Raw genomic sequence first — 56,877 nt, forward strand, 5'->3', positions numbered from 1 at the left:
TCTTCCGCAAATACTTAAAGCATCCGGCGGCTTGCCGGAAGGTGCGGTTTTTGAAATACCGACCCCAACACCGGAACAAATTTTAATGGCGGTCCTTCAACAATTTCAAACCATTGGTATGGCTGTGCTAATTCTTGCGTATATGGCAACCATAGCTGGGGAACGGAAAAGTGGAACTGCAACTCTATTGTATGTGCGCCCACTCTCTTTTTCCGCTTATTTCTTAAGTAAGTGGGTGGTGGCGGCTGCCATTTCCTTGGCCAGCGTTTGGCTCGGTTTCTTTTCGGGCTATTACTATACACTGTTATTTTTCGGAGAGGTGGAAATCATCAAGCTTCTTCAAATGATCGGCTTCTATAGCTTCTGGGTATTGCTCATCCTCACCATTGTTTTAGCTGCAAGTGCCGCTTTGCCTAACGGTGGACTTGCCGCTGCTGCCGCATTTGCTCTATATGTGCTTCTTCAATTAGCCGATGGTCTTTTCGGAGCGAATTGGTCTGTCTCACCTGTCAAAATCCCTCAGTATGCAGCAACTTGGCTGACAGGGAACCCGGATATCTCCAGCCTCTGGGGAGCCGTCGGAATTGCTGTTGTTATCATCTTGGTTTTATTCGGTTTCGGCAGCTGGACAGCTCAGAAAAACAAAGCTAAAACCAAAGTTTAATAGGGAAATGAATCGGATAAAAAGCCGCAAGGGCTTCACTGGAATATGTGCTTTTCTTGGAGACAATTGGTAACGAGACGGAAAGGAGCTGGAGCAATTGCTGCATCATGTAGAACTTAATGTTTCAAGTTTACCGGAAGCTAAATCGTTTTACAGCGAGTTGTTGCCGCCGCTCGGGTATGCCCTGTTTCAGGAATGGGAAAAAGGCTTCAGCTACAAGTCAGGTCCTACATATATCGTGTTTGTACAAACGGAGGAACAATTCATCCAGATTCCATATCACCGGAAACAAACGGGGTTGAACCATTTAGCCTTTCAGGCGGCTTCACGCGTGCAAGTGGACGTGATGACTCAAAAAATGAGACAATGGAGAGCGCAAGTCCTGTATGAAGATCTTCACCCTTATGCAGGTGGTCCAAATTATTATGCGGTTTTCCTTGAAGGTCCTGATCGCTTGAAAATTGAAATCACAGCACCAGGTGAAGTGAACGTCCATGCATAAGGAAAGCCTGGAGCGTTTTTGGCTGCGCCGCCAAAAGAAAAGATGGGGTATGATAACCCCATGGACTGAATCAGAATCGAATAGAGGTTAATTTTTATGAAGAAACTTGCAGTATTCTTACTGCTCGCGCTAGTGGTGTTGGGTGGAATCTGGAGCAGCAATAAGTGGGTGCAAACCACTGAATATACAATAGCATCGGATGAGATGCCGGAAGCTTTCGATGGAGCAAGAATTGTTCAGGTATCCGATTTACATAACGCGACTTTTGGAAGAAATCAATCGTCGCTGATTGAAAAGGTTGAAGCAGCTGAACCTGATGCCATTTTTTTGACAGGAGATCTTGTGGACAGCAACCGCTATGATCTGGATGCCAGCTTGGTTTTGGTGGATGCCCTTGTAGAAATGAGTGAAGTCTATTATGTGACTGGCAATCATGAAGTGGCTTCCAATAAAGTAGATGAAATTATGGAAGCATTGCAGGACCGAGGTGTCACGGTCCTGGCGGATGATTCTGTCGAATGGAGAAAAGAGGAGGAGTCAATCCAGATTGCAGGAATCGATGATCCGCTCATGGAACCTGATTTCCATGAAGAAGAAGTCACTCGGCATAGCCTCGATCAGGCACAGCTGACGGACGATTTTACATTGTTGCTGGCACATCGGCCGGAATATTTTCCTATCTATGCGGAAAGAGGCGTAGATGTCGTCTTCTCTGGCCATGCTCATGGGGGACAAATCCGTATTCCTGGAATCGGTGGGTTGATTGCTCCGGGGCAAGGGTGGTTTCCTAAAGTGACGGAAGGAATCTTCGAAAAAAGCCAATCGAAAATGGTTGTCAGCCGCGGACTTGGCAACAGTACTTTTCCTGTCCGTATTTTCAATTTGCCGGAAATCGTTGTTGTAACACTGGAAAAAGGATAAGCGCAAGATGGATTGTGGATTATATGCTGACTGATGTCTGCCCAATCAACGGCAGCTGACCAGGCTTGCCGGTTTCAAGCCGATCGATGATTAGTGAACGCAAACAGGGAGGCTGCTAAGTGTGATCAAGAAAAAAGAAGTTTCATTGCACCGTTATTCCTCAAAAGTGTCAATCGACTATGATCTGCCATCAGATCAGCTGGAGTTTACACGGTTGCCGAAAGAAATTGTGGAAAAAGATGCCAAAGATCCATTAAAGCATTTCATCATCATCAAAGCACGTGGAGAAGATGCCGGATTTTTTGAATTGGATGAATCGGAAGACCGCAAGAAATACTCAGACAACCCGAAAGCATTGTTGTTGAGGGGGTTTTCTGTGAATCCGAAATTTCAGGGCAGAGGCATCGCGACCGGTTCAATCTATGCATTGCCTGAATTCATGGAATCGGAATTCCCTGATTTTGATGAAGTGGTGCTGGGGGTCAATGCCCGCAATATACCAGCTCAGCGCCTATATCAAAAGGCAGGGTTTAAAGACACAGGCAGACGGATTATGCGCTCTAAAGGCGAGCAATATGTTATGTCCCTGTATACAAAAAAAGCCAAGTGACAGCAGAAATGCTGCCGCTTGGCTTTTTGCGTTTATTCGAAATAAAGGTGCCTATGCAGACTGCAGCCTGGATTGAACGGTGAAGAACAGCTTGGACAAATAGATGTGCAAGCTAGATATTCATCAACAGACAGTTCGTATCCGCAGGTTCCGCATAAAACCGCCTTTTCATGGAAACGGTCCCTTGGCCAAACCTGATGCTTTCCGCAGCCGGCAGCCTCATGGCATTCGAAGCATGGAAAATAGTCCTGGCAGCAAAAGAACTTGATGGCGATGCGGTCTATGGGGGAATGGTAATGGGCACAACGTGTTTCGGCATCTACTTGAATGCCTCTCACTCTTTGATGATGAGCCATATCAAATCTTCCTTTCTGAAAAGGGCATAGAACGTATAAGCTGAATCCTGAAAATCTTCACTGGTTGTTTCGGGTGCTGGTTTGCAGCGCTAATTGAAAATAATCACTTCGATTTATAGGGTTCAGTATCTTTCTATGCTACTATGAAAGGGACGAAACTACGAATCTAATTCTTCGGGGCAAGGTGAAATTCCTTACCGGCGGTGAGCAGGAAACTGCAAGTCCGTGACCCGATTGAGCGAATGCGGACATAGGCCACTATGTTTTGAGCGCTCAAGCGGTGGAGCTGGTGAAATTCCAGCACCGACAGTTACAGTCTGGATGGGAGAAGAATTCAGAGATCGGCTTCGTTATGTGCCTCTTCTTTTCAATTAGTTGAAATTGAAAGGAGGAATTTGTATGACCAAAAATTCTTTTCAGGGACCAGTCCCTGAAATCACGATGCGATCATTTTTAATCCCGCTCCTTTCCTTCAAGGAAAATGGGCTTCTTCAAGGTAAGAAAAACTGCCGGAAAACCGGCAATCCTGAAAAAGAAGCAGGGCACATGTACATTTATTTATGGATACAAAACCTTCTGAGCAACCCTTTCCTCACCACCCATACGCCCCATGGTGGAAAGCACCCAAAAACTTGTACGGCCCCAATTGAATACAGTCTGGCAAACAGAACGGAGGAGTGTGCCTAAATGTTTACAGGTATTGTCGAAGAAGTCGGCCATGTCGCTTCAGTCCGCACTAAACCCCAGGCTATGGAATTAACGATTTCCTGTGCGCTGATCTTAGAAGACATTAAACGCGGAGACAGCATCTCCATTAATGGAGTTTGTTTGACTGTCTCTACATTCAGTTCCAGCACATTCACAGTCGATGTCATCCCGGAAACGGTCAAGTCTTCGACGATGATCGGATTGAAAGCAGGCGGACGTGTGAACTTAGAACGTGCTATGCCAGCTAACGGGCGTTTCGGCGGCCATTTTGTCAGTGGACATATTGATGGCGTCGGTACGATCCGTTCAGTGAAAAAAGAAGCGAATGCTGTGACGAAGACAATTGAGCTCAATCCCCAGCTGATGAAGTACATGATGCTGAAAGGTTCCATTGCAGTCGATGGAACTTCATTGACGATTTTTGCGCTTGGCCATAATACGGTGACCATTTCTTTGATTCCCACAACACAGGAAGATTCGCTGTTAGGCGAAAAAGGCATCGGCGACAAGGTCAACATCGAATGTGATCTGTTGGCGAAATACACCGAACGTGTCCAGACAGCAGAACCGAAAATCAGCAGAAGCTGGCTGGCGGAAAATGGATTTTAAAAGGAGGCGTTGAAGAGATGTTCTACACCGTAGAAGAAGCCGTCGAAGATTTGAAGAATGGCAAAGCCATCATTGTCATCGATGATGAAGATAGGGAAAATGAAGGTGATTTTATCGCATTGGCAGAGTTTGCTTCACCTGAGATCGTCAACTTGATGGCGACTGAAGGAAGAGGGCTGATCTGTGTGCCAATTGCCCAATCCATCGCCCAAAGTTTGCAGATCGGCCTAATGACCGACCATAACACAGATGAATTCGGCACTGCTTTCACCATCAGTATCGACCACAAAGATACAACGACGGGAATCAGTGCTTTTGAACGCTCCCACACGATCACCAGTTTAGTGAAAGCGGATGCGAAAGCAACAGACTTTAAACGTCCTGGGCATATTTTTCCATTGATTGCGAAAGATGGCGGGGTGCTTGACCGCACTGGACACACCGAAGCTGCTGTCGATTTGGCGAAGCTTGCGGGATCACCTCCTGCAGGCGTCATATGCGAAATCATGAATCCGGACGGCACAATGGCGCGTGTGGACGATTTGCTGAAAGTGGCGGAACGGCTCGGCCTTGGCATTCTCACGATTAAAGATCTGGTATCCTACCAGCAAAAAAAACAAAACACGACAGCCTACTAATCTACTAGAGGAGATGGAACTGAATGACTGTACATTTTGAAGGATATTTAAACGGTGAAGGACTGCGGATCGGCATAGTTGTCGGACGTTTTAATGAATTTATCACGAGTAAATTGCTGGGCGGCGCGGAAGATGCTTTGAAGCGCCATGGTGTTGGAGAAGATGATGTCTCTATTGCCTGGGTGCCAGGAGCTTTTGAAATTCCGCTTGTAGCAAAAAAAATGGCGATGAGTGGAAACTATGACGCAGTCATCACTTTAGGGACAGTCATCAGAGGCGCAACTCCTCATTTTGATTTCGTCTGCAGTGAAGTCGCGAAGGGAGTATCAAGAGCCAGTGACCAAGCCAATATCCCGGTCATCTTTGGAGTCTTGACGACGGACTCCATTGAACAGGCAATTGAGCGTGCAGGAACAAAAGCCGGCAACAAAGGCTGGGAATCAGCAGCGGGTGCCATTGAAATGGCAAATCTGATGAAAAAATTATAATACAGCACTCCTGAGCTTTCGCTCAGGAGTTTTTTTGAGGTTAAAAGGCTGAATTTGGGGAATGGAAAGTATAACAGCAGTAGGACTGATGAATCAGAATGAAGCTGACTACAGAGAAAATAGTGAAGTGACTGAAGGATACTTCTGAAGAGTATCTGAATGGGGAAAATTGAATTAGGGGGAGAGTTATGGACAAGACCATCTATTTAATCAGGCATTGCCAGGCGACCGGACAATCTCCGGATGCAGAATTGACTGAAGCGGGAAGAAAACAAGCGCAGGATTTGGCGGAGTTTTTGAGGGGACGGCAGGTGGTCCATTTTATTTCCAGTCCGTTTACACGTGCCATCCAATCCATCGAACCGGCAGCAGACCAGCAGGATTTGCCGATTGAAATCGATGACCGCTTGGCAGAACGCGTGTTAAGCACTGAAGATTTGCCTGACTGGATGGAAAAGTTGGAAGAGTCTTTTGGGGATGCAGATTTGAAATTTGCAGGAGGCGAATCGGGAAAAGAAGCAACGGCCCGAGCCATGGAAGTCTTGAGTGAAATGAAAGATAGAACCGCAGCGGTGACCCACGGGAACCTGCTTGGGTTGCTGCTGAAGCAGATCGACGAAAGCTATGGGTTTTCGGAGTGGAGAAAACTAACCAATCCGGATGTCTATGAAGTGACTATAAAACAAGGGATACCTTCCGTGACACGTATTTGGAGTTGATTCCATAAAGTGGAATGCAGATCTTCCATATCTGAAAGTTGGAGCTTGACCGCCTTTAAAGCAAGGCAAAAGAGCCGGCAGCGTTTAACTTGCTGCCGGCCTGAAACGCGTCCGCTTTTGCTTTACCCTGTTATTAAACAGGCTGATTATTCAAGCGTGTTTCCTTCATTTGGAATGGGATTGTTTTTCAGCATGCCAGCTAAATGATAGGTATTATAGGCGAGGCGCTGGATGGCTGATTTTGTGAACTCGTTGTCCCGGCCAGCATCCATATAGGAATCGCCGGGACCGGCTTCACCTACCCAGTATGCATCCACGTTCGGCGGGATGACGAAGCCGATATGAGAAAGTCCATAGAGAATGGAAGCCGCTGAATGTTTGGCTCCATCTTCATTTCCCGTTACAACGGTACCGCCGACTTTGTTATAGAAAATAGCTTGTCCTTTGTCATTGGTAACGCTGCTGCTGCCGTAAAGGCGCTCAATTGCCTGCGTGGCCAACGAGCTTTTTTCTCCGAGCCATATGGGGGTACCGATGATGACAATGTCAGCAGCTAATACTTTTTCCAGGATCTGCGGCCATTCATCTCCCTCGCCCATGTCTTCCTGGACGCCATAGGCTATGGAATAATCAGCCAAACGAACAATTTCAGATTCTACCCCCAACTGATTATAATGGAATTGAACATCATTGATGAATCCTTCTGTATGAGAAGGTTCCTTTGAACTTTTTAACGAAGTATTAAGAAAAAGCGCTTTTAATGTTTGCATGGTATCGCTCCTTTTAGGTAATCAGTCTCTATAAATTCAACCGAATCCGCTGCTGATCAGCGAAATAGCAGTTCAACTTATACAGTCCTCTATTCCCGTTAGAAAATAATATATGCAACATCCAATTCGAGTATTCGTCTGTAGAAAAGAGGTGTTCCAAATGAAAAAAACCGATTTGCTGCCATATGGCCTCATTTTTCTTTTGTTATTGATTAAAGTGAGCGTTTTTCGTGTGCTTATTTTTGATTCAAAATCGATTTTGCATATCATACTGATTGAATTCCCGATGTGGGCTTTTCTGCTGTCAATTATTTTAATACTCGCTAAAAATCAATTGTGGCGGGCGGTGTGGCTTTTCAACCTGTTGGTTTCCGTCATCTTTTTTACAGTTACACTTTATATCCGCTATTATTCCACGATTCCTTCTTATTACGATCTGCAGCAATTGACGCAGACCGGCTCTGTCAGCAATACCATTACGATGCTGTCGACTCCATGGGATCTCCTCTTTTTCCTGGACGCTGTCCTATTAGTATTCATAGCGCGGCGTTGGAAAAATCCTGTGAAGTTTACAGGATTGAACTACATGGCTGTCAGTACGGCGGTGATTTGTACGGTGACCATTGTTTATGCACTTCAACAACCAATCATCGACGTTTCCTATTTTGCAAAAGAAAATGGTTTCCTGCAGTCTCAGATAGCCCAGTTGTATAACCGCTCCAATGAAACTGCACACGCTTCCTCAACCAAACTGTCAGCAAAAGAGCTGGAAGAGCTTAAAGGCAATAAATATGTGGAGATCAGTGAGCAGGAAAGCTTTGGAGTTGCCGAAGGCCGCCATTTATTTGTCATTCAAGTGGAATCCCTGCAGAATTTTGTCATCGGGCGGAGCTTGAATGGCCAAGAGATTACACCGCATCTAAATGAGCTATTGAGTGAAAGTGCTTATTTTTCAAATGTCTTTCAGCAGGTGGGGGCCGGTACAACCTCTGATGCCGAATGGATGGTCAATACAGGCTTGTATCCGGAGGGGATGATTCCCACGGCCAATAGCCTGACAGGTAAAGAAGCACCGTCATTGGCACGGACCTTGAAGGAAAAAGGCTATGGCTCTGCCACTTATCATGCTGACGATGTGGCGTTTTGGAACCGGGACGTCCTTTATCCAGTTCTTGGCTACGAGGAGATTTTTTCGATCGAGGAGATTCCGGATATCAAACAGGTCGGTTTCGGCCCAGCCGATGAAGTGCTGTTCGATTTTGCAGCGAATGAGCTGCCTCGGCAGCTTGAGGCTTATGAACGCATCTATGCCAATATCGTAACCGTCACCAGCCATACACCATTCGAAATGCCGGATGATATGCAGTATCTGAATTTGCCAGCTGGGTATGAAGAAATGTACATTGGGAATTATCTGCAATCGATCCGCTACGCAGACGAACAAATTGGTGCATTTATTCAGGCACTGAAAGACCAGGGCATTTATGATGAGTCCCTGATCGCTATTTTTGGAGACCATTCAGGTATGCATGGTACGCTGGTTACTGATGAAGACCAACGCTTGTTAAGCGGCTTTTTAGGACATGATTACTCACTGAAAGACCAATTCACCATTCCACTGATTTTTACAGGAGGGAACTTGTTTGAAGAAACTGAAATGACCCGCCTCGGCGGCCAGGTGGATATCATGCCGACGCTTTTGGCCTTGCTCGGCGTTGAACATGGCGAGCCGATGATGGGGCATAACCTGTTCCAATATAAAAAGAATCTATTGGGCATGCGCTATTATTTGCCGGGAGGGTCTTACATCCAGTCGGAACAAGTGTATAAAGCGCCGGGAGCGAAACTGCCGGAAGTTTTGTATGACCTGAAAACCATGAGTGAACGCGCAAAAAACAGCGAAGCGAAAAAACATATCGATGATACGGAAACGCTGATGAATTACGCGGATACCTTATTGAAAGGGTATATCGAGGAATGAATTCCTCAGTAGAGCGTAAGCCGTTATAATAGAATGTAAGTAAGAGATGAGGGGGAACCGGTCTATGGTAAAAGAATTTGAAAAAGAGGTCATTCAGGCGATGGACAAAATGTTTGAAAACGAAATGAAAAAAGTCAATGACGCGCTCGAACAGGAGCTGTTGATTTCGTTGATCGGTGAAGTGAATGCCGGTAAGTCATCCACCGTCAATAAAATCATTGGAGAGGATATCGCCAGCACCAATCCGATGCCGGGAGAAACGGTCAGTGTAGATCCTTACAATATCCGTGGACTGGAAAACATCAAATTCATGGACACACCGGGATTGAATGATCCAAATGACGAAAACCCTAAAAAAACGTTGGAGTTTGTCCAGAAATCCGATGTTGTGCTGTTTTTCCTGAATGCAGCAGGCACAGTGTTTTCTGAAAGTGAAAAAGAGAAATTCCTTGAAATCGAAAAACACAATAAAGATATTTTAATTGTCTTAAATAAAATCGATGCGGCTGAAAATATTCCGTCCATCGTCCAGTTTGTCAAAGAGCATACCGCCCATAAATATAAAGTCATTCCGATTTCTTCGAAGACAGAAGAAAATTTGGAAACCTTAAAGAAGGAAATCCTTTTTTTGCTCGAAAAGAAGGGTAAGGACCTGCTCTTCGCCAAAAGCATGAAAGAAAAATCCTCTGCTGCTACACGTTGGATCATAGGCGCCGGCGTTTCGGCAGGTGTCATCGGTGCATCGCCGATTCCGGGTTCTGATGTACTGCCGCTGACCACATTGCAGGCAGGGTTGATCATCAAATTATCAAATCTATACGACAAGCCGCTGACTAAAAAAGCGGCAAAAGACATGATTGTCGTCACAGCTACGCAGACCATCGGGCACACCATTTATCGCCAGGCGCTGAAATTCATTCCCGGAGCAGGATCCATCATCGGTGGAACTGTGGCTTCATCCATGACATTGGCGCTCGGTTATGGGGTGAAATACGCCTATGAGAATAATATTGCCATTGATTATGATATGATCGGCGATTTGTTTGAAAAGCTGAAAAATCGAGAGAAAAAAGCCTAAGAGTCGCTGAACCGCCCTTCGAACCTTGAAGGGCGGTTTTCAAGTTGCTTGCGTCTTTCGGATTTGTCATTTAACTTTAGGAGAAAGATAGTCGGAGGTGCAGGATGAAGATATTGGTAGTGGAAGATAATCCGAGCGTCAGCTCCATGCTTGAGCTGTTCTTCTCAAAAGAAGGCATCCAAGGTGATTTTGCGGCTGATGGGCTGGAAGGTTACCGAAAATACAAAGATGGCAACTATGATTTGCTGATACTGGACTGGATGCTCCCAGGAATGGACGGCATAGCGTTATGCCGCAAAATCCGCGAAGAAGGAAACGCCGTTCCCATCATTATGTTGACAGCTAAGGACAGTGAATCCGACCAGGTCATCGGCTTTGAAATGGGGGCGGATGATTACGTGACCAAACCGTTCAGTCCGCTGACCTTAATGGCGCGCATCAAAGCGGTCACGCGGCGTACCCAGAAAACGGAACCTGTATCGGATCTGATTCAAACCGTCCATTTCATTGTCAATAAGGAAACACGGGATATTATCAAAGACGGACAGGAAGTCGACAGCCTGACTCCAAAAGAATTTGATCTGCTGATTTTCTTCCTGCAGCATCCGAAACAGGTGTTCAGCCGCGAACAGTTGTTGGAACAGGTATGGGGCTACCAGTTTTATGGCGATGAGCGGACGGTGGACGTCCACATTAAACGCCTGCGCAAAAAAATCAACGGCGGGGACAAGCTGTTCCATACGGTATGGGGAGTTGGCTATAAATTTGAAGAACACACGAATTAAGTATTTCTATCAGCTGATCGCCAGCCATATGAGCATTTTGCTGATTGCTTTTTTGATTTTAAGTATTTTATTCGTGCGATATGTGGATGATTTTGCCTATGGCGAGAAAGCCGAAGAACTTGAAAGTTATGGGGAGCGGATTATTGCCGAGCTGGAACGGGCGCGTCCTGGCACCAATCTGCAGGCCTATGTCTCGATTCTTGAGGCACAGAATATCAGCTTCATCGTTTTTGACCAGCAAAGCCGGATTTTGTATCCGGTGTCCGGTTCCTTCCCTCCAGTGGAACTGACGCAGGAAGAGTGGAATGTCATTGAACAGGGAGATACGCTTGTCGTCAATCGTGACGTGGACCGATTCGATTTTACAGTGACATTTGTGGCCATGCCTTATTTCGAAAATAACCAGTTAGCAGGAGGAGTCCTGCTCGCCTCGCCCGTCAGCGGCGTCAGTGAAATGATCGCTGAGTTGAATAAAACCTTGATCACGACGGTCCTGGTGGCTTTGGCGATCGCTTTGCTGCTCAGCCTATGGTTATCGAAATTGCATGTCAGCCGGATTCAGCGGATGCGAAAAGCAACCTCAATGATCAGCGAAGGCCATTATGATGTTAATCTGCCCGAGTCGAATTTTGATGAGTTTGGAGATTTGGCACATGACTTCAACAAGATGGCCGCCAAACTCCAGCAATCAAACGAGGAAATCGACCGGCTTGAAAATCGCCGTCGCCAATTCATGGCGGACGTCTCGCATGAAATGCGGACTCCTTTAACGACGATTGCTGGAATTATCGAAGGTTTGCGGAACAATATGATTGAAGAAGGCCAAAGGGAAAAAGGCATCCGCCTGGCAAGTGATGAGACGAAACGTCTGATGCGCCTGGTCAATGAAAATCTGGATTATGAAAAAATAAGATCCAATCAAGTGGTACTGACGAAAGAGGAAATCGAAGCAGATGAGCTTTTGGAAATTATTCAGGAACAGCTTTATCTGCAGGCGAAAGAAAAAGGCGATTCAATCGTCATCAACACCAATCCTTGTGACATCATATACGGGGATATGGACCGGCTGATTCAAATTCTGATGAATATTGTCAAGAACGCGATTCAGTTTACAGATAATGGAATTATTTCACTGACGAGCTATGCGGAAGCCGACCACATGGTGATCACAGTGGAAGATGATGGAGCGGGCATTGATGTCGAAGAAATCGACATGATCTGGCGCCGATTCTATAAAGCGGATTTATCGCGGGGCAGCGGCCAATTCGGACTGGGTTTATCGATCGTCAAACAATTGGTGACGTTGCATGACGGAGAAATTCAGGTGGAAAGCGAAAAAGGACAGGGGACGAGATTCATCATCCGTCTGCCGCATAAAGAATGACCTGGAAGAACCAATTCCAGGTCATATTTTTATTTGCTGAACTTTTTAATTTTGTTAAAACTCTGGTCATAGTTTATTCATAACTGCTTGATATGCTTTGTCTATCGACTTAGGAAAAGAGGGAATATACGTGAAAAAACTTTTATATATCGGAATCGGCGTACTGGCGGCAACAGCCATTTTTATGATGGTGGCATTTTCAGGAGATGAGACAGTTGCTGAAGTAGGAGATACAGAAATAACCAAAGAAGCATTGTACGACAAAATGGTGGCTTCCGCTGGAGCGGCCACACTTGATGCGATGATTTCCAACGAAGTGGTCAACCAGGAAGCGGATAAGGCTGACGTCAAGGTGACGCAGGAAGAACTTGATGCGGAAATGGCCGTCTATGAAGAAAGCTATGGCGGAGCAGAGGCGCTTGAACAGGCTCTTGCATCAAGCGGAATGTCGATAGATGATCTCAAAGAGGAAATGGAAATATACTTGAAGGTTGAAAAAATCGTAGGACCGGATATTGAGATAACGGATGAGCAGATCAGCACCTATTTCGAAGAAAACAAAGAAGCATTCAATCAGCCTTCGCAAGTAGAGGCGAGCCATATCTTGGTTGCTACCCAAGAAGAAGCGGCTGAAGTTAAGGCTAAGTTGGGTGACGGCGGTGACTTTGCCGAGCTGGCAGCAGAATATTCTACAGATACAGCCAATGCTGATAGTGGCGGCGCTCTCGGAGCGTTTGGTGCAGGTGAAATGGCGCCGGAATTTGAACAAGCTGCATTCAGTATGGAAGTTGATGAAATCAGTGATCCAGTAGAAACGGATTATGGATTCCATATCATACAGGTAACCGGAAAAACGGACGCAGTGGAAGCAACACTGGAAAACAGCAAGGAACAGATTGAAGAAACCTTATTCGACGAAGCATTAAATACAAAATACGCTGAATGGCTGGCAGAGAAAACGGAGTCATACGATATCGTCAATAAATTGGCAGAATAGAGGAGGAAATGAGCATGGGTTATTATAATTCATCCGAACCGAAAAGAAATAAGAAAGGGTATTTCGCTTCCAGCTTTACGGGATTGATTGCCGGAGCATTACTGGTGGGGGTGATTTTACCTGGAGTGACTGATGCAGAGCCCGGAAGTGCTGAACCGGCATCAACAGCTGAAGGGGTCAGCGGTTTGCAGACAAACTCCACAGTTGTCACATCAGATGTGACGAAAATCGTTGAAGAAACCAGTGACGCAGTAGTAGGCGTTTCGAATTTGCAGGCCGCGCAGCAAAATCCATTTGCTTCACAGACAAGTGAAGATGCGGAATCACAGGAAGCGGGTGTAGGATCGGGCGTCATCTATAAAAAAGATGGGAACATGGCTTACATTGTCACTAATAACCATGTGGTAGAAGGGGCAGAAGAAGTAATGGTCACCTTGTCGGATGGGACAGAACTCGACGCGAAAGTGCTCGGTACGGATATTTGGACCGACCTCGCTGTGTTGGAAGTTCCAGGAGACAGCATTTCAACGGTGGCTGAGTTCGGAGATTCGTCTGTATTGCAGGCGGGCGAACCGGTTATTGCCATCGGGAATCCATTGGGACTTCAGTTTTCTGGATCGGTGACCACGGGTGTCATTTCAGGGACGGAGCGCTTAGTACCGATTGACGTAAACCAGGATGGCACTGAAGACTGGCAGTCAGAAGTTCTTCAAACCGATGCCGCTATCAGCCCAGGGAACAGCGGAGGGGCATTGATCAATGCGGAGGGCCAATTGATCGGCATCAATTCCATGAAAATTGCCCAGGATGCTGTGGAAGGAATCGGACTGGCGATACCCGTCAACACCGCCATACCGATTATTTCTGACCTGGAAACAGAAGGAGCTGTAGATCGTCCTTCAATGGGCGTCGCGATTTTGGATCTGGCTGAAGTGCCAGCCCAATACCGCAGTTCTCAATTGAACTTGCCGGCAGAAGTGAAAGGCGGCATCGTCGTCGAATCAGTGGTTGAAGATTCAGGAGCGGCAGCAGCAGGAATGGAAGACTTTGACGTGATTGTGGAAATGGACGGGGAACCAGTGAATTCCGTATTGGAGCTTCGCCAATACCTTTACAACGAAACTGAAGTAGGCGATACACTGAAAGTCAAAGCCTACCGAAATGGAGAACTCAAGAGCTTCGAGTTGAAACTGACGGAGAGCATGTGATGAAGAAAAGCGGAAGTGCCCGTGTAGGTTCGACGGGCATAAGACGCGCTGGCGAAGCGGCATGTTTTCAGCCGCACAGCCAGAGTGGCTTATGACCCAAGAATCTGGGCACTGGAGTCTGGACACCGAAGAAAAGCGGAAGCAGCCGCTTAGCCGCGACAAGCGCTGGAAACCTTACCGGTAATGGCGTTCGTTGCCATTGCGGGTAAGGGTGAAGCGACTCGAGGGGCTGGCTGCTGGAGTCTGGACAAAAAGAAAAGCGGAAGTGCCCAACAGCAGAAGCTAACCTAAGTGCGCGACATCGTGTCGCAACGGTTAGCTGACCCGCATCCTGCGGGCCTCCGACAAGCGCTGGAAACCTTACCGGTAATGGCGTTCTTTTAAGACGCTAAAATAAAACCGCTGAAGAAAAATCATTGATTTTTCTTCAGCGGTTTTGCGTTGTATACGGTTTTTCCTGGATAACAGTGATTTTCAGGAGATTGTGACAAGTTTTTTGGATTTTTTTTGAAATGAAGAATGGTTTTATTCCATTAATAGAGCTTACTGCCCAAACGAATAAAATACTGTCCGCAACCTAAAATGCTGTCGGAGTGAGGACTGGCACTTATGGGCTATTGCATCGGCTGCTTCATCCGATATTGCCACATGATGTGGAAACACAATCGAACCGCATAAGAAAAAGCTTCCCAATAAATGGGAGGCTTTTTTTGGAACTTCTTAAGTTACACAAGTGCGTAAAGTGTTAATCAAAAATGCCGAACCAATCTGTTCCGATTCCGAAGCCGACAATGATGAGAACCAGGACGACAAAGATGATGATGCCCAGCTGCAAAGGTTTGTAGCCTGTAGTCCTTGGCTCTTGCAGTCCTTCTTTCTCTTCAGGTGGATGGCGCTTAGCTTCTTCTTTAGTCTCTTTCATGTAATCGTCTTTATCGCTATTACTCATTTGAATGCCTCCTTGAACTTACTGTTAGTCATCTTTACCCGCTAAAGCAAAGGTTCAATCCATAAACTTTTCTTCTGCCTGCAGTTCACGCTGAGTCAACTTCTGCGCCAACTCCCGGCCAAAAAGCTCTGAAGATTGCGGATCACGGCCTGTAAGTACCTGTTTGCTGCCCCAGACAACATAAGCATCCTGGTCTTTCTCTTCATGGTAATCCGCGATTTTCTTCAATTCATCTTCGAGGCTGAACGGCAACAGATCCACCACTTCTTCCGGTTCCATATCGTTCGGATACCCGGTAACTTTCAGACCTTCAAGAATTCCACGGCCTTCTTTAGTTTTTGTGAAAATCAGCGGAGCCGGTCCGTGGCAGACAGCTGAGACAATACCGCCCAGTTCATAGACAATGTTGATCACTGCATGCAAATCTTCGTTTTTCGCCAAATCAAACATGGCTCCGTGTCCGCCGACAATCATGATGGCATCATATTCACTGGCCTTAACATCGACGATCGGAGTTGTTTTATCTGCCATGCCCGATTCGTATTGTTTTTTATAAATTCCATTCGGGTCATAGTCTTTGCTGAGGCTCAGTGGATCGACCACTGGCTTGCCCCCGTCAATAGAAGCCAGCCCCACAATATGTCCAGCTTTTTCGAGCTCTAATGCAGGTGCGAACAATTCTTCCGCCCACCAGCCGGTCACATAATTATTTTCTTCGTCCGTGTAGCCATTGGATAAAACCGCTAATACTTTTGCCATCATATCTTCCTCCTACTTTTAGAAAGTCCTTGTTTCTTCATTTACCCTATAGGGAAATCCTGAAACGTGGCAACGGGGGAGTTCATGGATTCAGTTGCAGAGATATGCTACGATTATTCCATGATACGAAAGATGAGGTGGACCGCTTGAAAGAGTTAACTCAGGAAACCCAAGTGACCTTACTTGAAGCTATGCTTGATGGCAGTAAAGTGGGTACTATTGTGACCGATCCGTCACAGCACGACAATCCGATTATTTATACCAATAAAACCTTTATCGAAATGACAGGATATACACAAGAAGAAGTGATTGGGCGCAATTGCCGATTCTTGCAGGGACCAGGGACCGCAAAAGAAGATATTCAAAAAATGAAAGAAGCCATTGCGGACGAAAAGCAGGTCATCTTGACGTTGCAGAATTACCGCAAAGACGGTTCTCCATTTTGGAATCGCCTTGCCATCGAACCTGTCCGTATAGAGGACAAGCTGTATTTCATCGGGACTCAAACAGACATCACACTTGAACGTTCTCAGCAACAGGCAATCATGGCCAACGAAGACGAAATTGAAAAGTTGATGCTGCCGATTTTATCTGTACAGGAAAATGTGGCGACCGTAGCACTTGTAGGGACGATGAATCTGCAACGCTTTGAAACCTTGAAAGTGAAGATTTGTGAGTATGTGCAGGAGCATCGCATTGAACATGCCATCATCGATATCACTGGCTTGTCATGGAATGAAAAATCGCCTCTTTATTGGTTCACACAGATTTACGAAGCGTTGCGGATTATGGGAAGTAATCTTTATGTAACAGGTATTTCCCCGGCAGCTGCCCAGCAATTTGCAAATGATTTGGATCGGGACAGCCGCTTGATCACTTTTTCTACCATTGAGAGAGCCTTAAATTTCATTACACAAAAAACCACAAGTGAAAACCATATCAGTTGACTCTGTATTGGAATTAGAGGTAAGTTTTAACTGTTCTCAAATACTAATCAGGAAAGAGGTTGGAAAAATGTCAGCATTATTCACAACATCTGTCACAGCCACTGGTGGCCGTGAAGGAAGAGTCGTTTCCGAAGACAATGTATTGGATCTTCAATTGGTCTCTCCGAAAGAATTGGGCGGTCCCGGAGGAGAAGGCACGAATCCTGAACAATTATTTGCAGCAGGCTACTCAGCTTGTTTTGACGGAGCCTTGAACCTAATGATCAAAAGAGAAAAAGCGAATGTTTCAAGCACTTCCATCAAAGCCGATGTGCATTTCCTAAAAGATGAAGGCAACGATGGTTTTAAAATCGGGGTCACACTGAATGCCCATTTGGAAGGTGTCGATGAAGCGACAGCGAAAGACCTTGTAGAAAAAGCACATGCGTTCTGTCCTTACTCTAAAGCAACAAGAGGCAATGTGGACGTAGAATTTAAAATAGTATAAGAATTCCAAAAAAAGCCGGAAAGCTAATTTTTCCGGTTTTTTTTATTTTAATTAAGTAGTAACAGCAGTTTGCAATAACGTTGAAAAAATACAGAATATGGTTTTAAAAAATCGGAGCGGGGTAGAAATATAATGCAGAGTCATACTGAAATTAAAGGAGGATGGAGGGAATGGACAAAGAGCAGAAGAACCAACGGACTTCAAAAAATACAGAATCTACAGGTCAGAATTCAGTTGAAGAAAATAAAAATTTCAATGCTGGAGGAAATGACTCTGATTATGACGGCGGACATCCGGAAGATGCTTTGAGTAAAGAGCAAAAAGAAAAGCAGCAGAAACAACAAACCGGCGATTCTTATAATGCTGGAGGAAATGACTCTGATTACGATGGTGGACATCCTGAAGATGCTAAGCCTGATAGTGAAGGACGCATAGGCTCCGAAGACAAAAACTAAAATCAAACAGGAGGTTTTATTTATGTTTTTTCATACAGGAGAACTTCAATACCACGCTAAACCGGACGCTCCAGATCCGGTGTTCGCTAAACAAGTACAGGAATTGATCGGCGGGCAATTCGGCGAAATGTCAGTTGCCATGCAATACTTATTCCAAGGGTGGAGCACAAGGGGAAACGAAAAATACAGAGATTTGCTGATGGATACAGGAACGCAGGAGTTGGGGCATATTGAAATGCTGGCAACTATGGTGGCAAGGCTCCTTGAAGGGGCACCTGTTTACGAACAGGAAAAAGCTGCCAGCGATCCGATTGTAGGAGCAATCATGGGCGGCATGAATCCGCAGCATGCCATCGTCCATGGATTAGGTGCTTCCCCGAAAGACAGCAATGGGGTTCCTTGGAACGCGGGATATATCGTAGCGAGCGGTAATTTATTGGCGGATTTCCGTGCTAATGTCAATGCAGAATCACAAGGCCGCCTTCAGGTAGCCCGTCTCTACAGCATGACAGACGACAAAGGTGTGAAAGACCTGTTTTCTTTCCTCTTGGCACGTGACACGATGCACCAAAACCAATGGCTTGCTGCCATAAAAGAATTGGAAGCGAAAGAAGGTCCGATTGTGCCTGGAACACTTCCGCCAGAATGGGAAGCAACTGAATACTCCCATACTCTGTACACGAACTCTGAAAGCAGCAAAGAGCTCAAGTGGATGCATGAGCCTGCACCAGATGGCCACGAATTTAAATTCGGCAAACCAGAGCCTTTCAGCACTAAACCTGAACTGAAGCCAGCTCCACCGGAAGCCCATAATTCATTGCCGGAAGATAAACTGAAATAACCCTTTTGAGGTTGCCCCTAAAGTCATATGCAATGGCTTTAAGGGGCAGCCTCTTTTGTTCTGCCGGATAATTTCTATAAAGGAAAGGAGGAGGAAAGGTGTCACAAAGAGCCTGGGTTATGAAGCAGGAATGGAAAGATGTTGTTTTTTTGCACTGGCCAGTGGAGTCTAGTTGGCTGAGTCGTTTTGTGCCGGAAGAATTGGAAATCGATTTATACGATAATCGGCCTTGGATTGGAGTCGTGCTGTTCCGCGCAAAAGCTACACGCCTTCGATTGCTTCCGCCAGTTCCAAGTACACGTTCCTACTTGGAGCTGAACGTCAGGACGTATGTGAAATACAAAAATAAGCAAGGTGTGTATTTCTTCAGCTTGGATGCAGACAGCCGTCTTGCCGTACTAGCTGCTTCTCTCGGTAGCTTTCTGCCATATCAGCATGCTGATATGAGCCTGTCAAAGAAAGCGGGACACCGGACATTCAGCAGCCGGAGAATCGAAAAAGATCAATTTCCGGAATCTTTTAGAATGACTTTTAAAGAGGATTCAAAGCCCATTGCACCAAGCTCCATAGAGCAATGGCTGACGGAACGGTATTGTTTGTGGACAAAACCGAAGGAGCAGCTGTATCGAGTGGATATTACACATCCAGCTTGGACGCTCCATTACTTAAAAGGCCAGATCCATCAAAACACAATGGCTTCGTATCTTCCTGTTTCTCTTCATCATCATCTTCCGATGGCCCATTATTCAAAAGGGCAAAAAGTGAAGTTTTATACACCAGTGAGGGAGAGGTGAAAGTAGATGGTCTGCATCATACAGGCGGCTTGTGAGAAGTTTCCTTCTTTTCCCCGTCGCGTTTCGTCGAGTAAAAAAGGATTTAAAAACTGACCCGGCATTTGCCGGGTCAGTGATATTCAGGAGCTGATATAATCTCCGCCATTTACATGAATGGCCTGGCCAGTCACATAGGTGGAATCTTTGGAAGCCAGATAGACATAGGCAGGCGCCAGTTCTGATGGCTGTCCACGTCGTTCCAGCGGTGTGTCTCCGCCTTGTTCTCCAACTTTTTCTGCATCGAAAGTCGCTGGAATGAGTGGTGTCCAAATCGGGCCCGGCGCCACTGAATTCACCCGGATACCTTGCTCCGCGATATTGGCGGACAAGGAGCGGGTGAAGCTCGTGATTGCTCCTTTGGTTGATGAATAATCAATCAGTTCTGGAGAGCCGCGATAAGCTGTGACGGATGATGTATTGATGATGCTGTCGCCTTTTTGAAGATGCGGCAAAGCAGCTTGTGTCAAATAGAACATACTGAAAATGTTGGTTGAAAAAGTCTCCATTAACTGGTCTGGACTAATGGCAAGGAAATCATCCTGTGGAAACTGTTTTCCGGCGTTATTGACCAAAATATTCAACTGGCCGAATTCGGAAATGACATCCACTACAAGCTGATTGCAGTTTTCCACATCACTGACATCTGCAGCGAATTTAGCGCCTTTAGCCCCGTAAGCTTCAATCGCCTTGATCGTTTCATCAGCGTCTTCATGCTCATCGAGATAGGCGATGGCTACGCTGGCGCCTTCTTTAGCATATGCGACAGCGACAGCGCGGCCGATTCCGCTGTCTCCTCCTGTAACGAGGGCGACTTTGCCTTCCAGTTTCCCGGAGCCTTTATAGTCTTTATCATCGTAAATCGGTTCCGGATCCATTTGTTTTTCTATACCTGGTTGCTTCGATTGTTCCTGTGGATCCACCTGTTCATCAATTTTTTCGAATTTGTCTTTAGCCATAACGAATCCTCCTTAAAATTAACTAGCGTCATGTTCCTTATTCCCGCTGTTGTTTCACTTAAACACAAAAGTAATTATCTGGAAGACTACTGTTCATAAAGAAAGAAAAACGGGAACACCCATTTGTAAAGGAGTTCCCGTTTTGACATAAAGCTGGTTCAGTGAAATTTTCATGATTCTCCAGTAACTACTCCACAGGCAATTCTATCGCCGGAGTCACCGGATGGATCCGTCATTTGATCATCTTCTCCTGCATGGATGACAAGCGCTGTTCCACCTTCTTTAAGCAGAGAGTTTTCTTCGCCGATTGCGAGTGTCACATTTTCAGCTGTAAACTCCTGCGAAGCCGTGCCATCATCGCTTACTTCAATATTCGGCAAATCTCCAGCATGCGGTCCGTCAGGACTATCCATCCCATGCATGGCGCCATCCGGGTTAAAATGCCCGCCGGCTGATTCAAAATCAGGCGCTTCACACATGCCGGTTTCATGGAAATGAATGCCGTGCATGCCTTCCTCCAAACCTTCCACTTCAAGTGCTACCATCACACCAGCCTCTTCTTCAGATAATTCGGCGGTGCCAATTGCATTTCCATCACTGTCCATCATTTCAACAGTCAGCATTAGAATTTCTTCACTGCTTTCCTCGTCTGTCTCGTCTCCGAGCTGCGGCAAGTCATCTCCATCGTCTTCAGGTTCCTGTTCTGTTGCGCCGTCAGATTCTGTTGGTGGGTCTTCTGCGCTTTCATTGCCGCAGGCTGTCAAAAATAATAAGAAAGCCAGTGCCAAAATAAGCATAAGCCAACGCTTCATCTGAACTCCTCCCTCGTAATCATGTTATTCTACCTTACACATATTCACGGGGTAATAAACGCAATTTTCTGAAATGGATTCTTTTGTAGGATAAAGAAGTTTCATTTTTTTCTTTTGCGGAAAACAATTAACAATCCAATAAGCGCAGACAGGACACTTATGATGGCGGCCGATTTGAAGAATGGCGGCCGGTAGGTGAAGGAGATGGTGTTTTCGCCTGTTTCCAAGGGAACTGCAACGAAAGCGTAATCAGCTTTAAGCACTTCCACATCTTCGCCATTGACAGTTGCCCGCCATCCGCGTTCGTAAGGAATGGACAATTTTAAATAATCGTCATTTTCTGCATTGGAATAATCAAGGCTGACATGACTGCCGTCGATTGTTAAATTGCTGGATAAATCAGGCTGGTCGGCTTGTTCGCGCAAGATTTCATAGGTCTCCGAAGACAGCTGGATATCAGTCAACTCATAGGTTCCTTCCGGAAGGCGGATTTCAACTTGTTCAGCCGCCGGAATTCGGATCGTAAGATCATCTACAAAGGTTTTGTAGACCGATTGGTTGGATTTTCGTGTGGTGCGATAGCCATTCACCTGGAGTAGAAAGCCTTGATCGGCTGCCATGTTTTCCAAGTGGAAGGAGATGAACAAATCACCATCGGATTCAGGCGGGTTCTCCACACGTAAATTTAAGCCGCCGGTTTCTTCAGTCACCTCTAATAGCCCATCATCATAGGTTCCGCCGATTGCTGTTGTCTCAAAGCTGACTGAATTGTCACCGGATCCGGGCAGACCTTCAACTTTTAAATCCTGATTAAGTACAATGCCCGTCAGCATGGCCTGCTCACGCATCAACGGAGACATGCCGGCTAACTGCTGCTCCTGATACACTGTGGAAGTGGACCGGGCAAAAGGCAGTACATAGCTGTTTTCATAGACTGCATAATTTTCACTCGAATGGATTTCAGTGAAGCCGTATGGAATATTTTCATCTCCGTGTGGGCGGATGACGTATTTGCCCTGCAGCAGACTGTGCAGATTCGCCCGACTGCCAAGCGTCGCATAGCGGCTTACGCTTTCACGTCCCATATCAATTTCAAGATCGTATAAGTAAAAATACAATAAATTTTTATTCAAAATGCTGGAATACGCACTCAATCCCTGGAAATCCTGAACAATTGGTGTATTGTTGCGCACACCCTCCATCCATTCAATGCGGTGAAGTCCATCAGACTCTTTTGCGTGGATGTAATCCAGCAATTCATTTATTTCCGGATCATCATATTCGGCTCCGGTCATCAGTTCCTCATTGACCTGTGCGATATTTCCGTCTTCCAGAAGTTTTTCTGTCTGGTAGAGGTTGGAAAAAATCAAAACCCACGCAAATAAGGAAATCATCAACAGGGATTTAAACAAAGGCTTTTTGAATTGGATATAAAAGAACAGCAGCAACAGCGTTAGCAGCAGGCTGCCAAAAGCTAATAGGGAAGTCGCTGAATCGATGACAAAATATTCATCTGCTGAAGCGTAAAGCGCAAAACAGAAAATCGCAAAAGCAGCGGCAATGGCAAAACGCTGCAGCGTAAATTTATGCAATTGATCGAATGCAACGGCAACGGCACCTCCTGCAACCAGGGATAAAAAATATTCCCAACGGTATTGGGGTGCGGAGAAACCGTTGAAGGCACTGCCGATCAAAGGGCTATGGTGCATAAGGATGCCTGCTATGCCAAGAAGCGCAAACAAGCGAAACGTTTTATGGCGATAAAGAAAGCCGCAAAATAACAGCAGTATGAAAAATGCCGGCAGAACGATAAAACGGCTGCTGAAAAGAATATTATCCGTTAAATCGATCCAAGGAATCTCCTGCTGAAAAGGCGGCCTGTGGTTGTTCAGGTATGCATAGACAGCGGGAACGAAAGAAACGGCGCTGATGCCAGCACCAACCAGGCCGGCAACAGCAAAATGCATCACTGCTTTTTTCTTGTCCTCGCCATTTTCACTTAGTGGGATGAACAAGCGGAAAAGGGTATAGAGGCCTGTCAACAAAAGGTTGATGTAGGCAAAATAGAAATTGTCGATCATTGAAACTGCGACCGCGGCCAAAAACCAGCCGGGCTTTTGTTCACGGAAGATTTTTTCGGCACCAAACAGGAGGATCGGCAACCATAGGAAAGCGTCCGCGAAAAACTCCCAGTAGGTGGCATGGCGGAAATACATGCCCGAGATGCCGTAGAGGGAAGCTCCCAAAAGAGCTGCCGGCTTTGATATCCTCATGTACATGAACAGGCGTGTCGTGATGAATAATACAGCTGTCAGACGGACGATACTGATAAAGACGGCAGCATTTGCCCAGAACAGTACGTCTGTCGTCTGGATGATGTTGCTTATCTCGAATAGGAAAACGATCACCACGGTAATCAGAAAAACGATGGATGTGGAGAAATAATAAGACAGCTCACTGAACGTGCCAGCCCCTAAGCCGAAATCAAATGAATAGAAAAACTCTCCTCGGGTATATTGTTCGTATAACAAGTGCTTGAAAGGCATCATTTGTGATAGTCCATCATTGACTCCCACCATGAAATGGCTGCGTGTCCACTGATGGAGAAAAACCAAGTGGCCAATCGCCGACAGCAGGAAACTGAAGAATAACAGAAGAGCAGGGCGTAGCTTTTGCATAGAGTCACCGTCTTTGTGCTTATTTTGGCTGAGCCGTATCTTTCAGGATTTTACCGGATACCGCAAAAGTGATGGGAATTGTGAATAATACCGCCGCGAAAGGCGCAATATTGCTGTTGAGGTGAAGAAACTCAACGAAAATGTATATCAACGCTGTGGAAACAGACATATTGACCACCTGTGTTAAAGGGAAATACAAGTATTTTTTTAAGGTCGGCTTAATGCGATACGTCACATAGCAGTTCAAGAAAAAGGAAATGTTCAAGCTGATCAGAAAGCCCACAATATGCGCCAGCAGATAAGGCATTGAAAAAACGTTATGAAGTACAAGGTAAATGGTGTAATAGCTCAAGGTATTCAGGCCGCCGACAAAGAGAAAGCGGGTAAACTCAGTATTCACCGTTTTAAATCTCATCATATTCATCCGCATTGCTGATATCTACAAGAAAATGCGGGCGCTGTTTGGTTTCATTATAGATGCGTCCGATGTATTCGCCGATGACCCCGAGGCTGATCAATTGAATGCCGCCCAGTAAGAGAATGGCGGTAATCGTTGTAAAGTAGCCCGGAGCCCCGATGCCTTCCTGCAATATAGTGTACAGTGTATAGAAAATGTAGATAAGTGAAAGGAATAGAACCAGGAAGCCTGTGTAAAAGCAAATGCGTAAAGGCTTCATATTAAATGAAACGATTCCGTCGATTCCGTAATTGACCAGGCTATTGAACGACCATTTTGAATCGCCATCAGTCCGCAGTACATTTTCATAATTGATGGTTTTCTTGCTGAGGCCGATCCACGAGAACAGCCCTTTGGAAAAGCGATTGCTTTCACTCAATGCCAGAATCGCATTGACGGCTTTACGGCTCAACAGCCGGAAGTCGCCTTCACCGTCCTGCAAGTCGACATCGGTGATGGAGTTGATCAGTTTATAGTAAAGGGAAGAGAGTATGGACCTGACTTTGGTGTCTCCGGTGCGTGACCGTTTGGCTACGACTTGGTTAAAGCCTTCCTCATAACCCCGGACCATCTCTCCAATCAGGGTGGGCGGATGCTGCAGGTCGCTGTCCATTACGATGGCGGCGTCTCCTTTGATGCGTTTCAAGCCAGCGAGCATCGCCGACTCTTTTCCGAAATTCCGTGTCAGTGAAATATATTTTACAGTGTCATGTGCTTCTGCCAGTTTTAAAATTTCCTGGAGTGTGCCATCACTGCTGCCATCATTGATGAACATGATTTCATAACGATATGGAAGCGCCTCAAGTTCCTGCGCCAATTTCGCATACATCGAAGCGATATTGGCTTCCTCGTTATAAGCTGGAACCACAATGGAGATAAGCTTCATGTTTATTTCCCCTTTCGATCTGTTCGTGAAAATCTATCTTTAGCTTACATTACCCGCGTCATTTAAGAAGTATGCCTCAGGAAAATGAAACTTCCTGACCTTAGATACGTATTAGTATACGTCAGGTGTTTAAAGAAAACATTTGACTGAAAATTCAGCGCGGCTTTACTGTCTCTAAAACTGAAGGCAGTAGGAACTGACTTCAAGCGGTTTGAATAGTTGAAAGTGCTGTCAGGCTTTATTCGTTGAATTTTACATGTTGGACCGATACCATTAAAATAGAATACATACTGATGAATGGAGAGTGTTACGAATGGCGATTAATCTTGTAAAAGGTCAGAAAATCGATTTAACAAAAGGACGTTCATCTCTTTCAAGCATTATGGTCGGCTTGGGCTGGGACCCAGTCGCCAAAAAGAAAAGTGGAGGATTCCTAAGCGGCCTATTGGGCGGCGGCGGTGGAGCCGAGGTTGACTGTGACGCTTCTGTCCTATTGCTGGACGAAAACGGCAAATTGACGGCGAAGGAAAACCTGATCTATTTCGGCAATAAGAAAAGCAAAGACGGCAGCGTGGTCCATTCGGGTGATAACCTGACTGGGGAAGGCGAAGGCGATGATGAAACAATCAATATCGACCTGAAACGTATTTCACCTTCCGTTCATCGCTTGGTCTTTGTAGTAAACATCTATAATGCCAAACAAAAGAAACAGGACTTCGGCATGATTGAAAACGCCTTTATCCGTTTAGTCGATAATCAATCGAAAGAAGAATTGGTTCATTATAACCTAACCGATAATTATGCGGGCCAAATGTCGTTGATTACAGGCGAACTTTACCGCCAAGGTGCAGAGTGGAAGTTTTCTGCCATCGGTGAAGGTGCATCAGAACCTGATATTGGATCAATCGCTAACAAATATTCTTAAGGAGTGATGGAATAATGGCAATCAATTTATCAAAAGGCCAAAAAGTGGATTTAACGAAAAGCAATCCGGGCTTATCCAAAGTAATCGTAGGTTTAGGCTGGGATACCAATAAATATGACGGCGGGCAGGATTTCGACTTGGATTCTTCAGTCTTCCTTCTGAACGGCGAAGGCAAAACGGCTTCCGAAGCTGATTTCATCTTCTATAACAATACGACAGGCGCTGCTGGTGCAGTGGAACATACAGGTGATAACAAAACAGGTGAAGGTGAAGGCGATGACGAACAGGTGAATGTGGACCTGTCTGCTATTCCAGCATCAATCGAGAAGGCGACTTTTGCCATCACCATCCATGATGCGGAAGCACGCGGCCAAAACTTCGGCCAAGTAAGTAATTCATACGTCCGTATTGTTAATGGGGACACAAATGAAGAATTGATCCGCTATGACCTGGGTGAAGATTTTTCAATTGAAACTGCAGTTGTTGTCGGTGAACTTTACCGTCATGGAGGAGAATGGAAATTTAATGCCATTGGCAGCGGTTATCAAGGCGGCTTAGAGTCTCTTGTTAAGGACTTTGGCTTAAACAGCTGAGTAAACGATGGAAAAGCAAGGAGACTTTCTCCTTGCTTTTTCTCCATTCATAGTTGAAATGATAATTTGAACGGGCTGTAGTCAGCAGCATGCCGGGAGGGATCACGCATGAGACATTTTAACGGATTGACCGATTCTGATTTAAAGACTTTTTTTAAATATTCCCCGGCAGAATTCAGCCGTGATGCGGAACGGGAAACTTTAAGCCTGGCCTTGGGTGCAGCACTTTATACACCCGGATCCAGAGTGGATTTCGCTCAAAGGATTTTAAGTGGGGATTATAATAATGGAGCGTTTACCGGCTTGACGACATTGATTGTCTGTTTGGAAGATGCAGTAGCTGATACAGAATTGAAGCTGGCGGAAGAAAATGTAGTGGGTGAGTTGAAAAAATTGGAGCAGGCGACTGCGGAACAGTTGGCAGCAGGTCCGGCTTTGTTTTTGCGGATTCGCACGCCGAATCAATTGGATAAATTGATCAAAAAGGCGGGAACGGCATTAAGCGTATTGACCGGAGTCGTTTTTCCAAAATGTTTGCCGGCTACATTGCCGTTGTTTTTCGATGCGCTGGATCGAGCGAGTGAAGCGGCAGGCAGAAGACTCTACGCATTGCCTCTTCTTGAAACGAAGGAAGTTCTGTACAGTGAATCCCGCGAACAGACGCTGGCTGATTTACACAGTATTATGCAAGCTGAAGCTGAGCGGATTTTGACCGTCCGGGTAGGAGCAACTGATTTTTCGAGCCTTTACGGTTTGCGGCGACCTGCAGAACGGACGATCTACGATGTCCACATCATCCGGGATTGCCTGATTTCCATCTTAAACCGCTTTGGCCGTTCAGAAGATGGCTATACGGTATCTGGACCTGTATATGAACATTTTTCGAGTGGAGAACGTTTATGGCTTTCCTCGAAACCGGAACAGACATTGTGGGAAGAAGTCCAACTGGACATCCTGAACGGTTTCAAAGGAAAAACCTGCATTCATCCATCACAGATCTCCATCGTCAATGCGGGCCATATCGTAACGCTTGAAGCCTATGAAGACGCTCAACTGATTCTTAATGAAAGCAGTAAGCGAAATGGTGTTCTGCAAAGTCCCAAACGCAATAAAATGAACGAAGTAAAACCGCATTTGAGTTGGGCAAGGAAAATTACCGCTCAAGCGGAAGTCTACGGGGTGCTGAATGAAAACTATCAACCAATCGACGTCCTCAACCATATCCGGGCAAACCAATTATCAAATCAACACTAAACTCTGGGGTAATCTGGATATTAATATTTCTGTCGCAGAAGCCTATCCTGGCCTTTCGCCGGAATCGCTTTTTTCTGTCGCGCTGCGTGTCAACAAAAAGCGTCAATTCCTCTTTGTCAGCAAGTTGATTGCCAAGCATTTGGCTGTCCATCCTGCTTTGGCTCTCGGTACAGGAACATTGCTTGCTTCCTTGCTGATGGAAGAAGTCGGCCTTGAAGGATATCCGGATACGCTTTCTCTTGTGAAAATGATCGAATCCGGAACAGCGGATCGTCATGTAAGTTTCGAGGCACTTCAATTTAAAAAAGCAATGCCTGAAAAAACGGTGTTCATCGGTATGGCGGAAACAGCCACCGGACTTGGCCATTCGGTTTTTCAGCATTTTGAAGAAGCTGCCTATATCCATACAACGCGTGAAGAAATTATCGGCATCACCCCATCTTTTGTCTTTGAAGAAGAACATTCCCACGCAACGTCCCATAAAGTATATGCGCCTTCGGGTATGCTTGAAGAAGCGAAAACCATCGTTTTGATCGATGATGAAATTTCTACAGGCAATACGCTGTTGAATCTGGTTTGTGCATTGGATGATCAATTCCCTGGAAAAAATTATGCATCTCTTTCCATTCTGGATTGGCGAAATGAAAGCCAAAAAGAAAAGTTGGAAGAAATGGCATCTGGCCGGGGCATCAGTCTGAAGGTGCTGTCTTTAATGGCTGGCCAATTCGACCTGTTGCACAGCTCAGCACCTGAGGAACCGGAATTGGTTTCATTGGATGGAACGGTTTTCAAACTTCCGGATGTCGAATTGCCGGGCAGGAAATTAGCTGTCGGCTCAAAAACCGGTCAACAGTATATCTCTTATACTGGACGTTTCGGCATCACCAGCAAGCAACAGGATGAAATAGCTGAATGGGCACAAGAAGCAGTCCGGCTGGCTCGTGGTACGAGTGATAAAGCGCTTGTCATCGGGATAGGCGAAAACATGTATCTGCCTTTGCGTTTTGCTTTGGCATTGGAAGGCAGCCCGCTTGTACAGACTACGACGCGCAGCCCGATTTTCGCCTCCCAGACAACCGGCTATCCGATTAAGGAAAAAGCCAGTTTTGCGTTGCCGGATGCAGAAGGAGTCAGCCAATTCATCTATAATCTGAATGAACTGGATATTGACCGGATTTACCTGTTGGCTGAATCTGTCATAGACAAATCCGAATGGCAGCCACTGATCGCTTATCTGGAGAAAAAGGCGCCAGTGGAATGGATATCCCTGACAACCACCAAAAGGAGTGAAGAAATCGAATGATAGCAACCGGTCTAGTGAAAACGAGTTATCCGAAAGAAGATATCACTTTCCTATTGAAGGATGTAAGCGAAGAGTTTGTGGAAAGTACATTAGAGGAACGGGAAAAGGCGGTTCAGACGGGTGCCCATTATGCAGAACGGCTGCCGATGGAATATCGGCCTTCTGAGGAGTACACCAATCTTTATCATGAAACAGTGTTGAAAACCAAGGAACAATTAAGCTATCTCGTAGGCTTGGTGACACGCCGGATTTTCATGAATGCTGGAACGGATGATATTGTTCTTGTGTCATTGGCGCGTGCAGGCAGCCCGATCGGTGTTTTGATCCGCCGCTACGCCGAACAAGTGCTGAATATGGACTGGCCGCATTACAGCGTCTCCATTTTGCGCGATAAAGGGATCGATGAAAAAGCGATCGACTCAATCCGGATGGCGCATCCGACCAGCCGCATCCAATTTGTGGATGGCTGGACTGGAAAAGGGGCTATACAAAAAGAATTGACCAAAGCGGTCAACGGCCTCAATGCAGAAAAGGGCATGACGCTGTTTGACGATATGGCCGTCTTGGCCGATCCGGGAGCCTGTGCGGTATTGTTCGGTACGCGTGAGGACTTTCTTATTCCAAGTGCCTGTTTGAATGCTACTGTTTCAGGTTTGGTGAGCCGCACGATCCTCAACAAATTGTATATCGGCGAAAATGATTTCCACGGCGCGAAATTTTATGGAGAGCTGCTCGAGGAGGATCTATCCAATGATTTTGTCGACCAGATTACGGAATGCTTTGCGGTGACGCGTGAAAGAGTCGAAAAGGACGCAGTCTCTACGCCAGTGACGGCGGAGAGAACCTGGCAGGGCATGAAGGAAGTCGAGGCGATCGGCCAACAGATGTACAGTGAAACCGACTACCATCTGATTAAACCGGGTGTTGGAGAAACGACGCGCGTCCTGCTTCGCAGAAGTCCGTGGAAGGTTTTGGTCAACAGCCTTGATAATCCGGATGTCCATCATATTTTGATGTTGGCAAAAGAAAAAGAGGTGCCGGTGGAAGTCGTTCCCGATTTGTTCTATCGTGCAATCGGCTTGATCCGGTCAGGTAAAGAAATATGACTGTATTATTCGCCAGTGATCTGGATCAAACGTTGATCTATTCGCGTAATTCGATGGGAATGGACGTGGCAGAAGACGAATTGGTGGAAGTGGAGCGCTACGAAGGCAAGCCTTTGTCCTTCATGACGCAAAGCAGCCAGTCCGCGTTGTGGGCAATCAACGAAAAGGTATTCTTTTTACCGGTGACTACGCGTACACAGGCTCAATATGAGCGGGTGACAGGCATATTCAAAGGGCGGCAAGCACCGCGTTTTGCGGTCATTTCCAATGGAGCCGTCATTTTGGAGAATGGCGTACCGATCAAGGAATGGTCGGAAGAAATTCGCCGGCAATGCGTCAGCCGGAAAACCATCATTACGGAGTTGCTGCCGGAAATTGAGCGCCATTTTTCGGAAGACTGGGTACTGAAAGTCCGGGAAGCGGACAATTGGTTCGTCTATCTGATTGTCGACCGCGCGCGGTTCCCTGAAGATAAGCTTGATTTTTATACGGCAGCTTTTAAGAAGCTCGGATGGGGAATGTCGCTCCAAGGAAGAAAACTTTATTTCATGCCGGAAAGCATCACGAAAGCAGGTGCCATGGAGTATGTCAAAGAACGTCTGGGTGCAACTTATGTAGTGGCGGCAGGTGATTCGCTGTTGGATCTGGACCTATTGGAAAGTGCTGATTACAGTATGCTGGCCTCCCATGGAGAAGCAGTAAAAAGCGCGGTTCCGGTATCTGGGCACATTCACAGGACTGCTGAACATGGCATTAAAGTAGGAGAAGAGATCTTGGGCCGTGTCGCCGAGGTTTCATTGCAGCGTAAGTAAGCAACAAAGCAAGGAGAGATTCCGATGGTTCAATTGCACCCGATCCCCGCCAAAACCTGGGATCCGGAAAAGATCGGGGAATGGCTGAAAAAACCGATAGTGGATCACAGTGAAACTAAAATTGAAGAAGATCAGATTACGTATCCGCAGCTGCTTGGACAGGTGATGGGCATGACACTTGATGCCGACGAATATTTCGCCTCCATCTATGACGTCATCGAAGCAGCAGAAGGGCGGTTGATCCGCCTATCGGATAAAATGAATAAGCATATTGAGCAAGAACGGCTACGGACATTGCAGGATCTGTTCGAAATGAACAAAAAAGAAAAAGGGCTGTCCCCGAATCGCATGGTGGCGTTCCTTGACGGCAAAGGCCTGCTTCCCAGATTAAAAGATACCGGACTGAACAGACGCCTCCGCGTTATGCTGATCGACGTCCTGAAAGCGTTTCAGGAACAATCTGGTGGAAATACGACCCATTCCTCTTTCCGTCGTGTAACGACTGATCTAGTCAAATGGATATTCAACCATATCGAACCTGAAATAGAAAAATTGGATCTTGAAAAAGGGCTGCCGGGTTTTTTATGGTATGGCAGCGCTTCGGAAAGTGAAACCTGGTTTTTGAAGTTGGCAGCTGATTTCGGCTTCCACGTCATCGTCTATGATCCGAAAGGCGAAGGCTGGTTCGAACAGGCAATTGGAAAGGAAGGCCTTCACAGCCATAGCTTCCAAGTGAATGCCGAGTCGCTTCTGCCTTTCCCGGAAGAAAAGCCGAAACGCGTCGGCACGGTCGCTTATCGGGCAACCCAGGAAGTGGATCGGCTGTTGCATCATGATGATTCCGGGCTTTACAAACCGTTCCAATTCAAATCCTACCGGACACATTCGGTGCGCTTGAAGACGACGATGGACGAGGCTTTCATGCTTGCCAAAGAACGGGCGATGGTTCGGCCGTCGTTTTCAGTAGCAAGTGGAAGCGTCAACATTCCTGTGGTCTTCTCTAAAATCATGGGCATCGAAAAAGACCGCAAACGTTTTTGGGATAATGTCCATAATCTGACGGAGCGTGAAGATACGAAATTGGTTCGAAGCTTTCCCTTCATTGAAGAGCGAAAAGGCAATCAACAATTCCATTACCGCGCCGCTCTTGGAAAAGATGGACAGCTTGACCCGGAAAAAATGAAAGCCGCACATTGGTGGAAATACAATAAGTTGCCGGATGGCGTCCAGACTGCCATTGCAGCAGCGATAGGGCGACATGTCGAAAAACCGATCCTGCTGCCGCAAAGCGGTGAATCGTTTGAAGATCTGCAGCTCTATGCTTTTTCCCAGTCCATGTCGCTGCCGGATTCGGTGATCCAGTTGATCCAATTGTTCGATTATCCGCAATTCGTACCGACGATGTTGTTCTACAACGAAGAAAAAGATGGCGAATTGAGCCGGGCGGATGCCAACGCAATCTCCCTGATCCATGTCTTCGGACTCGACGTCATCATCATCAATCCGCAGGGTCATCAGGACATTGAACGCTGGGTGGATCCCGAATCATTTGATACACATTGGCTGGATGAGCGGAGCTTCAACGAGCCGTACCGTGAGCCTTCCGTAGTAAAAAAGATATTCAAGAAATGGCTGTAGCCAAAAAGGAGTGGACACCGATGACTAATATGCCAGATCAAATTGAACAGCAGGAATTGGTGATGAAAGATGAAAACCAACTCAAAGTTCAATTGAAGAAAGATCCTGAAGTCCTTCAATTGGCTTCAAAGATCGATCCGAAAAACCAAATCGCTTTATTGGAATTCGGCCGTGAGCCAGCTAATGAGATTTCCGCTTTCACAGGGAAAGTCCTGAATTCCGTCCAAGCAAACAGCATGGAGGAATCCAGCGAATTGCTGAAGCAACTCGGCAAAATCATGGACAAATTCGACAAGAAGGATTTTGTCGAAAAGAAAGGCTTCCTCAATAAAATTTTCAATAAAGGCAATAAAGTGATCGAGCAGCTCTTCAATAAATACCAGACCATGGGTACTGAAATCGACAAAGTATATGTTGAAATCACCAAGTACGAAGGCGAAATGAAAAAATCAACGACTACGCTGGAAGAATTATATAATCAAAATTTCAATTATTTCATGGAATTGGAGAAATACATCGCGGCCGGCGATATCAAAGTAGAGGAACTGAAAGCCCAGGAACCAGCTGTCCGTGCAAAAGCGGAGTCCGGTGACCAAATGGCCTTGATGGAACTGAATTCCCTGCAGAATGCTATCGAGCTTCTGGAACAGCGGGTTTATGATCTTGAAATGGCTAAACAGGTATCTTATCAGTCAGCACCTCAAATCCGCATGCTGCAGCGCGGGAATACAAAATTGATCGGTAAAATCAACTCGGCTTTTGTGACGACCATCCCGATCTTCAAAACAGGCTTGATCAATGCCATTGCGGCAAAACGGCAGAACCTGGTGGCTGAATCCATGAGCGAATTGGACCGGCGCACCAATGAGATGCTATTGAACAATGCCAACGACATTTCACGCCAAAGTGTTGATATCGCTAGAATGTCCGGCCAACCGAGCATCAAGATTGAAACGATTGAACAAACATGGGAGACTATTATGCAGGGGATGAATGACACGCGCGAGATTGAACAGGAAAATCGCAAAATGCGTGAAGAAGGCCGTCTCCGCATCGAAGAATTGCAGAAGAAATACGAAGACACGCAACGCAAAGCTAATTAATCGGAGGAGGAAATCAATATGTCAACTATCAATCTTTCAAAAGGACAGAAGATCGACTTAACGAAAACAAATCCGGGCCTAACAAAAGTGGTCGTCGGTTTAGGCTGGGATACCAATAAATACAGCGGTGGCGGAGATTTCGATTTAGATGCTTCAGTCTTCCTCGTGGGGGAAAATGGTAAATCACGTGGGCCGGAAGATTTTATCTTCTATAACAACTTGGTTGGTGCGGGTGGAGCGGTTACCCATACAGGCGATAATTTAACAGGAGAAGGAGAAGGCGATGATGAGCAAGTGATTGTCGACTTGCCGAATGTTCCTGCTGATGTCCATAAAATCAGTTTCACTGTAACCATCCATGAAGCGGACAGCCGCGGACAAAACTTCGGCCAGGTATCGAATGCCTTTATCCGCATTGTGAACGAAAATTCAAACGAAGAATTGATCCGTTACGACCTTGGGGAAGATTTCTCAATTGAAACGGCTCTAGTGGTCGGCGAATTGTATCGCCATGGCAATGAATGGAAGTTCAACGCAATCGGCAGCGGCTATCAGGGCGGCCTTGCGGCATTAGTGAATGATTATGGCTTAGGCTAATTAATTAAAAACCGTTTATCAGTTTTGAACTGATAAACGGTTTATTTTTTTGCTGAAAATACAGAGAGCAGAGTTTTAAAGAGCCTGATCTGCTTTCATTAAAGCGTTTAGCAGGACATTGGCACTCTTTTCGATGTCTTCTGGAAGACTCAATTCCTGCGGGCTATGGCTGATGCCGTTTATGCTTTTGACGAAGACCATGACGGACTTGGTTATTGCCGCCAGATTCATGGCATCGTGTCCGGCCATACTTGGCAGAACGGTGTAACGAATACCGGATTCAGCCGCCGCCTCTTCCATGAAACCCATCAGCTGCCTGTCGAAATCGCATTCCTGTGTGTTGTAGTTATTTGCAATCGCCATTTCAACGCCATGCCTTTCTATAATCACACGGAAGGAATCATGGATGCGCTGAACCAGGTTTCTGCGTTCCTGTCCATCAGCAGAACGCACTTCAAGTATAAATTCGACACGGCCCGGGATGATATTAGCTGCATTTGGAAACACTTCGAATTTGCCGACTGTGGCGACCGTATCGCTGTTGAGGGCAATCGCTAACCTTTGCACTTCTGCTACCATTTCACTGGCAGCCACGAGAGCATCCTTCCGGTTCTTCATGATGGTGGTTCCGGAATGGTTCTGCTGGCCGTCAATCGTAATCAGATCCCGGTAGATTCCGACAATACTGTCGACGACCCCTACGGATAAATTTTCGTTCTCCAGCTTGCTTCCTTGCTCGATGTGCAATTCGAAATAGGCTGCCATTGCTTTCTTGTTGCCGTTGCCGACTTTTGAGAGGTCGCCGCCGGCTTTTCTGACTGCCGCCGCCAAGGTTCTTCCCGACCGGTCTGTTGCCGCCAGTAATTCCTCTGAGCTCAGCTTTCCGCTAAAAGCCCGGCTTCCCATGGTCGAAAAATTAAATTCATTGGCTTCTTCAGCAGTGAAGGAGACGATTTGCAGAGGGTGAGCCAATGTGACTTGATGTTCTTTTAAAGTCTCGACAATTTCCTTAGCAACCAGAACGCCTAAAGCACCGTCATACTTGCCTCCATTTGGAACGGTGTCAAGGTGAGACCCTATCACCAGTGGAAGACTCATCTCGTCAGACCCCGGTAAAGTTGCCCAAATATTGGCGATCGCATCGACTGATACAGTCATGCCGAGAGCCTCCAGCTCCTGACTGAAAAGATCCCGTACCTGGTAATCGGCAGTTGAAAAACTGGGACGGGTTACTCCGCCGCCTTCGACTTGTCCATACTTAGCATAAGATTCGATAGCCGACATCAAACGGTTTATATTGATATTCATCCATGTTCATCCCTTCCCATGAAATTGTCCTTCAATAGTAGCATAATTCCTATTGAATTCAGAATTTTGTACACAGCTTTTTTCAACTGTGCTATTCTCGAAGTGAGTCACTAAAACAGAAAGGATGAAAAGCGATGGCAGTAATCGACCAAGTAAAGGAAATTAGAAGAGCTCTACATCAAAATCCGGAACTGGGCGGAGAAGAGTGGGAAACTTCTAAACGGATTCAGGAAGAGCTGCAAAAGGCGGGCATTCCCTTTAAGACAGGATTTGCAAAAACGGGTGTACTCGGCATTATCGAAGGCGACGGAGAGGGCGGAACGGTAGCGCTCCGGGCAGATATTGATGCTCTTCCTATTCTGGAAAAGACCGCTGTCGAATTTAAATCCAAAGTGGATGGCAAGATGCATGCCTGTGGCCATGATGCACATACATCAATGCTCTTGGGAACAGCCTTTAAACTGCAGGAAATGAAAGAGCAGCTGCCTGGTCGTGTGTTGCTCGTTTTTCAGCCAAATGAAGAAGCTTCGCCCATCGGTGGAGCGAGACCGATGATGGAGGATGGCGTCTTCGATGAATTCCAGCCGGATGTCATTTTCGGACAGCATGTATGGCCCGATTTGCCAGTCGGCCAGATTGGTGTACGCGACAAAGAAATGATGGGCGCATCAGATAAACTGTCTTTCACAATCAAAGGAGCAGGCGGACATGCCAGTATGCCCCATCAAGGAAAAGACGCCATAGTCGTGACGGCTGAATTCATCTCATCTCTGCAAACAATTGTCAGCCGGAACGTAAATCCCTTGGAATCCGCTGTGATAACCATTGGTACGATCGAAGGCGGCTATCGCTATAATGTCATAGCGGATCAGGTCGTGTTAAACGGAACAGTCCGCACCTACAGCAAAAAAGCTAAAGCAACTGTGAAACGGCGTCTGGAAAACTTAGTGAAAGGTTTTGAGATTGCTTATGAGGTGAAAATTGATTTCGACTATGCAGAAGGTTATGGAGCCACCATCAACACTCCGGAATGGTCAGAGTTAGTGCGCGAAAGTGCCAGCGGTCTACTGGGGGATGAAGCTTTGCCGGAAGTCGACCCATCCATGGCAGGGGAGGATTTTTCCAGGTTCCTGGAGAAGATCCCCGGTGCATTCTATTGGCTGGGATGTTCGAAAGCAGGAGAAGAATCACCCAAACCCCTGCACGATCCGGAATTCTTTTTTGACGAAGACGCTTTGGAAATTGGAATTGAAACGATGACTAAAGTAACGGTGGATGCTTTGAATAAGCTAAAAGGATAATGTTATAAAACACGTACAATAGCAAGCGGAAAATCATTAATTGTCGGAATCACTTGATTATTTACTGTTTATTTGCCTATACTATTAAAAAAGTTAAGATTTCAGGAATATGAGGAGGCGTATTATGAAAAAGCCGGAACAGAATGGGGAAAAGAAGGGAATCTTTATCCGTTTTCTAAATACCATTGAAAAGCTGGGGAATAAATTGCCCGATCCATTCATGATTTTTGTGTATTTAGCAATTGGTGTAATCATTGCATCATTCATTTTCAGCTTATTCGGTGCTTCTGTTGTCCATCCCGGGACAGGAGAGACGTTGGCGATTGAAAATCTGTTATCCTGGGGTGGTCTGCAGTATATCGTCACTTCAATGCTGACCAACTTTACCGGCTTTGCTCCTTTGGGGACCGTATTGGCCATTATGCTGGGAATTGGATTGGCCGAGAAAGTGGGACTGCTGGAAATCGCGATACGAAAGACGATCATGAAAGCTCCAGCTTCAATCGTAACGTATGCCATCGCTTTTGTGGGGATCATGGGGAACATCGCTTCCGATGCGGCTCAAATCCTCATCCCGCCTTTGGCAGCCATGGTATTTTACAAACTGGGCCGCCATCCGCTTGCCGGATTGGCAGTAGGATTCGCCAGCGCCGGCGCCGGATTTACTGCAAACCTGCTGATTGTTGGAACGGACGCATTGCTTTCCGGGATTTCAACGGAAGCGGCCGCTATATTGGATGATACGCTGATCGTAACTCCTGCGGATAACTGGTACTTCAATATCGTTTCGGTTTTTGTCATGACCATTGTAGCGGGATTAGTGACTGAAAAAATTATCGAACCGAAACTTGGGAAATACGAAGGGAAAGCTGTCATCGATGTCAGTGCTGAAGAACACCCGAAAGCCAACAAAGGCTTGCGCAATGCGGGGCTTGCGGCTCTTGCTTATATCGCTGTGCTGGTCCTGCTGGTTGTATTACCCGGATCTTCCCTCAGGAACGAAGATGGAGGAATGATCCCGTCGCCATTCCTGTCAGGAATTGTACCGATTATTCTCGGCCTCTTCCTGGTTTTGGGTATCGCCTACGGAAAAACAGTGGGGGCCATCAAAGATTCAGGAGATGCTGTAGGCTTTATGGCTGAATCCATCAAAGATATGTCTGGATTCATCGTGCTGATTTTCGCTGCATCACAGTTTATCGCCTACTTTACATGGACTAATATCGGAACTTGGATTGCCGTCAACGGGGCAGAATTTTTGACGCAAATCAACTTTACCGGCATCTATCTGATTGTCGGATATATCTTATTCACAGCCTCCTTGAACTTCCTGATCACTTCAGGGTCAGCGAAATGGGCATTGGAAGCTCCTGTATTTATTCCGTTGTTCATGCAATTGGGCTATCATCCGGCATTTACTCAGATGGCTTATCGTTTAGGGGATTCCTCAACGAATATCGTGACACCGCTGAATCCATATTTTATCGTCGTGCTTTCTTTCTTGAAAGAGTATGACAAAAAGGCGGGGATGGGTACCTTGATTTCATTGATGATTCCATACACTTTATCTTTCCTTATCGTCTGGATCATCCTGTTCCTGATTTTCTTCTATACAGGATTGCAATATGGCCCGGGAATCACCCCTTATCTATAAAAAGAAGCATCACATTGAGGAGGACAACAAGTGACAGAGAAATTAATCGACGAACTGCTGCAGGAGGAGATGGTCAGTTGGCGGAGGGATTTGCATAAGCATGCGGAATCCGGATTCTTGGAAATGCGTACCGCTTCACTTGTCGCCAGCCGCCTAGCTGAACTTGGCTACCCGCTGCAGATGGCTGGGGAAGTGATGAGAGCCGATCAGCGGATGGGCGTTCCCAGCCAAGAAGTTCTGGAGACGCATTATAACTGGGCGCAAGAGAACGGTGCTGATCCAAAATGGCTGCCGAACTTTAAGGATGGCATGACGGGGATTGTCGCTGTGCTTGAAACCGGAAGACCGGGTCCGGTGCTGGCTTACCGCTTTGATATGGATGCTCTTGATATCCAAGAGGAATTGGCGGAAGGGCATATTCCATTCGATCATGGCTTCCAGTCGGTCAACGCAGATAAGATGCACGCTTGTGCGCATGATGGGCATACTTCGATTGGACTTGGATTTGCGAAAATACTCATCGACAACAAAGATAAACTGGCCGGAACGATCAAGCTGATTTTTCAGCCGGCAGAAGAAGGTACGCGTGGAGCGAAATCAATGGTAGCGGCAGGCGTTGTTGACGATGTCGATGTCTTCATCGCCATGCACCTTGGAACCGGTGTTCCGACAGGTGAATTTGTAGCCGGCAATGCTGGATTCCTGGCAACCACTAAAATGGATGTGGTATTCAAGGGTACGGCTTCCCATGCGGGAGGCAAGCCGGAAGAAGGGCGCAATGCGTTGATGGCCGCGTCTTCTGCTGTGCTTGGCCTGCACGGGATTCCCCGCCACTCGGCTGGAGCTTCGCGTGTCAATGTCGGCGTGTTGAACGCAGGTTCTGGACGCAACATTATTCCGGCAACTGCTCATATGAAAATTGAAACCCGTGGAGAAACTTCTGAAATCAATGATTACATCCGGACACAGGCTTTTGCAGTTCTTGAAGGAGCTGCAGCCATGTATGGAGTCGAAGTCTCTACAGAAGTGGTGGGTGAAGCCAAAAGCAGCATTCCGAGCAAAGAGCTGGTTGAAAGCTTGCATGAAGTTGCCCAGAGCTCACCTTACTTCACCAAAACCATTGACTGGTCCACTGATTCGGCAGGGTCCGAAGATGCAACCTATTATATGGAACAGGTAAAAGCGCATGGTGGATTGGCTACCTATTGCATCGTCGGCAGTGACTTAGCAGCTGGCCACCACAATGAACGGTTCGATTTTGATGAAACCTCAATGTTGTCAGCTGTCGATGTACTATACCGTTCCGTATTGAAACTAAGCAAAGCATGAAAAAAAGACGGCAGGAATTTCCTGCCGTCTTTTTTCATGCCGTCAACTATCCGACAGCTCTACTTTGCGGAATTCAAGTTAAATACAAGGAAATTTGAGGGAAGATGATAATCAGGATCAGAACGATTATAAAGATCATAAAGAATGGGACGACACCTCGTATGACCTGTTCGACCTTTTCACCGGTTATCCCACTGACAACGAAGAGATTGAGTCCAACAGGTGGTGTAATCATTCCCAGCTCCATATTGACTACCATGATGATGGCGAAGTGGATGACATCGATTTCCAATGCTCCAATGATCGGCAGCAAAATCGGCAGCGTAATTAAAATGATGGCTGTCGGTTCCAGGAACATTCCAAGAACGAAGAACAGGATACTGACGATGAGCAAGAATGTCCATTTATTGAAGCCACTATCACTGACCCAGGCGGCAAAATCCTGTGGAACCTGTTCAGTCGTCAGGAACATCCCGAAAACCAGGGCAGCTGCAATAATCAGGAAAATCATCGAAGTGGTATTGATGGACTCCTTGGTAATTTCGATGAATTGAGACCAGGTCATTTCTCTATAGATAACGATGGATACGATAATGGCATATAATGCAGCTACAAATGAGGCTTCTGTCGGGGTGACAATCCCAGTATAGATGCTGCCTAAGATAAGAACCGGCATGATAAGACCCCAAGTAGCTTTCAGTGTAGGGCGCCACCGGTCTTTTAAAGGAACCTTCGGTAAGCCGCCGTAATTTTTCCGGTAAGCTACAAGAACAGCATAAATGATTAAAGCTAGCCCAAGCAACAGTCCAGGAAGTATCCCGGCAGAAAACAATCTTCCTGTGGATTGCTCAGAAACAGATCCATAAAGGATTAATGGGATAGATGGTGGAATCAGAATCCCCAATGTTCCAGCGGCAGCAACCAAGCCCATCGAGTAGCTCTTGTCATAGCCTGCTTTGACCATCATCGGAATCATAATGGCACCGATCGCAGCAGCTGTCGCTGGACTTGAACCTGAAATTGCAGCAAAAATCATGCAGGTGATGATGGTGACCACTGATAAGCCGCCTTTAGTGTGTCCTACCCAGGAACGGATGCATTCGATCAAGTATTTGGATATTCCGCCTTTGGCCATGATCAATCCAGCGAAAACAAATCCGGGAATCGCCATCAAAGTGGTGCTGTTGACTCCCGTAAACATTCTCTGAATCACTGTATTCAATGAAAAGTCCACCATGTAGAGACCGACAATACTCGATACTGCCAAACTGATGGCAATCGGCACCCGTAAGAAAGCAAATACGAAAAGTAAGACGATTACGATTACTGCTGCTTCCATTCTGCATCTCCTCCGCCCGTAACATTTTCTTTCTTGACAAAGTATCGATAAGCTTTTTCACAAAAACGAATGAACAGCAAGGTTCCCGCAATTGGCATAATCAAGTAATTGATCCAGATCGGGAAGCCGACATCAATGGTTTTGATATCTTGGCTGTAAGCTGTGGTCACCATGTCCATCCCAGTCCAAATAATGAAAACACTGAATGCTGCGCCGACCACCAAAGTGAGCACTTGGGAGAAATGCTGCATTTTAGGGCCGAATCGATCATAAAGTACATCTATCGCAATGTGCTTATCTTCTTTTAAAGCGGAAGAGAAACCGATGAAAATGGCCCAAACCAAAAGCATGGTATAGATTTCCGTTGCCCAACTTTGCGAGCTCCCCATAATATAGCGCATGAAGACCGAGTAGAGGCTGATGCCGATTCCAAACAAGAACAAGACAATGGAGAAAGCGCTTTCAATATAATTCAAGTATTTCATTTGAATCCTCCTTTACCTATTTTGTATTTTGGATACGAAAAGAATTAGTCAAATCATAATACAAGTTTTATCGAATAACAAGTGAAAATTTAGAATTGATTAAAAGTTCAGGTGGGTAATTAGTGTCAATAAAATCCTCTCTACTTTATAAATACAGGTTATTTTTTACTAATTGAAGTAAAAATTTAGCGTATATTAAAATTGAATATTCAAATTTATCTTTACAATCATTTTTTTATATGCTAATTTTGTTGTGAGTTGTATCCAAAATTCATTTGAAGGAGAGCAGCTTAAAATTTTTTGTATAACACGGAGAGCAGGGCTGAAAGAAAGGAAGGTGCAGCTCCAAAATGAAAGCCCTTACAAAAATGTTTTAAGTAGGCACAGGTCCAAAAACCAATAAGGGGGTTCTTTAGATGAAAAAGTATATTCTATCCACGTCACTTTTGATGTCAGCACTTGTATTATCCGCATGTGGGAGTGATGAAGCAGCGACCGATGGAGAAGGCGGTGCAGAGGGTGTCCAGGAGATGACGATCAAATTCTCTCACGTAGTAGCTGAGAATACACCGAAACACCAAGGTGCTCTAGCTATGAAAGAGTATATTGAAACAGAATCCGATGGCGCTATCGAAGTAGAGATTTATCCGAATAGTTCGTTGTTCGGAGATCAGGATGAGTACCAGAACCTGGCCTCGAATAATGTTCAGTTCATTGCACCGGATTTGACGAAGTTTGTCGGAAATAATCCGCAATTCAATGTGCCGGCTCTTCCTTTTATGTTTGATAACGATGAAGAGGCAATTGCATTTTGGGATGGCGAAAAAGGCCAGGAGATTTTGGGGAGCCTGGAAAGCGATGGCGTACTTGGATTATCGATGTGGCCGAACGGCGGTAAGCATATCACCAACAATGAACGGCCAATCGATTCACCGGATGATTTCCAGGGGCTGAAATTCCGTACACAAGGTGGCCAAGTATTGGAAGCTATCTACTCTGCTTTGGGAGCGGGCTCCGAGTCCATTCCGTTCGGCGAACTTTACACAGCGTTGGACCAAGGAGTAGTTGAGGGACAGGAAAATACATTCAGCAATATCGAATCCAAGAAATTTGATGAAGTTCAAGATTACATGACAATCATGAACCATACGCGTGTAGATTATGCAGTTTTCACGAATACAGAGTTCTGGGAAAGCATGAATGATGAAACAAAAGAGATTGTGCAGGCTGGATTGGATGAAGGTACAGCGGTGGCACGTGAGGAAGCAACAAGTCTGAACGAAGAAGCTCTCGAATTGATTCGTGATAGAGGGCTGGTTGAAATCATCGAGTTGACACCAGAACAAATCGAAGAGTTCCGTACAGCATTGGAGCCTATCTACGATGAGTTCGAAGATGAAATCGGCGCAGATGTATACGAAGCGGCACGTGAAGCAGCAGGCCAATAATACTTGAAGAGAACTGAAGAAAGTTGGCTGTCATCATAGCCAGCTTTTTTCAGTTTAATATCCGGCTAAAGATAAGCATCGCTTGAATACAGAATTTTTCACCGCACGGCATCCAGACAAAGAAAAAATAACTAACAGACAGGAGAATGGAATATGAACAAAGAGAAGTTTGAGCAGGGATTGGAAATACGCAAAAGTGTATTGGGTGCAGAATATGTGGAAAAATCGATCCAGAATGCGACGGACTTTAATATGCCGATGCAGGAATTGGTGACGGAATATTGCTGGGGAGAGATTTGGGCGCGGCCAGGCTTGCCGAAAAAGACGCGGAGCATGCTGAATCTCGCTATGATTACGGCATTGAATCGGCCTCATGAATTGAAGCTGCATGTCAGAGGAGCTATCAATAACGGCTTGACGAAAGACGAAATTCAGGAGGTTTTCCTGCAGGCTGCCATATATTGCGGTGTACCAGCGGCGATTGATAGCTTCCGGACAGCAAAAGAAGTATTTGATGAAATGGATAAAGAGCAATAATTCAGTCCATTTTAAACAAAGAGAATCCGTGATAGGAAAATGACGATTGTTACGGATAAAGCGCTGAAAATAGTTGATGCAAGAACAGCTTGAGCCGCAAATGCAGTTTCATTTTCGTATTCCTGTGCAATGATGGCGCTATTTACGGAACTTGGAACGGCGGAAGCGATGAACATCGCTTGAGCTGTAATGGTGTCGACGTTAAGGAATTGAATGATGATAAAGGCGAGAAGCGGGCTGATGATAAGCCTCACACCTACACTCAAGTAGACGGTAACCAAATTTTTAGTGAAATTCAGTTGAACGACTTGCGCGCCAAGGGTCAAAAGAGCCAATGCAATCAAGGCATCTGCAATATAAGAGCCCGGGGTATACAAGAATTGCGGAAGTGTAAGGTCGAAGGCATTCAGGATGAGACCGAAAAACATCGCATAAAGCACCGGCATTTTAAAATAAGGGACGGTAGCCTTAATCTTAGATTTGTCCAGCCGCTGCAAACTGATAATGCCGTAGGAATAGACCAGCAAGTTTTGGAAAGTAAGGACCAATACCTGGACCGCCATTGCGATCGGATCCTGGCGAAATGCCAAGTCATTAACGGAAATGCCGTAATTGCCTGAGTTGTAGAACAAAGAACTATGTGAAAAGGCGATACTGAGCCCTTTGCTGAAACCGAGAAGCTTACTGATTAACTTGGATACAAAATACAAAAATAAAGACAAAAAAATAAAAAACACCAATACTTTAAAAAACATTTCTAAAGCCAAATCAGTTTCGTAAAGACGGATAAAAATTAAACCTGGCACCAAATAATAGATATTGATTTTTGCCAGCGTATTCAAATCAAAATGGAATTTCAAATGCAAAAATGCCCCTAATCCAATCAAAATGAGAATGGGGACGATGATATTCAAGAATATATTGAAAATCTCCATAACACTCTCTCCTTTCCTTCATTAAGCAATCTGCCCGATTCTTGTTTCTGTACAATATACACCATTAAGAAAATTATACCAATCAATTTTGGGACTGAGGTGAATCAAAATGAAACTGCCAAAAAAAGTGAAGATAAACGAAGTGGTATTAAGGGATGGACTGCAGTTGGAAGACAAAGTACTGACTGTGGACGAAAAAAAAGCCTTATTTGATCAATTGGTGAAAGCCGATCTTCGAACACTGGAATTCGGTTCTTTCGTCCATCCGAAGTTGGTTCCGCAAATGGCAAACAGTGGTGAATTGTTTGAGCTGATTTCAAAAAATTCGAATCAACTCGAACTGATTGCCCTAATCCCGAATTTGAAGGGAGCAAAGAATGCAAAGGAAAAAGGTGTAGAAAGGTTGAATTTCGTCTTTTCGGCAAGTGATACACATAACCAGCAAAACGTCCAGAAAAGTACAGAAGAATCTTTGGAGGAACTCAAAGGAATTCTTATATATTGCGAAGACCATGGAATGTTAGTGAATGTATCGGTTGCCACGACTTTCGGCTGTCCGTTTGAAGGTGAAGTGAGCAAGGGCAGAATCGAGTGGATCCTGGAACAATTGGTGCCGTTGAATGTGGAGACCATTACGCTCGCAGATACTACGGGCATGGCCAATCCGCAGCAAGTCTACGATTTAGTGTCGGAGATGACAACCAAATTTCCGGAACAATCGTTCAATCTTCATTTCCATAATACAAGGGGCATGGGGCTTGCCAATATGCTGGGGGCTATGCAGGCGGGCATCACGAGTTTCGATGCTTCTTTAGGCGGTCTTGGCGGCTGCCCATTCGCCCCGGGTGCAACAGGCAATATCTGCACAGAAGATGTGGTCCACATGTTGCATAGCATGGGAATCGAGACCGGGCTGTCACTTGAGAAATTGATGGCTGCTTCAAAAACGCTTCAACAATATGTTGGCCACGAAACACCCAGCTACGTTCTGAAAGCAGGCCCATACGACCGGAAATATCCAGTTCCGGCAAAGAAATAGAACGTTTAGAGATGATTTGGAGGATGCGACCATGACCAATTGGGAAACCTTGAACTTAAATGAAGAAAACCGTGCCGAAAATGTTTTTGTGATTGAATTGAACAGGCCTGATGCGATGAACTCGCTGAATACGAAAATGGGCATCGAGCTGATTGAATGCTTGAAATCGCTGGAGCAGGAAAAGGAATTGCGGGTTCTGGTGCTCACTGCCAAAGGGGAGAAAAGCTTTTGTGCAGGTGCGGATTTAAAGGAACGGAAAGGGATGACCAATGAACAATGGAAACAGCAGCATGACATTTTTGAAGATGCCTATGAACTGCTGCGGAACTTCAAGTTTCCTGTCATTGCAGCCGTCAATGGCTTTGCTTTAGGCGGCGGTATGGAGATGCTGCTGAGCTGCGACCTCCGCTATGCAGCGGCACACGCTAAGATGGGATTGCCTGAAGTGAAACTCGGCATCATCCCGGGTGTAGGCGGAACGCAATTATTGCCGCGTGCCATCCCAGTCGGATTGGCAAAAGAGATGCTGTTTAGAGGAAATCAGGTGGATGCAGCCAAAGCATTGGATGTCGGTATATTGAACGGCGTCTTTTCGAAAGAAGAGCTGATGCCGAAGACGCTGGAAGTGGCGAAGGAAATTGCGGAAAATGCGCCGTTATCCCTGCAATCCATTAAAAAATCCATCTCTACTGGCCTTCATACGGACATCAATACGGCGCTATCGATTGAACTTGATCAATATTATAAATGTGCAAATTCAGCGGATCGCCTCGAGGGTGTTTTGGCTTTCAATGAAAAACGGAAGCCGGAATGGCAAGGGAAATAACAAAGTGCTGATGCGTTAACGCGTTAGTGGAAGGAGAACCTAAAATGGAATTAAGCAGGCAATTGGCGAGGTACAGTTTGGAGCTTTCATACGATGAGTTGCCGGAAGAAGTAGTAGAGTTTACGAAATTGTGCATTCTTGACTATTTTGGATCAGCGATTGCGGGATCGGATAAAAGCCCAGTTCAAATGGTCAGCGATTTAGTCAGTGAAATGGGTGGCCTTGATCAGGCGAAGCTTGTTACCGGAGGGAAATCAAGTGCCATTCATGCGGCTTTGGTGAACGGAGCGGCAAGCCATGTAATGGAACTTGATGACATCCATAAAGGGTCCATTGTACATGCGGCAACTGTTGTTATTCCCGCGGCACTTGCGATTGCGGAATGGAAGAAATTAAGCGGGAAAGAACTGATCACGGCAGTAGTGGCGGGATATGAAGTCTGTTTCAGAATCGGCGAAGCAGTATCGCCTTCCCATTATTATTACTGGCACAACACAGCGACCTGCGGAACTTTTGGTGCTGCAGCAGCAGCCGGAAAACTGCTTGGTTTAACGGAAGATGAAATGGTCAACGCCTTAGGGAATGCAGGTTCCCAAGCTGCTGGATTATGGGAATTCATCGTCGATGGAGCGATGACCAAGCAGTTGCATACTGGAAAAGCGGCAATGAACGGAACAATGGCCGCGTTATTGGCAAAAAAGGGCTTTACGGGACCGAAGAAGATCCTTGAAGGCGACCGCGGCTTTTTTAATGCCATGAGTGAAGAGCATGATGCTTCAAGAATAACGGAAAATCTGGGTCAGGAGTTCAAGATTTTGGAGAATTCCTTTAAGGTCCATGCCTCATGCCGCCATACCCATCATGCGGTCGATCTGCTGATCGATGTCTTTAAGGAACAGAACCCCGCATTGGAGGATATCGAATCAGTGGAAGTGGATTCCTATCAAGTTGCGCTTACGATTACGGATGATCCTGATCCACAGACAGAGTATGCCGCTAAATTCAGTCTCCAATTCTGTTCGGCATTGGCCTTATTGAATGGCCGTGCGAGTCTGGATGATTTCAACGGGGACAAGTTATGGGATGAAGATATTCGGTCGCTGGTGAAAAAAGTGAATGTCCACACGGATCCTACAATTGATGGCGGTTATCCGAAGCAGTGGGGAGCTGCGGTGAGTGTTCTGTTGAAGAATGGGGAGAAAATCAGCAAGCAAACTGATTTTCCTAAAGGCGACCCTGAAAATGCAGTAACTTCAGAAGAACTGCTTGAAAAATTTATGGGAATGGCCACGAAGTTACCTATTGAACAGCGACAGACATTAGCGAAAAGCTTGATGGACTTGGAATCAACAGAGAATATCGGCAATTTGATGGATACCTTGTAAAACGGTTTTTTCCACGCTTGAACCGGAAGCAGAATAAAAAAGAATTCATGCAAAGAGGGCGTCTTTATGGAACAGAACAGGGAGCAAAAAATGGAGATTGCAAAACTGCAAAAGCAATTGGAATCCCTCAATCCTGTTGAATTGGAGCAGGCTGCCTATTTATTGTCGCTCGTGCAGGAGCCGCAGGCTGATTCAACCGGAAATGCTGTACCCATGCATTTTCTTGGGCGTTTTTTAGGGATGGTGCAAAATCAGGACGGAACGACAGAGATGGCATTGGGTTTTCAAAACGAAAATACCTATGGCGTGGCGCAAGGAGGTTCCATTTATACATTGGCCGATGTCGCAATCGGTTTTAGTATTCTGCAGAATTTAACAGAGGGTGAGAAAGTCTTCACTTTGGAACTGAAAGTGAATTTTATTGAAAAAGGCCAAGGTTCCCATTTGATTGCGACACCTCTTATTTTAAGGCAAGGCAGAAGCACGGTCGTTTCTGAATGTTCCATTCACGACGTCTCAGGGAAATTAGTGGCGAAAGCGCTGGGTACTTTTTATATCAGTGGAACGACAAAAAGAAAGGAGGGAGACAGATGAATGAAATCGCCTACGAAAAAATTGTAGAAGAAGTAAAAGCCATGTGCATGGAGTCTAATTACAATCTTGGAGAAGATGTCTACTCGGCATTTAAACAGGCATTGCAGACGGAACGTTCAGAAACCGGCAGGGAAGTGTTGACGCAGCTGATTGATAACGCTGATATCGCCAAAGCAGAAAGGGTTCCTATGTGCCAGGATACCGGAACGGCAGTCTTTATGGTCGAGGTTGGCCAGGATTGCCATATTGTCGGTGGAAGATTGGTGGATGCCATCAATGAAGGAGTGGAAAAAGGCTATGGAGAAGGCTATTTAAGAAATTCCATGGTCTGCAATCCGATGAACCGGAAAAATACCGGCAACAATACACCAGCCATTGTCCATATCGATTTGGTTGAAGGGGAAGAACTGACACTCCATATGACAGCCAAAGGCGGCGGGGCTGAAAACATGAGTGCACTGAAGATGCTCAAGCCATCTGATGGAATGGAAGGGGTTAAGGATTATATTTTATCCATCGTTAAAGAAGCAGGGCCTAATGCCTGTCCGCCACTGGTAGTCGGCATTGGAATCGGTGGGAATTTCGAGCGCTGCGCTTTTTTGGCGAAAAAGTCATTGTTCCGTCCTTTAGGCGTGCGTCATGAAGATCCGGCAGTTGCGGAGCTTGAGCAGGAATTGATGGAACAAATCAACCGCCTCGGCATCGGCCCCCAGGGAATGGGCGGCAGCACGACCGCACTGGATGTAAAAGTGGAACTCGAGTCCTGCCATATTGCGGCTTTGCCGGTGGCTGTCAATTTGAACTGCCATGCGAGCCGCCACCAAACGATTAGAATGAAGTGAGGTGAAAGTGGATGCAGAAGAAAATCAACCTGCCTTTACGGGACGAAGACATTGAATCGCTGAAAGCAGGAGACCGCGTATTGCTTTCCGGTATCGTCTATACAGCAAGGGACGCAGCCCATAAGCGAATGGTGGAACAGGAGAAAGAAGGAACGCCGCTTCCCGTTGAGCTGGATGGCCAGGTTTTGTATTATACGGGACCGACTCCTGCAAAACCTGGAGAAGTAATCGGTTCGGCGGGTCCGACAACGAGCGGCAGAATGGATCTGTATACGCCAGCTCTTCTTGAAAAGGGATTGAAGGGAATGATCGGCAAAGGGTATCGAAGTGAAGAGGTCATCGCTTCCATGCTCCAACATCAAGCGGTTTATTTTGGTGCTGTCGGTGGTGCTGCAGCGCTGATTGCCCGCTCAATCAAAAAAGCGGAAGTCGTCGCCTATGAAGATCTGGGTACAGAAGCTATCCGGAAACTGACCATTGAAGATTTTCCGGTATTTGTCATCAATGATATCCATGGGGGTGATATCTATAAGGATGGGGTTGCAAAATACAGGCAGTAATCGATAAACGACGGTACCTAAGGGGGCAGCAAAGATGAAAGCAGGAATTATCGGATTGGGTAATATGGGTGGCCGTATGGTGAAAAGGCTGCTGGAGCAAGGGGTCGAAGTGGGCGTTTTTGACGTCAATAAAGAGTTCGTCCAAAAATTCGTGGAGCTTGGTGCAAAAGAAGCTGGAAGCCCCGCAGATTTAGCAGAGAAATATTCATACATCCTGACAGTCTTGCCGAATGTATTCATTGTTAAAGAAACGTTGACCGGTCCGGAAGGATTGATGGAAGGTATGGATTCAGACAGCCTGCTGATCGAAATGACGACGTCCATTCCTTCTGTAACAAAGGAACTGAGTGCCTTGATGAAAGAAAAAGGTCTGAAAATGATTGATGCCCCCGTGAGTGGTGGAGTCAAAAAGGCCGAAGAAGGCACTCTGTCCATTATGGTTGGCGGCGAAGAAGCCGATTTTGAAAGAGCAAAACCACTGCTTGAATGCATGGGAGCCAATATTTTTCACGTCGGCGAAGCAGGGGCGGGCCATACCATAAAGGCGTTGAACAATATGATTTCCGCAACAACATTAGCGGCTACGGGAGAAGCGATGGCGCTTGGCGTCAAATTGGGTCTTGATCCTGAAAAGATGCTGAACGTCATCAACGCCAGCACCGGCAGAAGCTTTTCCAGCGACTTTAAATTTCCCAATCAAGTGCTGACGCGGAAATTCGAGGTTGGTTTTACGTTGGATCTGATGGTCAAAGATCTGAAGATTGCGATGGCGATGGCGGAGGAAGAAAAAGTGCCGATGTTCATTTCCAGCGCATCGTTCCAACTTTGGAAACATGCTTGGTCCCAAGGCGGCGGTGATCAGGATCATACCGCCATTGTGAAATATATCGAAGAAATGTTCTCGGTGGAAATCAAAGGGTCCTGATCAACCCGATACTCGAAGGTGGTTTTTAATGATAAAATGCAATTATTCTTTCCTGCAGTTGAAGGAGAACGTGTTTAAGGGGTGCCATATGGAAAAATTTAAATTAACAGAGCAGGATAGAGCCACTTTGCAATATAAAGTGACGAATAAACTGAGGGAATTGATACTCAAAGGCGAATTCAAAATGGGCGAGCGATTGATGCAGGAGGAATGGGCACAAAAGTTGGGCGTCAGCCGGATGCCTCTTAGAGAAGCATTGCGTCAGCTGGAAGTGGAAGGTTTGGTCAGAATCGAGCCAAGAAGAGGGGCAGTGGTCACGCCGATTTCCACAGAGGATATTGAAGAAATCTATCAATTAAGAGCTCTCTTGGAAGGACAGGCAGTTGTAAAGTCGCTCCCTTATTTAGGCGATGAAGAAATTGAGGAACTCCAAAATCTATACAATGAAATGATCAAACTGAAAGCCGATGAAAACGATGTTGAAATCTTTATGAAATTGAACGCTGAGTTTCACCGGATTTTAAGGGAGAGCTGCCCTTGGAGAAGGATCCAGGGGTTTATTGAAACTTTATGGAAAGGAATTCCTCCCTATACACCAAGCCTGCTGTCGAACCATCTGGCGGATTCGCATGAAGAACATCGCTTAATGCTGGAATACGTCAAACAGAAAGACGAAGTCCAGTTAAGGAGAATCACTGAAAAGCATATTCTGAGAACGAAAGAAAACTTGATTGAGATGATGATGAAAGAGTAAAGGAATTTATTTGTTGAATGTTTGATAAAGGGAGAGGGGCAGACAGTATGAAGCAAATCGAGTTAGCGGTTATTCCAGGAGATGGCATCGGAAAAGAGGTGGTTCCGGAGGCATTGCGTGTCCTGGATGTGATAGCAGAAATCCACGGTGGATTAAAGTTCAACTCAATCCACCACCCATGGAGCTCGGAATATTATGTCCAACATGGAATAATGATGCCGGAGGATGGCTTGAGCCAAATCGCACAAAGTGATGCGGTTTTCCTGGGGGCTGTCGGCGACCCCGCATTAGTGGCTGACCATATTTCACTGGGAGGGTTGCTGCTGAAAATCCGCCGGGAATTTCAGCAGGTCATCAATATCCGGCCTGCCAAGCAGCTTAAAGGCATCGTCTCCCCTTTAGCGAATCCCCGGGACTTCGATATCATGATTGTCCGTGAAAACAGCGAAGGTGAATACAGCAGTATTGGCGGCAGAGTCCACAGCGGAGAAGATGAAATAGTCATCCAAAATGCGGTGTTCACCAAAAAAGGAGTTTCCCGTGTCATCGAGTATGCATTTGAATTGGCAAAACAACGTAACGGAAGGGTGACGAGTGCCACCAAATCCAATGGAATCGTCCACTCCATGCCATTTTGGGATGAAGTCTTCAAAGAGGTCGCAACCAATTATGAAGAAATTCAAACCAATAGCGAGCACATTGATGCACTCTCTGCTTTTTTCATCACTAAGCCTCAGACGCTGGATGTTGTAGTAGCCAGCAATTTATTCGGCGATATCTTAAGCGATATCGGCGCTGCCATAATGGGCAGCATCGGAATAGCGCCGGCAGGAAATATCAATTTAAATGGCAAATACCCATCCATGTTCGAACCGGTTCATGGCTCAGCACCGGATATTTTCGGCAGAGGGATCGCTAATCCCATCGGGCAGATCTGGACAGCCAAAATGATGCTCGACCATTTCGGAGAACTGGAAATGGGCACGTTATTGCTCGAAGCTATCGAAGATTCCATGCAATCCGGCATCAAGACGGCGGATATTGGCGGCAGCTCTTCAACTTCCGAGGTAACCGATGAAATAATTGCCAACCTGAGAAAACAGTAAGTATTCGGGGCTTGCTGCACAAGGTAACTGCTGCCTTTTTAAAAGAACTAAATTTTCTGAAAAATATTTTACAATAGCCCAATCATTTAGTAAGATGAGAATTAAATTAATATTGTATCCAATATCCAGAGATTGGAGAGAACGCAATGAATCCAGCACGCTCCTATTTATTTGTTCCAGCTAGAGATCTTTCTATTATAAAGAAAGCGTTCTCATCTATCGCTGACGTTGTCATCTTGGATTTAGAGGATGCTGTGGCCATCTCGGAAAAGCAAACGGCGCGGAAAATAATGAAAGAGGCGCTGGAGACGCATCAAGATGAAAACAGGGTTATGGTCCGAATCAACAGTCTGGACACCGACCTATGGGAAGCCGATTTAGAAGGGGCGATCCGCAGTGGAGCTGGTGGAATTATGGTTCCAAAAGCAGAAAGTGAACAGGACATGCAAAAGGTCTGCCATAGAATAAGGGAGATCGCCGGGGACAAAATAGTTGATGTGATTCCCTTGATAGAAAGTGCGCGGGGGATTCAGTTTGCGTATGAGATTGCATCCGCGGATCCACTGATTTCGGCTCTGGCTTTCGGGTCAATCGATTTTTCCTTGGATATCGAATGTGAACTTACACCTGAAGGGCTGGAATTGTTGTATGCCCGTTCCCAATTGGTGATCGCTTCAAAAGCAGCAGGAATCGGCTCGCCGATCGATGCGGTCTATCCTGATTTAACGGATGAAGCCGGACTTGAAAAACAAACGGTTTTTGCTAAACAGCTGGGTTTCAAGGCGAAACTGGTCATCCATCCGAAACAATTGGGAGTTGTCCATCAAGTGCTTTCGCCTTCAGAGGAAGAACTTGCCTTGGCTGGAGAAATCGTCAAAGCATTTGAACAAGCTGAAAAAGCAGGCGAGGCTTCGATTAAAGTCGGTGGACAGTTTGTCGATTATCCTGTCTATAAAAAAGCTAAACGAATCCTGCAGAATAGAGGCTATTAAACAATCTAACCATTAAAAATGATGAGGTGAGCAAAGTGAAAATAGTGAAAATCGATGTCAAGACAGTACCGATCAGCAGTCCTATCCGCAACGCTTATATAGATTTCAGTAAAATGACCACTTCGGCTCTGGCGATCACCACTGATGTCGTCAAAAACGGGAAACCGGTAGTGGGTTACGGATTTAATTCGAACGGAAGGTATGCGCCCACTTGTTTACTGGAAGAACGCTTTATCCCACGGCTTCTGGAAGCGGATCCGAAAGACATTGTGACAGCTGATGGAGGCAACTTGGACCCCCACAAAATACATAAAATCATCATGTCCAATGAAAAGCCGGGCGGTCATGGCGAGCGCGCAGTTGCGGTGGGCGTCATTGACATGGCGGTCTGGGATGCCGTTGCAAAAATAGAGGAAAAGCCTTTGTATCAGCTGTTGGCGGACCGCTATGGAACCGGGAAAACGGATGACAAGGTCTATATTTATGCGGCGGGCGGCTATTATTTCCCTGATAAAGGCTTGACTGAGCTTCAAGACGAGATGAAAGGCTATTTGGATCTGGGCTACCGTGACGTGAAAATGAAAGTCGGCGGCGCATCATTGAATGAAGACCTGCAGCGAATAGAGGCAGTTCTGGACATTTTGCCAAAAGGCAGCGGCTTGATGGTCGATGCCAATGGCCGCTTCGATTTGGACTATGCCATTGAGTTTGGTGAAAAAGTAAAAGACTATGAACTGATTTGGTACGAAGAAGCAGGAGATCCATTGGATTATCATTTACAGGCAGAGCTTTCCAAGCGCTATCCGCATGCCTTAGCAACCGGCGAAAACCTGTTTTCACTTCAGGACGCCACGAATTTAATCCGTTACGGAGGGATGGATCCGGAAAAAGATTTTCTGCAATTCGACTGTGCCCTCAGCTACGGGTTGGTGGAATATTTGCGGATCCTCGATATGCTGAAAGAATATGGCTGGTCTTCGCGCCGCTGCATCCCGCATGGCGGCCACCAATTGTCACTTAACATTGCAGCGGGTCTGGAGCTTCACGGCAATGAATCTTATCCAGGGGTATTCGAACCTTTTGGTGGATTTGCGGACCGTTATGCAGTAGAAGCAGGCTATGTCCGGCTTCCCGAAGTGCCAGGAATCGGCTTTGAAGAAAAGGCCAATTTGTATGAACTGTTGCTGACAATCGGCAAGTAAGGATAAAAGTAAGGGGAGGTAAAAACGTGGCAGGCAAAATGGAATTCAATCAGGACATTGCGACTGAATATGACAAAGGGGTGAGACGGACATTACCGACTTACGATCCGATGCTGCGCTTGTCACAAACCTTTCTTCGCAATGCACTTAACGAGCAGGCAGAAGTATTGGTGGTCGGCTGTGGCGGTGGCAATGAATTGAAAGCTTTTGGTGTTCCGAACCAAGGCTGGCGATTTACGGCGGTCGATCCGGCAAAAGCCATGCTGGAAGCAGCGAAAGCCAAAGCGGCACATGTCGGAATCGAAGACCGCATCGAATGGGTGAACGGCACCGTAATGGATGTACCGGCAGCAAAGCACTTTGATGGCGCCACCTGCATCCTGGTCCTGCACTTTGTCCCAGAGATAGAAGAAAAAAAGGCGCTGCTGATGAAAATAAGAAGTCATTTGGATTCAGGCGCGCCTTTCGTATTGGTAAGTAAATTCGGAGATCCAGACGATCCCGAATTTAAAGAGCTGGTCGCTTTATGGAAAAACTACTGGCTGGACATGACCAATCTGCCAGAGCAAAAAGTGGAGGAATTGATGAAAGGAACTTTAACGGAATCATCGATTTCAGAATCTCAAATTCGTCAATTGCTGGAGGACTCAGGGTTCCGCCGGATCGCCAACTTCTTTAAGACCAACCATTTTGGTGGATGGATCTGTTATGCGGCTTAAAAAATATAGAGGTATCTTTTGTCTGTTTTAAACGAAACCTGCTCGGCTGTGAAAAAGGAGGTAAGGAAGCATGAAAAGCAATCCGGTGGAAAGCAGGAGGACGCTCCTGTTTATAGGAGTAGCTGTTTTGGGTTTCCTTGCTGTCTATTTTTTATTGCCAGATGAATTTTCCTACGCCGCTAAAGTGATGACCAGCATCATTACGCTCGGGATTATCCTATGGTCATTGGAACCGATCCCGATCGGGTTGACTGCCTTGATCATTCTATTGTTGATGCTGCTATTCGGTATTGCAGATTCGTCGGTTATCTTCAGCGGATTTGCGTCACCGGCAACTTATTTGATCGTCGGAGGCATGATGCTTGCCACAGCGGTCAATGAAACGGCCTTGATCAAACGGATGAGCTATACCATCCTGAAAAAATGGGGCGGCCGCTCAGCTGGCTTGCTCGGCAGTATCATCATCATTCAACAGATCCAGGCATTTTTTATCCCTTCCACTGCTGTCCGGTCTGCCCTGATTCTGCCGGTTTCAACCATGATCATTGAAACGACCCACGCCGAGCCAGGCGGGAATTTGCGGAAAATGATCATGCTCGGTGTCGCTTTCGGCGGCATCATCAGCGGAACGTCTGTCATGACTGCGGCAATCGGCAATATTTTGACGGTGGAACTGCTCAATCGTTTTGCGGGAATCAATATCACGTATTTCGAGTGGTTCTATTACACTTTCCCTATCTGGCTGATATTGATTCCGGCAATATGGCTCATGCTGTTGAAAGTTTTTC

General features: G+C 46.0%; 59 protein-coding genes, 1 pseudogene and 1 riboswitch (2 of these 61 only partly in view). Of the genes and pseudogenes, 47 read left to right on the forward strand and 13 right to left on the reverse strand.

The genetic code is table 11. From position 1 onward, the window contains the following. The 4 genes from Q0785_RS00325 to Q0785_RS00340 form a co-directional block, all read left to right on the forward strand. Window positions 1–664: the 3' portion of an ABC transporter permease subunit gene (locus Q0785_RS00325; RefSeq protein ID WP_298823661.1), read on the forward strand. The gene continues 122 nt to the left of window position 1, outside the view; 664 of the gene's 786 nt are visible here — the last part of the coding sequence; its start codon lies beyond the left edge, outside the window; the stop codon is at window positions 662–664. A 97-nt stretch (window positions 665–761) separates the two neighbouring features. Further along, entirely contained in the window at window positions 762–1,166 is a 405-nt protein-coding gene (locus Q0785_RS00330; RefSeq protein WP_298823663.1) for a VOC family protein, read from the forward strand. Between the two features lie 96 nt (window positions 1,167–1,262). Beyond that, window positions 1,263–2,087, forward strand: a complete 825-nt coding sequence (locus Q0785_RS00335; protein WP_298823665.1) for a metallophosphoesterase — start codon at window positions 1,263–1,265, stop codon at window positions 2,085–2,087. A gap of 121 nt (window positions 2,088–2,208) precedes the next feature. Continuing rightward, window positions 2,209–2,697 (forward strand): GNAT family protein, encoded by a 489-nt coding sequence (locus Q0785_RS00340; RefSeq protein ID WP_298823667.1) that lies wholly within the window; start codon window positions 2,209–2,211, stop codon window positions 2,695–2,697. A 32-nt stretch (window positions 2,698–2,729) separates the two neighbouring features. Here the strand turns inward: Q0785_RS00340 and Q0785_RS00345 are convergent, their stop codons facing one another. After that, on the reverse strand, window positions 2,730–3,053 hold the full coding sequence (locus tag Q0785_RS00345) for a CHY zinc finger protein (RefSeq protein WP_298823669.1): 324 nt from the start codon (window positions 3,051–3,053) through the stop codon (window positions 2,730–2,732). Window positions 3,054–3,219: 166 nt separating this feature from the next. Next, window positions 3,220–3,390: riboswitch (FMN riboswitch) on the forward strand. A gap of 62 nt (window positions 3,391–3,452) precedes the next feature. On the opposite strand from Q0785_RS00345, the gene Q0785_RS00350 reads away from it, so the two are divergent. The 5 genes and pseudogenes from Q0785_RS00350 to Q0785_RS00370 all read left to right on the forward strand — a co-directional run bounded on the left by Q0785_RS00350 (window position 3,453) and on the right by Q0785_RS00370 (window position 6,215). Continuing rightward, window positions 3,453–3,740 carry a hypothetical protein gene (locus Q0785_RS00350; protein WP_298823671.1) on the forward strand — a complete coding sequence of 96 codons (288 nt, stop codon included), beginning with the start codon at window positions 3,453–3,455 and terminating at the stop codon, window positions 3,738–3,740. Further along, window positions 3,741–4,370, forward strand: coding sequence for a riboflavin synthase (gene ribE / locus Q0785_RS00355; RefSeq protein WP_298823673.1), 630 nt, complete (start codon window positions 3,741–3,743; stop codon window positions 4,368–4,370). Between the two features lie 17 nt (window positions 4,371–4,387). After that, a pseudogene (ribB, locus tag Q0785_RS00360) lies at window positions 4,388–4,990 on the forward strand (3,4-dihydroxy-2-butanone-4-phosphate synthase); the annotation flags it as partial. Between the two features lie 41 nt (window positions 4,991–5,031). Then, entirely contained in the window at window positions 5,032–5,496 is a 465-nt protein-coding gene (ribE, locus tag Q0785_RS00365; protein ID WP_223640475.1) for a 6,7-dimethyl-8-ribityllumazine synthase, read from the forward strand. Window positions 5,497–5,684: 188 nt separating this feature from the next. Then, window positions 5,685–6,215 carry a histidine phosphatase family protein gene (locus Q0785_RS00370; RefSeq protein ID WP_298823680.1) on the forward strand — a complete coding sequence of 177 codons (531 nt, stop codon included), beginning with the start codon at window positions 5,685–5,687 and terminating at the stop codon, window positions 6,213–6,215. A 146-nt stretch (window positions 6,216–6,361) separates the two neighbouring features. On the opposite strand, the gene Q0785_RS00375 is transcribed toward Q0785_RS00370, so the two are convergent. Then, window positions 6,362–6,985, reverse strand: coding sequence for a flavodoxin family protein (locus Q0785_RS00375; RefSeq protein ID WP_298823682.1), 624 nt, complete (start codon window positions 6,983–6,985; stop codon window positions 6,362–6,364). Window positions 6,986–7,145: 160 nt separating this feature from the next. Here Q0785_RS00375 and Q0785_RS00380 point away from each other — a divergent pair, with 160 nt between their 5' ends. The 6 genes from Q0785_RS00380 (at window position 7,146) to Q0785_RS00405 (ending at window position 14,418) form a co-directional block, all read left to right on the forward strand. Continuing rightward, window positions 7,146–8,966 carry an LTA synthase family protein gene (locus Q0785_RS00380; RefSeq protein WP_298823684.1) on the forward strand — a complete coding sequence of 607 codons (1,821 nt, stop codon included), beginning with the start codon at window positions 7,146–7,148 and terminating at the stop codon, window positions 8,964–8,966. A 64-nt stretch (window positions 8,967–9,030) separates the two neighbouring features. Next, window positions 9,031–10,044: a GTPase gene (locus tag Q0785_RS00385; protein ID WP_298823686.1), complete on the forward strand. Its 1,014-nt coding sequence runs from the start codon at window positions 9,031–9,033 to the stop codon at window positions 10,042–10,044. Window positions 10,045–10,148: 104 nt separating this feature from the next. Continuing rightward, complete coding sequence (locus Q0785_RS00390) at window positions 10,149–10,829, forward strand: response regulator transcription factor (RefSeq protein ID WP_298823688.1); 681 nt, start codon at window positions 10,149–10,151, stop codon at window positions 10,827–10,829. Beyond that, window positions 10,810–12,213, forward strand: coding sequence for a HAMP domain-containing sensor histidine kinase (locus Q0785_RS00395; RefSeq protein ID WP_298823690.1), 1,404 nt, complete (start codon window positions 10,810–10,812; stop codon window positions 12,211–12,213). The genes Q0785_RS00390 and Q0785_RS00395 overlap by 20 nt, the downstream gene beginning before the upstream one ends. 130 nt (window positions 12,214–12,343) lie before the next feature. Next, window positions 12,344–13,210 (forward strand): peptidylprolyl isomerase, encoded by an 867-nt coding sequence (locus Q0785_RS00400; protein ID WP_298823692.1) that lies wholly within the window; start codon window positions 12,344–12,346, stop codon window positions 13,208–13,210. A 14-nt stretch (window positions 13,211–13,224) separates the two neighbouring features. Continuing rightward, window positions 13,225–14,418 (forward strand): trypsin-like peptidase domain-containing protein, encoded by a 1,194-nt coding sequence (locus Q0785_RS00405; protein ID WP_298823694.1) that lies wholly within the window; start codon window positions 13,225–13,227, stop codon window positions 14,416–14,418. A gap of 745 nt (window positions 14,419–15,163) precedes the next feature. Here the strand turns inward: Q0785_RS00405 and Q0785_RS00410 are convergent. Together Q0785_RS00410 and Q0785_RS00415 are read right to left on the reverse strand one after the other, a co-directional pair. Continuing rightward, window positions 15,164–15,367, reverse strand: a complete 204-nt coding sequence (locus Q0785_RS00410; protein WP_298823696.1) for a hypothetical protein — start codon at window positions 15,365–15,367, stop codon at window positions 15,164–15,166. Window positions 15,368–15,421: 54 nt separating this feature from the next. Further along, window positions 15,422–16,126 (reverse strand): type 1 glutamine amidotransferase domain-containing protein, encoded by a 705-nt coding sequence (locus Q0785_RS00415; RefSeq protein WP_298823698.1) that lies wholly within the window; start codon window positions 16,124–16,126, stop codon window positions 15,422–15,424. Window positions 16,127–16,263: 137 nt separating this feature from the next. Here Q0785_RS00415 and Q0785_RS00420 point away from each other — a divergent pair, with 137 nt between their 5' ends. The 5 genes from Q0785_RS00420 to Q0785_RS00440 all read left to right on the forward strand — a co-directional run bounded on the left by Q0785_RS00420 (window position 16,264) and on the right by Q0785_RS00440 (window position 19,650). After that, window positions 16,264–17,073 carry a PAS domain-containing protein gene (locus Q0785_RS00420; RefSeq protein ID WP_298824785.1) on the forward strand — a complete coding sequence of 270 codons (810 nt, stop codon included), beginning with the start codon at window positions 16,264–16,266 and terminating at the stop codon, window positions 17,071–17,073. A 67-nt stretch (window positions 17,074–17,140) separates the two neighbouring features. Beyond that, on the forward strand, window positions 17,141–17,560 hold the full coding sequence (locus Q0785_RS00425; RefSeq protein WP_298823700.1) for an organic hydroperoxide resistance protein: 420 nt from the start codon (window positions 17,141–17,143) through the stop codon (window positions 17,558–17,560). A 170-nt stretch (window positions 17,561–17,730) separates the two neighbouring features. Then, window positions 17,731–18,015, forward strand: a complete 285-nt coding sequence (locus tag Q0785_RS00430; RefSeq protein ID WP_298823702.1) for a hypothetical protein — start codon at window positions 17,731–17,733, stop codon at window positions 18,013–18,015. A 22-nt stretch (window positions 18,016–18,037) separates the two neighbouring features. Further along, entirely contained in the window at window positions 18,038–18,856 is an 819-nt protein-coding gene (locus tag Q0785_RS00435) for a manganese catalase family protein (RefSeq protein ID WP_223640437.1), read from the forward strand. Window positions 18,857–18,954: 98 nt separating this feature from the next. Next, window positions 18,955–19,650, forward strand: a complete 696-nt coding sequence (locus tag Q0785_RS00440; RefSeq protein WP_298823705.1) for a DUF2071 domain-containing protein — start codon at window positions 18,955–18,957, stop codon at window positions 19,648–19,650. A 119-nt stretch (window positions 19,651–19,769) separates the two neighbouring features. Here the strand turns inward: Q0785_RS00440 and Q0785_RS00445 are convergent, their stop codons facing one another. The 5 genes from Q0785_RS00445 to Q0785_RS00465 all read right to left on the reverse strand — a co-directional run bounded on the left by Q0785_RS00445 (window position 19,770) and on the right by Q0785_RS00465 (window position 25,484). Further along, window positions 19,770–20,645, reverse strand: a complete 876-nt coding sequence (locus tag Q0785_RS00445; RefSeq protein WP_298823708.1) for an SDR family oxidoreductase — start codon at window positions 20,643–20,645, stop codon at window positions 19,770–19,772. A 170-nt stretch (window positions 20,646–20,815) separates the two neighbouring features. Further along, complete coding sequence (locus Q0785_RS00450) at window positions 20,816–21,457, reverse strand: superoxide dismutase family protein (protein WP_298823710.1); 642 nt, start codon at window positions 21,455–21,457, stop codon at window positions 20,816–20,818. A gap of 101 nt (window positions 21,458–21,558) precedes the next feature. After that, complete coding sequence (locus tag Q0785_RS00455; RefSeq protein ID WP_298823712.1) at window positions 21,559–24,135, reverse strand: YfhO family protein; 2,577 nt, start codon at window positions 24,133–24,135, stop codon at window positions 21,559–21,561. A 19-nt stretch (window positions 24,136–24,154) separates the two neighbouring features. Next, window positions 24,155–24,550: a GtrA family protein gene (locus Q0785_RS00460; RefSeq protein ID WP_298823714.1), complete on the reverse strand. Its 396-nt coding sequence runs from the start codon at window positions 24,548–24,550 to the stop codon at window positions 24,155–24,157. Then, window positions 24,540–25,484: a glycosyltransferase family 2 protein gene (locus tag Q0785_RS00465; protein WP_298824788.1), complete on the reverse strand. Its 945-nt coding sequence runs from the start codon at window positions 25,482–25,484 to the stop codon at window positions 24,540–24,542. Before Q0785_RS00465 ends, Q0785_RS00460 begins: the two co-directional genes overlap by 11 nt. Before the next feature lie 307 nt (window positions 25,485–25,791). Between Q0785_RS00465 and Q0785_RS00470 the strand changes: the two genes are divergently transcribed. The 9 genes from Q0785_RS00470 to Q0785_RS00510 all read left to right on the forward strand — a co-directional run bounded on the left by Q0785_RS00470 (window position 25,792) and on the right by Q0785_RS00510 (window position 34,809). Then, complete coding sequence (locus Q0785_RS00470; RefSeq protein WP_223640406.1) at window positions 25,792–26,403, forward strand: TerD family protein; 612 nt, start codon at window positions 25,792–25,794, stop codon at window positions 26,401–26,403. Between the two features lie 14 nt (window positions 26,404–26,417). Beyond that, entirely contained in the window at window positions 26,418–26,996 is a 579-nt protein-coding gene (locus Q0785_RS00475) for a TerD family protein (RefSeq protein ID WP_298823720.1), read from the forward strand. Between the two features lie 108 nt (window positions 26,997–27,104). Next, window positions 27,105–28,250: an HpcH/HpaI aldolase/citrate lyase family protein gene (locus Q0785_RS00480; RefSeq protein ID WP_298823722.1), complete on the forward strand. Its 1,146-nt coding sequence runs from the start codon at window positions 27,105–27,107 to the stop codon at window positions 28,248–28,250. Next, window positions 28,183–29,553, forward strand: coding sequence for a phosphoribosyltransferase family protein (locus Q0785_RS00485; RefSeq protein ID WP_298823724.1), 1,371 nt, complete (start codon window positions 28,183–28,185; stop codon window positions 29,551–29,553). The genes Q0785_RS00480 and Q0785_RS00485 overlap by 68 nt, the downstream gene beginning before the upstream one ends. Further along, window positions 29,550–30,659: a cysteine protease StiP family protein gene (locus Q0785_RS00490; protein WP_298823726.1), complete on the forward strand. Its 1,110-nt coding sequence runs from the start codon at window positions 29,550–29,552 to the stop codon at window positions 30,657–30,659. The genes Q0785_RS00485 and Q0785_RS00490 overlap by 4 nt, the downstream gene beginning before the upstream one ends. Then, window positions 30,656–31,471, forward strand: a complete 816-nt coding sequence (locus tag Q0785_RS00495; protein WP_298823728.1) for a hypothetical protein — start codon at window positions 30,656–30,658, stop codon at window positions 31,469–31,471. Before Q0785_RS00490 ends, Q0785_RS00495 begins: the two co-directional genes overlap by 4 nt. A 24-nt stretch (window positions 31,472–31,495) precedes the next feature. Beyond that, window positions 31,496–33,109 (forward strand): YceG family protein, encoded by a 1,614-nt coding sequence (locus Q0785_RS00500; RefSeq protein ID WP_298823730.1) that lies wholly within the window; start codon window positions 31,496–31,498, stop codon window positions 33,107–33,109. 20 nt (window positions 33,110–33,129) lie between these two features. Next, window positions 33,130–34,212 carry a toxic anion resistance protein gene (locus Q0785_RS00505; protein WP_298823732.1) on the forward strand — a complete coding sequence of 361 codons (1,083 nt, stop codon included), beginning with the start codon at window positions 33,130–33,132 and terminating at the stop codon, window positions 34,210–34,212. A gap of 18 nt (window positions 34,213–34,230) precedes the next feature. Next, entirely contained in the window at window positions 34,231–34,809 is a 579-nt protein-coding gene (locus Q0785_RS00510) for a TerD family protein (protein WP_223640382.1), read from the forward strand. A gap of 75 nt (window positions 34,810–34,884) precedes the next feature. On the opposite strand, the gene Q0785_RS00515 is transcribed toward Q0785_RS00510, so the two are convergent. After that, window positions 34,885–36,117 carry a Zn-dependent hydrolase gene (locus Q0785_RS00515; RefSeq protein ID WP_298823735.1) on the reverse strand — a complete coding sequence of 411 codons (1,233 nt, stop codon included), beginning with the start codon at window positions 36,115–36,117 and terminating at the stop codon, window positions 34,885–34,887. A gap of 134 nt (window positions 36,118–36,251) precedes the next feature. Between Q0785_RS00515 and Q0785_RS00520 the strand changes: the two genes are divergently transcribed. The 3 genes from Q0785_RS00520 (at window position 36,252) to Q0785_RS00530 (ending at window position 40,401) form a co-directional block, all read left to right on the forward strand. Then, entirely contained in the window at window positions 36,252–37,418 is a 1,167-nt protein-coding gene (locus Q0785_RS00520; RefSeq protein WP_298823737.1) for a M20 family metallopeptidase, read from the forward strand. A 124-nt stretch (window positions 37,419–37,542) separates the two neighbouring features. Beyond that, on the forward strand, window positions 37,543–39,072 hold the full coding sequence (locus Q0785_RS00525) for an AbgT family transporter (RefSeq protein ID WP_298823739.1): 1,530 nt from the start codon (window positions 37,543–37,545) through the stop codon (window positions 39,070–39,072). 30 nt (window positions 39,073–39,102) lie between these two features. Beyond that, complete coding sequence (locus Q0785_RS00530; protein ID WP_298823741.1) at window positions 39,103–40,401, forward strand: amidohydrolase; 1,299 nt, start codon at window positions 39,103–39,105, stop codon at window positions 40,399–40,401. 73 nt (window positions 40,402–40,474) lie between these two features. Here the strand turns inward: Q0785_RS00530 and Q0785_RS00535 are convergent, their stop codons facing one another. Both Q0785_RS00535 and Q0785_RS00540 read right to left on the reverse strand, forming a co-directional pair. Next, complete coding sequence (locus Q0785_RS00535) at window positions 40,475–41,740, reverse strand: TRAP transporter large permease (RefSeq protein WP_223643577.1); 1,266 nt, start codon at window positions 41,738–41,740, stop codon at window positions 40,475–40,477. Beyond that, entirely contained in the window at window positions 41,725–42,225 is a 501-nt protein-coding gene (locus Q0785_RS00540) for a TRAP transporter small permease (RefSeq protein WP_223643575.1), read from the reverse strand. Before Q0785_RS00540 ends, Q0785_RS00535 begins: the two co-directional genes overlap by 16 nt. Before the next feature lie 416 nt (window positions 42,226–42,641). Between Q0785_RS00540 and Q0785_RS00545 the strand changes: the two genes are divergently transcribed. Together Q0785_RS00545 and pcaC are read left to right on the forward strand one after the other, a co-directional pair. After that, window positions 42,642–43,673 (forward strand): DctP family TRAP transporter solute-binding subunit, encoded by a 1,032-nt coding sequence (locus Q0785_RS00545; protein ID WP_298823749.1) that lies wholly within the window; start codon window positions 42,642–42,644, stop codon window positions 43,671–43,673. 153 nt (window positions 43,674–43,826) lie between these two features. Further along, window positions 43,827–44,210, forward strand: coding sequence for a 4-carboxymuconolactone decarboxylase (pcaC, locus tag Q0785_RS00550; protein ID WP_298823751.1), 384 nt, complete (start codon window positions 43,827–43,829; stop codon window positions 44,208–44,210). An 11-nt stretch (window positions 44,211–44,221) separates the two neighbouring features. Here the strand turns inward: pcaC and Q0785_RS00555 are convergent, their stop codons facing one another. Beyond that, window positions 44,222–45,145 carry an AEC family transporter gene (locus tag Q0785_RS00555; RefSeq protein WP_298823753.1) on the reverse strand — a complete coding sequence of 308 codons (924 nt, stop codon included), beginning with the start codon at window positions 45,143–45,145 and terminating at the stop codon, window positions 44,222–44,224. A gap of 109 nt (window positions 45,146–45,254) precedes the next feature. Here Q0785_RS00555 and Q0785_RS00560 point away from each other — a divergent pair, with 109 nt between their 5' ends. From Q0785_RS00560 to Q0785_RS00620, 13 genes are all read left to right on the forward strand, one after another. Next, window positions 45,255–46,184 (forward strand): hydroxymethylglutaryl-CoA lyase, encoded by a 930-nt coding sequence (locus Q0785_RS00560; RefSeq protein WP_298823754.1) that lies wholly within the window; start codon window positions 45,255–45,257, stop codon window positions 46,182–46,184. Window positions 46,185–46,215: 31 nt separating this feature from the next. After that, window positions 46,216–47,010, forward strand: a complete 795-nt coding sequence (locus Q0785_RS00565) for an enoyl-CoA hydratase-related protein (protein ID WP_298823755.1) — start codon at window positions 46,216–46,218, stop codon at window positions 47,008–47,010. A 44-nt stretch (window positions 47,011–47,054) separates the two neighbouring features. Further along, window positions 47,055–48,395: an MmgE/PrpD family protein gene (locus Q0785_RS00570; RefSeq protein ID WP_298823756.1), complete on the forward strand. Its 1,341-nt coding sequence runs from the start codon at window positions 47,055–47,057 to the stop codon at window positions 48,393–48,395. 66 nt (window positions 48,396–48,461) lie between these two features. Next, a complete protein-coding gene (locus Q0785_RS00575) occupies window positions 48,462–48,989 on the forward strand; it encodes a PaaI family thioesterase (protein WP_298823757.1) in 528 nt (175 codons plus the stop codon). After that, complete coding sequence (locus Q0785_RS00580) at window positions 48,986–49,831, forward strand: fumarate hydratase (RefSeq protein ID WP_298823758.1); 846 nt, start codon at window positions 48,986–48,988, stop codon at window positions 49,829–49,831. The genes Q0785_RS00575 and Q0785_RS00580 overlap by 4 nt, the downstream gene beginning before the upstream one ends. Window positions 49,832–49,842: 11 nt before the next feature. Further along, the gene (locus Q0785_RS00585; protein ID WP_298823760.1) at window positions 49,843–50,391 is read left to right on the forward strand and encodes a Fe-S-containing hydro-lyase; all 549 of its coding nucleotides are present in this window, start codon (window positions 49,843–49,845) and stop codon (window positions 50,389–50,391) included. A 34-nt stretch (window positions 50,392–50,425) separates the two neighbouring features. Next, complete coding sequence (locus Q0785_RS00590) at window positions 50,426–51,316, forward strand: NAD(P)-dependent oxidoreductase (protein WP_298823762.1); 891 nt, start codon at window positions 50,426–50,428, stop codon at window positions 51,314–51,316. An 88-nt stretch (window positions 51,317–51,404) separates the two neighbouring features. Beyond that, window positions 51,405–52,070: a GntR family transcriptional regulator gene (locus tag Q0785_RS00595; RefSeq protein ID WP_298823764.1), complete on the forward strand. Its 666-nt coding sequence runs from the start codon at window positions 51,405–51,407 to the stop codon at window positions 52,068–52,070. Between the two features lie 47 nt (window positions 52,071–52,117). Then, window positions 52,118–53,176, forward strand: a complete 1,059-nt coding sequence (locus Q0785_RS00600) for a tartrate dehydrogenase (RefSeq protein ID WP_298823766.1) — start codon at window positions 52,118–52,120, stop codon at window positions 53,174–53,176. Between the two features lie 146 nt (window positions 53,177–53,322). Beyond that, window positions 53,323–54,168 (forward strand): CoA ester lyase, encoded by an 846-nt coding sequence (locus Q0785_RS00605; RefSeq protein WP_298823768.1) that lies wholly within the window; start codon window positions 53,323–53,325, stop codon window positions 54,166–54,168. A gap of 35 nt (window positions 54,169–54,203) precedes the next feature. Next, on the forward strand, window positions 54,204–55,370 hold the full coding sequence (locus tag Q0785_RS00610; RefSeq protein ID WP_298823770.1) for a mandelate racemase/muconate lactonizing enzyme family protein: 1,167 nt from the start codon (window positions 54,204–54,206) through the stop codon (window positions 55,368–55,370). A 26-nt stretch (window positions 55,371–55,396) separates the two neighbouring features. Beyond that, a complete protein-coding gene (locus Q0785_RS00615; protein ID WP_298823772.1) occupies window positions 55,397–56,089 on the forward strand; it encodes a class I SAM-dependent methyltransferase in 693 nt (230 codons plus the stop codon). Window positions 56,090–56,159: 70 nt separating this feature from the next. Further along, window positions 56,160–56,877 carry the 5' portion of a DASS family sodium-coupled anion symporter gene (locus Q0785_RS00620; protein ID WP_298823774.1) on the forward strand. 704 nt of this gene lie beyond the right edge of the window, so 718 of the gene's 1,422 nt are visible here — the first part of the coding sequence; the start codon lies at window positions 56,160–56,162; the stop codon falls past the right edge of the window.

The organism is uncultured Planococcus sp. (genome assembly GCF_947501725.1).
In the GTDB taxonomy this organism is placed as follows: Bacteria; Bacillota; Bacilli; order Bacillales_A; family Planococcaceae; genus Planococcus; species Planococcus donghaensis_C.

Excerpts from the sequence above, each read along its gene's own strand:
- Q0785_RS00460 (WP_298823714.1), bottom strand. The coding sequence starts at position 24,550 with ATGAGATTTAAAACGGTGAATACTGAGTTTACCCGCTTTCTCTTTGTC.
- Q0785_RS00590 (WP_298823762.1), top strand. The coding sequence starts at position 50,426 with ATGAAAGCAGGAATTATCGGATTGGGTAATATGGGTGGCCGTATGGTG.
- Q0785_RS00600 (WP_298823766.1), top strand. The coding sequence starts at position 52,118 with ATGAAGCAAATCGAGTTAGCGGTTATTCCAGGAGATGGCATCGGAAAA.
- Q0785_RS00515 (WP_298823735.1), bottom strand. The coding sequence starts at position 36,117 with ATGAATATCAATATAAACCGTTTGATGTCGGCTATCGAATCTTATGCT.
- Q0785_RS00580 (WP_298823758.1), top strand. The coding sequence starts at position 48,986 with ATGAATGAAATCGCCTACGAAAAAATTGTAGAAGAAGTAAAAGCCATG.
- Q0785_RS00410 (WP_298823696.1), bottom strand. The coding sequence starts at position 15,367 with ATGAGTAATAGCGATAAAGACGATTACATGAAAGAGACTAAAGAAGAA.
- Q0785_RS00335 (WP_298823665.1), top strand. The coding sequence starts at position 1,263 with ATGAAGAAACTTGCAGTATTCTTACTGCTCGCGCTAGTGGTGTTGGGT.
- Q0785_RS00370 (WP_298823680.1), top strand. The coding sequence starts at position 5,685 with ATGGACAAGACCATCTATTTAATCAGGCATTGCCAGGCGACCGGACAA.
- pcaC (WP_298823751.1), top strand. The coding sequence starts at position 43,827 with ATGAACAAAGAGAAGTTTGAGCAGGGATTGGAAATACGCAAAAGTGTA.
- Q0785_RS00480 (WP_298823722.1), top strand. The coding sequence starts at position 27,105 with ATGAGACATTTTAACGGATTGACCGATTCTGATTTAAAGACTTTTTTT.
- Q0785_RS00545 (WP_298823749.1), top strand. The coding sequence starts at position 42,642 with ATGAAAAAGTATATTCTATCCACGTCACTTTTGATGTCAGCACTTGTA.
- Q0785_RS00540 (WP_223643575.1), bottom strand. The coding sequence starts at position 42,225 with ATGAAATACTTGAATTATATTGAAAGCGCTTTCTCCATTGTCTTGTTC.
- Q0785_RS00520 (WP_298823737.1), top strand. The coding sequence starts at position 36,252 with ATGGCAGTAATCGACCAAGTAAAGGAAATTAGAAGAGCTCTACATCAA.
- Q0785_RS00565 (WP_298823755.1), top strand. The coding sequence starts at position 46,216 with ATGACCAATTGGGAAACCTTGAACTTAAATGAAGAAAACCGTGCCGAA.
- Q0785_RS00430 (WP_298823702.1), top strand. The coding sequence starts at position 17,731 with ATGGACAAAGAGCAGAAGAACCAACGGACTTCAAAAAATACAGAATCT.
- Q0785_RS00525 (WP_298823739.1), top strand. The coding sequence starts at position 37,543 with ATGAAAAAGCCGGAACAGAATGGGGAAAAGAAGGGAATCTTTATCCGT.
- Q0785_RS00345 (WP_298823669.1), bottom strand. The coding sequence starts at position 3,053 with ATGGCTCATCATCAAAGAGTGAGAGGCATTCAAGTAGATGCCGAAACA.
- Q0785_RS00450 (WP_298823710.1), bottom strand. The coding sequence starts at position 21,457 with ATGAAGCGTTGGCTTATGCTTATTTTGGCACTGGCTTTCTTATTATTT.
- Q0785_RS00445 (WP_298823708.1), bottom strand. The coding sequence starts at position 20,645 with ATGGCTAAAGACAAATTCGAAAAAATTGATGAACAGGTGGATCCACAG.
- Q0785_RS00435 (WP_223640437.1), top strand. The coding sequence starts at position 18,038 with ATGTTTTTTCATACAGGAGAACTTCAATACCACGCTAAACCGGACGCT.
- Q0785_RS00510 (WP_223640382.1), top strand. The coding sequence starts at position 34,231 with ATGTCAACTATCAATCTTTCAAAAGGACAGAAGATCGACTTAACGAAA.
- Q0785_RS00570 (WP_298823756.1), top strand. The coding sequence starts at position 47,055 with ATGGAATTAAGCAGGCAATTGGCGAGGTACAGTTTGGAGCTTTCATAC.
- Q0785_RS00390 (WP_298823688.1), top strand. The coding sequence starts at position 10,149 with ATGAAGATATTGGTAGTGGAAGATAATCCGAGCGTCAGCTCCATGCTT.
- Q0785_RS00405 (WP_298823694.1), top strand. The coding sequence starts at position 13,225 with ATGGGTTATTATAATTCATCCGAACCGAAAAGAAATAAGAAAGGGTAT.
- Q0785_RS00470 (WP_223640406.1), top strand. The coding sequence starts at position 25,792 with ATGGCGATTAATCTTGTAAAAGGTCAGAAAATCGATTTAACAAAAGGA.
- Q0785_RS00500 (WP_298823730.1), top strand. The coding sequence starts at position 31,496 with ATGGTTCAATTGCACCCGATCCCCGCCAAAACCTGGGATCCGGAAAAG.
- Q0785_RS00455 (WP_298823712.1), bottom strand. The coding sequence starts at position 24,135 with ATGCAAAAGCTACGCCCTGCTCTTCTGTTATTCTTCAGTTTCCTGCTG.
- Q0785_RS00485 (WP_298823724.1), top strand. The coding sequence starts at position 28,183 with ATGAAAACTATCAACCAATCGACGTCCTCAACCATATCCGGGCAAACC.
- ribE (WP_298823673.1), top strand. The coding sequence starts at position 3,741 with ATGTTTACAGGTATTGTCGAAGAAGTCGGCCATGTCGCTTCAGTCCGC.
- Q0785_RS00350 (WP_298823671.1), top strand. The coding sequence starts at position 3,453 with ATGACCAAAAATTCTTTTCAGGGACCAGTCCCTGAAATCACGATGCGA.
- Q0785_RS00425 (WP_298823700.1), top strand. The coding sequence starts at position 17,141 with ATGTCAGCATTATTCACAACATCTGTCACAGCCACTGGTGGCCGTGAA.
- Q0785_RS00380 (WP_298823684.1), top strand. The coding sequence starts at position 7,146 with ATGAAAAAAACCGATTTGCTGCCATATGGCCTCATTTTTCTTTTGTTA.
- Q0785_RS00555 (WP_298823753.1), bottom strand. The coding sequence starts at position 45,145 with ATGGAGATTTTCAATATATTCTTGAATATCATCGTCCCCATTCTCATT.
- Q0785_RS00415 (WP_298823698.1), bottom strand. The coding sequence starts at position 16,126 with ATGGCAAAAGTATTAGCGGTTTTATCCAATGGCTACACGGACGAAGAA.
- Q0785_RS00505 (WP_298823732.1), top strand. The coding sequence starts at position 33,130 with ATGACTAATATGCCAGATCAAATTGAACAGCAGGAATTGGTGATGAAA.
- Q0785_RS00605 (WP_298823768.1), top strand. The coding sequence starts at position 53,323 with ATGAATCCAGCACGCTCCTATTTATTTGTTCCAGCTAGAGATCTTTCT.
- Q0785_RS00385 (WP_298823686.1), top strand. The coding sequence starts at position 9,031 with ATGGTAAAAGAATTTGAAAAAGAGGTCATTCAGGCGATGGACAAAATG.
- Q0785_RS00595 (WP_298823764.1), top strand. The coding sequence starts at position 51,405 with ATGGAAAAATTTAAATTAACAGAGCAGGATAGAGCCACTTTGCAATAT.
- Q0785_RS00495 (WP_298823728.1), top strand. The coding sequence starts at position 30,656 with ATGACTGTATTATTCGCCAGTGATCTGGATCAAACGTTGATCTATTCG.
- Q0785_RS00490 (WP_298823726.1), top strand. The coding sequence starts at position 29,550 with ATGATAGCAACCGGTCTAGTGAAAACGAGTTATCCGAAAGAAGATATC.
- Q0785_RS00475 (WP_298823720.1), top strand. The coding sequence starts at position 26,418 with ATGGCAATCAATTTATCAAAAGGCCAAAAAGTGGATTTAACGAAAAGC.
- Q0785_RS00375 (WP_298823682.1), bottom strand. The coding sequence starts at position 6,985 with ATGCAAACATTAAAAGCGCTTTTTCTTAATACTTCGTTAAAAAGTTCA.
- Q0785_RS00585 (WP_298823760.1), top strand. The coding sequence starts at position 49,843 with ATGCAGAAGAAAATCAACCTGCCTTTACGGGACGAAGACATTGAATCG.
- ribE (WP_223640475.1), top strand. The coding sequence starts at position 5,032 with ATGACTGTACATTTTGAAGGATATTTAAACGGTGAAGGACTGCGGATC.
- Q0785_RS00535 (WP_223643577.1), bottom strand. The coding sequence starts at position 41,740 with ATGGAAGCAGCAGTAATCGTAATCGTCTTACTTTTCGTATTTGCTTTC.
- Q0785_RS00560 (WP_298823754.1), top strand. The coding sequence starts at position 45,255 with ATGAAACTGCCAAAAAAAGTGAAGATAAACGAAGTGGTATTAAGGGAT.
- Q0785_RS00575 (WP_298823757.1), top strand. The coding sequence starts at position 48,462 with ATGGAACAGAACAGGGAGCAAAAAATGGAGATTGCAAAACTGCAAAAG.